Raw genomic sequence first — 56,427 nt, 5'->3', positions numbered from 1 at the left:
TTGTCCGACGCGGCAAATCCCGCAGTGCCGCCTAAGCCGGGCGTCAGCAGCAGGCCGCTTTCGAGCAGGCAAGCACGCTCCAGTTCCGCGCCGACGCTGAAGCGCAGTTGCTCCTGTGCGAACCCTTTGAGATCGACTTGGGTACCGTCGCCGTTCGAGACGCTGTAGTCGTCGACGGTCTCGCTGAGGAGGACGGCACGTAGCACGGGTGTGAGGACGGTTGCGTCACCGAGTTGCCACTGCCCCTGCAGCTTCGAGTCCCACATCACCCGGCGCGTATCGAACGAGTCGCCGAAATGCTCCGTGTCGACGTCGTTCCAGGAACCGCCGTAGAGCAGGCTGGTGTCGTGGAACACGCCGGAGCCAAGCTCGAACGAAGCATAAGGGCCGGCCAGCCAGCCGTTACCGGTCAGTTCGGCGTCGGCGTCGGTAGGATCGGTCATGCGGTCGAAGTGGAACGACGGGCCGATCAGCGCAATATCCTGCATGAACTTATCTGCCGTGTGCCGGCCGGCCTTCAGGAAATTGATCGGCCAGTCTGCCTCGGAGCGCTTCCTGCAAGTGACGTCTCGACCCGACACACCCTATCGCGGAGCCATGTGCAGAGGGTATTTTCCCGGGCAAAATCGGAAGGGCTTCTCGTCTGGAGCCTTCCCGGTAATCGCGGCGACTTATTCGTCTGTCAAACCCTGCTCCGGGACTATATCCTGTGGCAAGCGATCAAGTTCCGCGCCATTTCCGTGGCCTATGGGCGGGCGCATGAGGAGTTGAGTGGCAAAGGATGGGATTGCGGCCATGGCTCGGGTCCCTTCCGCGAGGCAGCAATGCAATCGAGCGCATTCTCACCTTCAGGTGGGAGGCGAGAGAACTGACACTGTCGCCACACGGGGCTCATGTTCAGCCACGAACTTTCATTCTACATCTTGCTCAAAGTAATCGTGCCCGAACAGCCGCTACCTGCCCCGGTCCCCTTGAACCTGCCGGTCCCGGTCGCTCCATTTATCCTTCCCGTCAGGATGTTGCCGCCTTTCCTTCCCTTATGGACAAATGTGTGGGTGATGTTGACGGTTCCGTTGCTGGAGATTTTCCCCGAAAATCCAGATCCAGACGACACCGCGCCGTGACTTACGGAAACGGTTGTCGAGAGTTCGCGCCAGTCGCCGCAGTCCGTCTTTGCGTGCCTTACAATCTTCCATGTGCCGTCGAAGACGCTCAAGCCGGGCGCGACACAGCGGTTGTCCTGTACCTCCATTCCGTTGGCGCAGGCCAGCGGGCAGACACGGTTGCCAATCGCTTTCAGCCCATTCAAAAGCGCCTCGGTCGGTGCGAGTGATGCAAGCCTCAGTCCCTTGCGCGCGGCATATGCCCGAAGGGCCTTCTGACTGCTGTCACCCCATTTTCCGTCGACTTGGCTGAGGCATCCGAGGCGCGCCAGTTCCCTTTGCGTGGCGAACGCGAGGTCGCCGGGAGCCATGTTGTCGGCGGGCGAACCGGAGGATTGTGTCCCTGAGTTGGCCTGGTCAAGCGCAGCGACTTCAGTTTTCCGCGCGTCGTCTGCAGGCTTCGCGGCACGCTCGGAAACTGCCTTTTCCTGCTCCGTCATCTGCCTTTCCTTCTCGCGCCCGATTGCCGCGATCTTCAACTTCGCCAGCGTTGCGAACGCGCCGTTGGGGTATTGCTGGAGGTATGCTTCGAAGAAATTGCTTTCGGTCGCATCCTTGATGGAATTCCAGTAGGCAAGTTCTACGGTTCTGTCGGTATCTGCTGGCGCCGCCGGGCCGGTTGCCGTGTCCGGGACTGCCAAGGGATTTAGAACAACGGAGCCCGTCAGCGATGAGCTGTCCCAGGGGATCTGCTTGCCATCCGTCACCTGCAACACCGCTCGACGCACGGCAATCATGTCATCCGTTATGCTCTGCCCGGGGGTGCCGAGGTGTTTCAGCAAGGCGGTCGTGAACGGGGAGTTCCTTCCAGACCCGTCAAGGGAAACATTTCCCGGCTGAGTTGCGAACGCAATCAACGAGCCGACGCCGGTATCGAGTTTCGCCAACCCTCGCCCCACTGCCACGGATCGAGTTCCCAGGGAGCGAGCCAATGTCATGGCGAGCGGATTGTCGCGGCACGCGTCGAGGAACACCACATTGACCTTGGCGTTGCGCTCCATTGCGGAGAGGACGAGCTCGATCGGCAACGCCTCGAAATCCAAATCGTTGTTTGATTGAAGCTGGGCGTCGACCGGGATCATATAGTTGTCCCCGTTTACCTGCAGGCCGTGTCCGGCATAGAAAAAGAGTGCGACGTCAGCGCCTTCGAGTTTGCGTACAAACTCTCTGATCGACCGCCGCATTCCCGCCAGATCGAGGTCACGCCCCGTCACAACCACGAACCCCAGCCCTGTCAGTTTGGATGCCATGTCACCGGCGTCATTCTGAGGGTTCGCAAGCTGTGGCGCGTGCTGGTAAGCCGAGTTTCCGATGACCAGCGCGATGCGCCTTTCGGCCCAAGCATACGAGCTTAGAAGGAAAAAGGAGAGCGCAATGGCCACACGAAGGTAATACATAGGAGCCAGCCCCACCGACCATGCTCCCGTGTCGAAATCGACGTTTGACAGGCACACCTCCGATGGTCGCTGTCAGCGCATCGGACCAGCCCAAGGGACTGCAGTCAGGTTGAATAAGGATGATCTTCCACGCGGGCCTAGTCAACCAAGGCGGAAAGATCTCGAGGCTAAAGAGTCCCGTCGGATGTTGTCGCATCATCCGACTGTCAGTGAGAGAGTGCAGAGGTGATGTCATGAGGAATTCGGCCATCAGCGGGCCGTGCCCTGCATGTCGGCGCACGGACGATCAGGATCGACGGCTGAGCGTCATCGTCCAGCCGTCGCTATCGACGTCTGATCAGGAAACCCGCTCCAGCTCCGGAAGAGCTTCGAACAGGTCTGCGACGAGGCCGTAGTCGGCGACCTGGAAGATCGGCGCCTCCTCGTCCTTGTTGATGGCGACGATGACCTTACTGTCCTTCATGCCGGCCAGGGGGCGATTTAGCCGTGAAGCAAGCCGTCAATGCGCATGGAAAATCGCGCTTACTTTTGATCTGCATTCTGGAGATCGAGAGTGGCGTATTCCTCATCTTTTGGGGGCCTTCCCGGCGCGCGAGGCCTCGGGCTTGCCGATCGCCCTACAGCGTCTCTGGCTGTCGATCGGGCAACTGCCTTCTGGGCAACCCCGCTGAGTTGCACTAGGGAAGAATTCTCACCGAGCACCCGCCAAAGAATAGCGCTGCTATCCATCCAAAATTCAGGTGCTGGCTGCCCGCTATGCTGCCGACGGTTCTTTCCGTTCGCGAACCTGTTGCTCATGCGTCGCGCAAAATCTATGCGATCCTCAACGTCAGCCCTAACGTCTTCCCAAATTTGCTTGGCTTTGCCCGGATCGAATTCATGCACTTTGTTCTCTCGAACGGAGATGAACTGTGCGATCTCCGCGGGAGAGAAAGAAAAGTCGCGAAACGCCTCGGGACCGAGACTCGTTTTTGCCTTGCCTTCAACCAGATTACAGTCGAGGCATACCGGGGTCCTTCCAAATCGAGCGACCAACTGGAGCATGGAGTCCTTAAACCAGTCGATCTGCATGTTCGTTTGACCATCGTCCGTCCGCGGGTTACGCCCTGTGAACTCTCGCTCCGCCCAATCGCCGAGATGATCGTGATGAATCTCCACTTGGCATAACAGCACACCAGACGAATTCAGACGAACAATCTGAGGTTTGCTCCTTCCGCAACAGGGGCAACTCCAGCCCTGCCAGAGCCCTGCCCAACCGCGGTTGAGATTGAGCTTCGTGCCAAATCGGGCGAGTAGGCTCTTCGTTTGCTGACTCCACTTACCGTCGCGCATTCGAAGAAAATTTTCGACCTCATCATCAGACATGGTGTCGATGTTAGGGACGGTAACAGAGATAGTCTCGGATGCCATGCTCTCTTCCTCGTTCGGACTTTTCGAGCAATCCGGCAAGAAGGCCCGGCCGATAGGTGCCGTATCGATCAAAATTCACAGAAAACCATCGCTAGTTTTCACCCGGCAGCCACATGCAGTCGGCCCATTGGTCTTCGTGCCGAGCGGAAAAATCCCTCATCGCGGGTCGTTTGCGCGGGGCGACTGGCAGGCCCTGGCGCAGGTGGAGACGACGTCGCGATAAAGCGTCGGATCGACACGCCGGATGCCGTCGAAATTTAACAACAGATCGTCCATCCGGTCGGCAATCTGGTCCCCACGCGCGATCATAAGGATGGACGGCGGCCGGCTATGGGGATTGATCAGTACATATCGCCAGCTCGGGTCGGTCTGTCCCTTTGACGGGACGAGTTCGCACGGCCAGGCATCGCCGCCCCCGGTCATGTTTGTATAGATATCCTCAAGGGCGCTGGCCTTGTTGGCCACAAGAACGCAAGGGCCTCTGGCGGCATAACAGCCGAAATACTCATCAAACTCGACGCCAAGCATGTCGAGAAGGCTATAACGCTTTGATCGGTCGAGGCTCGATTTCTCGCCGAGAAACCATTGCAGTGCTTTCAGCGTCGTGCCGATCGACTGGGCGATCTCCTTTGCACGGTTTGGCCAACAGGCGACGAGGTTGCTTACGATTTCCGGCGCATTGTCATAGCTGTTGTCGCTGTCATTCTCTTCTTCGTCGATCTCGGTGCGCGGTTTGTGTTTCGGCGTGGAATATTGACCCCTCTGGCGGGGTGACCGGCGTCCAATTTTGACCCCCCACCTGTTTCGTCTGACCATCCGTCTTTTGCTGGCGGATGGAGGGGGAGTTGAAGCGAGTGGATACGATTGCGCGTGTTCGTCGAGCCTTCCATGTGCAGGGCTGGTCGGTGAAGAGGATCGTCCGGGAGCTACACGTCTCGCGCAACACGGTCCGCAAGATACTGCGGTCTGATGAGACGGACTTTTCCTATGAGCGCGAACGGCAGCCACTGCCGAAGACCGGGGCATGGAAGGCTGAGATCGAGCGCTTCCTGGCCGCGAACGAAGGCAAACCCTCTCGTGAACGGCTGACGCTGATCCGAATTTACGAAGAGCTTCGGGCACTGGGTTACGACGGCAGCTACGATGCGATCCGGCGCTATGCGAAGGGATGGTCGAAGGATCGAGGTGCCGTGACGGCGGAAGCCTACGTGCCGCTCTATTATGCACCTGGTGAAGCCTATCAGTTCGACTGGAGCCATGAGATCGTCCTGATCCAGGGGGTAACGACGACGGTGAAGGTCGCCCATGTCCGGCTCTGCAACAGCCGGATGATGTTCGCGCGGGCCTATATGCGTGAGAGCCAGGAGATGGTCTTCGACGCGCACGACAAGGCCTTCGGCTTCTTCCGTGGCACCTGCACGCGCGGCATGCCCGATTACGTGCCCGGGCACGTAATCGGGATTTTGTGTCCCGAACGGTTATGTGGCTTACCGTCGGTAAGGTACTGACGTTAGAGATTCCTGTGGGCTAAAGACGGCACATCTCTTTGCGGCAGCAACAGAAGCGCATCCTCCGGTTCCCTACTTTGGAATGGAGGTTGCCATGTTGGACCGCTTTTTCGTCAAGCCGCAGACCGTCGACCGGATCATGGGTTGCTGGCTTGGGCCGCAGATTGACCAATATGTGACGGCGCTTTGTGAGCAGGGTTACGCGGTTCGCAGCATCTATCGGCGCGTCCCGATCTTGACTGCGTTCGCGGATTTCACTGCAGCACGCAACGTCGCCCAGACCGACCAGGCGGAAGCACTCGTTGAAGCATTCTCTGTCGACTGGCTATCTGCTCGTCGCGCCGATCGATCCGCTGATGCGTGTCGACGCGAACGCAACTTCGTCGGGGGCATTGTCCGGCATTTCTTCAGCCAGGTCGTCTCAAAGTCGGATACCACCAGCCGTAGAACAGCTTGGCCGATCCCTTTCGCTACCCAGGCGCCAGGATTCTTCGACCATCTTCGTGAAGAACGCGGCCTGCGTCCGAGTTCGATTTCCCACTATAGGCACTATCTGCGCCGGTTCGAACGATATCTCCAGGACGTTGGATGCGAGCTCGCGGCGCTGTCATTGCCCGTGGTCACGGGATACATCACGACGATGGCCCAGGATTTCGGTCCCAGGGCGATGGTGAGCATTGCGAGCACGCTGCGCGTTTTCCTTCGATATGCGAACAGAGAAGGCCTCCTGCAACGCGACATCAGCAAGCAGGTCGAGGTGCCCCAGCATTATCGGCTGGCCGACATACCCCGATCGATCAGTTGGGATTCCGTCCAGAAGATGCTCGATCAGGTCGATCGCCGCACCGTCGTTGGCCGGCGCGATTACGCCATGCTGTTGCTGATGATCACATATGGCCTACGCGCCCGCGAGGTCGCGATGTTGACGCTCGACGACCTCGATTGGAAGCGTGATCGATTACACGTGCGGGAGCGCAAGGCCGATCATAGCACTGCTTATCCGCTGGCCCCCGTCATCGGCGAGGCGATCATCGACTATCTGAAGAATGGGCGGCCTGATGTGCAGGGCCGACAGATCTTCTGGCGATACCTAGCGCCGCGATCGCCACTGACGCAGGCCGCGGTGTCGGCCATGACCAGCAAGTATCTGCATAGGGCGGGCATTCCCGTGGCCCGGCCCGGTTCCCATACGTTGCGACATGCTTGCGTCCAGAGGCTGGTGGACAACGGCTTTCCGCTCAAGACCATCGGCGATTATGTCGGGCATCGCTCGGCCTCTTCCACGATGATCTACGCCAAGGTCCAGGTCGATGGCTTGCGTGAAGTGGCTCTGGGTGATGGGGAGGATCTGCAATGAGCCCCCGTCTTCCCGAGCCTTCGAGCCCGATCGCGCCCCACATCGTCGCTTTCGTTCGTCACAAGCGCGCGCTCAACCGGCGCTACGACGTCGAAGACAAGGTGCTGCGGATGCTCGACGGCTATCTGAGCGCGCAGGAGATCAAGACCCTCGCGGAGATCACCCCGGCGCTCCTCGATGCTTTCTTCCTGAGCCGTCCGCGCTCTCGGCCGCGAAGCTTCAACCATCTTATCGGTGTCGTCGGCCGGCTGTTCGAGTGGATGGTCGAACACGACGTTATCGATCGCTCTCCCGTCACGATGAAGCCGCGCCGCCGAGGTAATCCAAGACCGCCCTGCATCCTGGATCTGCGGACTGCCCAACAACTCATCGATCGCGCCGCCGAACTCGCGGATCGGAACAACGCTCTGCTTCGCGGTCCCGCCTATGCCACCATATTCAGCCTGCTGTTCGGGCTTGGTCTGCGCGTCGGCGAGGTTGCGCGCCTGCGCTGGCGGGATGTCGATCGCAATCGTGATGTCCTCACCATCCGCGGGACGAAGTTTTCCAAGTCGAGGCTCATTCCCATGGGGCCGCAACTGGCACAGCGACTCTATGCGTTCATGGCGTTGCGATCGCAGCACCTGGCTTCGGTTGCGGCCGACACACCGCTGTTTTCTTTCACGAAAGGCCGGCCCGTGAACCCGGGCACAATCAGCATCATTTTTCATTCGCTCGCGGCGGAGCTGAACATCGCGATCCCGCCAGGAGGAACGCCGGCTCACGTGCATGATCTACGGCACAGCTTTGCGGTCGGGCGACTTCTGCGATGGTATCGCGACGGAAGCAATCCCACCGACAAGCTGGTCAAGCTGTCGACCTTCATGGGGCACGTGGATCCCGCTTCCACAGCCGTTTATCTGACGATCACCACCGATCTGATGGAGGCCGCCGGTCAGCGCTTCGAACGCTTCGCCTTGCCAATATCAAGTGGAGGCCGGCCATGACGACCGTCGGCAGTCTCGTCTATCAGTTCTTCGAGCACCATCTCAAAGCCGAGAAGGGTCTGGCCCCGACCTCGATCCGGAGCTACCGTGACGGGATCCGGTTGTTCCTTCTCTTTCTGGCCAGGAAGAACCGGCGCCCTGTCAGCAAGCTCGGGCTGACCGATCTCAGCGCCGACAATGTGCGGGCCTTTCTCGCCCATCTTGAAGCCGAGCGCGGCAACAGCATCCGATCACGGAACCACCGGCTCGCAATGTTGCACGGTTTCTTCGCCTATGCCGGTGGCCAGGAGCCGATGGTACTGCCGGAGGCCGAGCGCGTCGCCGCCATCCCGAGGAAGCGTACGCAGCCGGCGGCCACCTATTATCTCGAACGCGACGAGGTCGAACGGCTCTTCGACGGCCTGCCGCGCGACGGGAGGCTGGCCACCCGCGACAAGGCGCTGCTCATGTTCCTGTACAATACTGGGGCCCGCGCATCGGAAGTCGTCGGACTGACCATCGATCAGCTGGTTTTGATCTCCTCGCCGCGGGTGAACCTGCACGGCAAGGGCGATAAGTGGCGGACCTGCCCACTATGGCCCGAGACCGCCCGCCTACTTGGCGAGATGCTGCGTGACCGACGCCAGCCGGCCGCGCCAGCAACTCCGGTATTCCTCAGCAACGTCGGCAAGCCGCTGACGCGATTCGGCCTGTACAAGCTCGTCCGGCGTCATGGTTTGGACCTTCGCATCGGCAACGGACACAGGCCCATTTCTCCGCATGTTTGGAGACACACGACGGCCGTGCATCTACTCGAATCCGGCGTCGACGTGAACGTCATAAGAGGTTGGCTTGGCCACGTCAGCTTGGATACAACCAACCGATATGCCGAGATCAACATCAGGATGAAGCAGGAGGCGCTTGAGGCCTGCCAGGTGCCTTCGACTTCTTCGGTGGGACCGCCCCGAAGACCAGTCTGGCAGAGCGAACCAAAACTTCTCGAATGGCTCGCTGGCCTCTGATTGTTATGTGCCCGCCGTCAACGACAACGGTTGGATCAACAGGCTGCGGGCCACATAACCGTTCGGGACACAAAACTACGACAACATGAAGACGGCGGTGGAGGCCGTCTTCATCGGCAAGGAACGGGTCTACAATCGCCGCTTCCTGCAGATGTGCAGCCATTATCTTGTTCATCCCGTAGCCTGCACACCAGCATCCGGCTGGGAGAAGGGACAAGTCGAGAACCAGGTCGGCCTTGTGCGCGAGCGGTTCTTCACGCCGCGTCTCAGAGTCAAAACCCTGGAGGAACTGAATGTCTGGCTGCTCGACAAATGCGTTGCCTATGCCAAGGCCCATAGCCATCCCGAACAGACGGCGCAGACGATCTGGCAGATGTTTGAGGCTGAACGTGGGTGCCTTGTGCGTTACGTCGGCCCATTCGATGGGTTCCACAGCGTTCCGGCCTCGGTGTCGAAGACCTGCACTGTCCGCTTCGACAACAACAAATACTCGGTCCTGTCGACTGCCGTCGGCCGCCCTGTAGAGGTTCATGCCTATGCTGACCGGATCATCATCAAGCAGGACGGAGTGACGGTCGCTGAACACCAGCGCAGCTTCAGCCGTGGCGACACGGTCTACGATCCCTGGCACTATGTGCCTGTTCTCGCTCGCAAACCTGGTGCCTTGCGTAACGGCGCTCCCTTCCGGGAATGGGTTTTGCCAGCCGCGATGGAGAAGGTTCGCAAGCGACTGAAGAGCGTCGATGACGGTGATCGACAGATGGTCACCATACTCGGATGCGTTCCCGCCGATGGCCTCGCCGCCGTTGAGGCTGCCTGCCAGGAAGCGCTCGATCACGGCGTATGCTCGGCCTCGGTGATCATCAACATTCTGGCGCGAAGCCGCGATCCGGCTCCTGCTGCAACTCTGCAAATCCCGGATGCGCTTCGGCTTACCCATGAGCCGGTCGCCGACTGCGCCCGTTACGACAGGCTCAGGAGGGCAAGTTGATGGAACGCACACAGGTTCTCGAACTGATGGGCACGCTGAAGCTCTACGGGATGCGTAGCGCTTATGACGAGGTCATGGGAAACGGCATCAAACGGCAGCACGAACCGCCGCGCATCGTCGGTGATCTCTTGCAGTCGGAGATCGCCGAGAAGCAGGCCCGATCCATTCGCTATCAGCTCAGCATCGCCAAGCTGCCGTTGGCAAAGGATATCGACGACTTCGACTTCGCCGACACGCCCGTCAATGAATCCCTGGTGCGGGAACTGGCCACCGGCACCTTCGTCGCCGACCAGCGCAACGTCGTTCTCGTCGGTGGCACGGGAACCGGCAAGAGCCACCTGGCCATCGCGATTGCCCGTGCTCTCATCCGCAACAGCACACGCGGCCGCTTCTTTAACGTCGTCGATCTGGTCAATCGGTTGGAAACGGAAACGCGCAACGGCAAGCAGGGCCGGACGGCGGATTACCTTACACGCCTCGACTTCATCATCCTCGATGAACTCGGCTACCTACCGTTCGCGCAGGCCGGTGGTCAGCTCCTGTTCCACCTGATCAGCAGGCTCTACGAGCGCACTTCGATCATCGTCACCACGAACCTCGCTTTCGGCGAATGGCCGTCGGTGTTCGGCGATGCGAAGATGACAACGGCTCTCCTCGACCGACTGACACACCATTGCGAGATCGTGGAAACAGGCAACGAGTCCTGGCGCTTCAAAAACCGCTCTCAAAGCTAAAGCCGAAGATACCCATCACCCGCACTTGGCCTACCCTCTGCAACCCCGGCCAGCGCCGGGCAGGCCAAGCGCTGATCGTCTACAGGGGGGTGAAGATTGGACGCCGATAAGGGGTCAACATTCCGCGCCGATTGACAGTAACGACGGCGCGACCGGCCTGGCCCGTCCCATTCTAGTCCATTCGGCAACGCTCATAGGGGACTTGACCGAACAGAAGACGGCCGCGTTGCGCGCGCGCTGATGTCTCGCCGCTTCGTTTGAGCACTCATAAATTCGAACTCTTCGCCCAGCTTATGATCTTGCTCTTATTTAGAGTTGTAATATTGTTCGCAGTGTGTTGTGGGAGGGGTTATGAAAAGGCGCAGTTTTATCGGGGGCATAGGTCTTGGAATCGGGGCCGCATTAAGTACTTCTGGCGTCAGTTTCTCGCGGGACGATCCGTACTCGCAATTGACTGAACCAAACTGGCAGCAACGGCCGGTATATTTTCCTCCGGAGGCGAGAATTCCAACTCTTTCCGAGATTAGAGCAGATGCCTTAGCCCACACTGGCCCTGGTGCACCCTTGGCGTTAGAAGTCGACTTGGCGATTGAACTACTATTTGATATTCCGACGGAGGGGCGTCCATTCGATATTGCTTATCGATTCCTTGAATGGCGAAGGGGCGAGGTCGGGACTTCTGAAGTGGAGCGAACTCGTAGGAAATACTATTCGAGGGAATGGCCGCGGCGCGGAAACCCTGTCATCATGCAGTTCTTCGACGCGACAGGTTACCGCCACCCGGCGGGCGACACAACGTTCTGGTGTGCTGCGTTCGTTAGCTGGTGTATTGCGCGGTCTGTCGGTGGCCCTACATCAGTCAATAATCCTTGGCCCTATGAGAAGGGGGCCGCCTCGAGATCCTACCGCGCCTGGGGGCAGGACGTTATCGCTGATCTCAACGATTCACCGCGTCGTGGCGATGTTGCGGTTTTCCAGAACACGGCTAAGCCTGATCAGGGGCACGTGGGATTTGTTGAGAGAGTATCCGCCGATCATATCTGGTTGTTAGGCGGAAACCAGGGAGCACAGAACGAGTATAATGGCGGCGAGGTTAACATCGCGCGCTACAGTCGCTCGGTCGGAGGGTCTCTAAGGTTTCATTCATTCAGACGGCACGAGGTTCTTGGTTGATGCCCAGCTTGCGCCAGATTGGCTTGACTCTTGCTGCCTTCCTCGTGTCAGCGCCCACTAGTCTCGATGCAGCAGAACGTCCTGAAGAAGCCGTTTATCAAATGGTGCGAGCGGGCGATCCCGAGACCATCCACGGTATTGCGGTATTGTTAAACGCCGAGCAAGGAGTGTTTCTCACCGCAGGTCACCTAACAACGGCAAATGACATGAGACTGCGCCGGGGCGATCAGCTCTTTTCCTTTGAACCAGTCATGCAGGGCAACAATATTGGATTTGCTGCTGATGATTGGGCAATTTTGCGTGTTCGAGGCGACGAGTGGGAAGATGCGCAACCACTTCCCGACTTGCCGGTACTGTATGGATTTCCAAATGCGACATCGCTGAGCCAAGCAGTTCTCTTTAAGGGGCCTACGAAGGCAACATTTCCCTCTGCCTCTGTATGGGAAGGCCAAAGTGATAGCGAGGCTTGCAATGAGAGATCGGTAATACTGATCGAGGCGAGCCAGTACGATCACGGCGACAGCGGATCGCCCGTATTTATCACCGGCGACAACTCCGGCGTTGCCGCTCTTACGAGCCGCTTTCAGTCCACAATTGATCAATTGAGCGATAGAGATCGACGCATGGTGGAGCTTTTTTACGAGCTTAACCGTGAGAACGAGGATCCGTCAACGCAACAGCCGCTCGACGCTGAGACGCTGCGGACACTAATCAAAGATCACATTCTAGTAAAAGTGGTTCCAACAAAATGTGTCTTGGACGCGATAGTAGCACAGTATCAGGAGTCACTTTTGCCCGACGGGAAGGCAAAAGATTTCGCTCAGCGCTTTCGTAAGCATCTGAGGAAAATTCGTGACGAACCCGGAATGGATTTGGCAGCTAGGCGGCAAATTGTTCGACGTACGTATGATTTCATTGAAGCATTAAATAGCCGTTCTTTTAATTGGTTAGAACTAATTAGCCTGTACGACGCGTATTTCGATGAATTTAATGGGTTCGATTTTACTGCTTCCGCCGACGCGCTACAGATAACTGCCTCTTTACTTCAAGCATCAATCCAAGCGCGCGTTGAGGGGATCCAAACCGCGTTCGTCTTGAGAAAGAGCGCGTCTTCGGCGGAGGCGACCGAATTGCGGTCGATCTCAAATTGGGTAGCAAGTAGGCCGGCCGAGCAAATTAACGGTGCAGGCGCGTTTCTTCCTAAGTTCCTCGAGCAGAACAAGAACTGGAGTGCAACAGAACAGCGGCCGTTGAATGTCCTTGGACTAGGCCAGGCCCCTGTTTCTAACGAAAATGGTGTCCTTGTTGGAGCTGAATTGGCTGAAATTCTGTCGGACGCTTCACTGACGTCGGAACTGTCGCCTGAAGTACGAGCGTTCACGACCGATTTAGCGACAACGCTTTTGGTTGGGTACAAATCGTCGGATGGACGCCAGGTCACCCCGAAATTTGACAGCTTAGCTAAGATAGTCAGAGCAGCTGAAGCGTTTGACACGACTGGAGCAATATCACCGGCGACTGCGTCCCGACTAAAAGAACAATTCACGAATGCGCATACGTCGATCAATGCACCGGAAATTGAGCTGCAGATTTGGCCCGATGAGCGGCTCGACCTCAAACTCCTAGAGAAGCCAAAACCATATCAATTTCTTGACAGAGATGGAGTTCCCGAACCCAGCGTCGTACTGCCGCCTGGTCTAGATCGCACGCTACAGCTAGACCTGAGAGGGCAGCAATTAGAACGTTACAACATACAACGTTAACGAGGGCGCCCGAGAGTAGTGGTGAGAGTTGGGTGGCCACAGCCAGGTGCGGTGTGTCAGTGCGCCCGTTGAGCGCTTGTTCGATTGTGTGGCCCACGGTTCCAATCCCTTCAAGGTGTAGGATAGAAACATCCGGACCGGGCGGCATGTTGCCGGCTTCCGCTGTAGGAGAGGATACTGGCCAGTATGATCTCCGAGCGTCTCAATTGGGGCCGGTCGCGGATAGTCGGCTTTGGTTGCCTCTTTCTAGGACGCGGCCGTTCAGCGACTGAACCCAACCGGCCGTCGGACGATGCGCAACAAGCATGGTCTCATTCAAGGCCAGCCTCCGCAATGAAGGGGGTCGGAGTGTTCTTCCAGTGAGATTGATCGGACGCCACAACGAGGACGCGCCTGGCGCGGGTTAGGCCGACGTAGAATAGCCGCCGAGACTCGTCATATGCCTCCTGCGTCGATGTCGAGAAATGCGGGATACTGCCATTGTTCATGCAGATCAGGGCGACGCCATCGAATTCGCGGCCCTTGGAATTGTGTAGCGTGATCAGCTTGAGCGCCTGCTCGGGATTGGCGAACAGGCCCATATCCGAGATCAGTAGATTCGCGAGATCGACCTTGCTGGCCTGCATGTCGGACAACATTTCCTCGGCGGAATCGATCAGCGGCTGTCTGGCGCCGCCCGGCAACCATTCCTCGCAATCGAGATAGTCACCAGCTTCGCGGGCGATGGCGCGCAGCCAAGCGACGCCGCCGGGATGCTGGTCGGCAAGTTCGCGAGCGAGATAGATAAGGCCGAGCGCCACGCGACGCCCCTGATAGCTGAACATGTCGTAGCGCGAGTTCCCGGTGAGATCGCCGATGAGCCGAAACAGTGCCCGTTCGACACCCGGGATTCCGAGGTAATTGCCGGCCTCGGCGCAGGCTCCGAGTTGCTCGGCAAGTCCGGCAAGCAGACGCCGACGTCTATACGGGCGGGCACCCGGACCGAAGATTGGCACGTCCAATTCACGAAGGGCGCGGGCAACGGGGATGAGATGCGTCCACCATGGCGCAAGGATTGCGGCCTTGCCGAGCGGGATGCCGGCATCCTGCAGGGCGGGCAGGAAATGGTCGGTGATGGCGTCGATCGGCCGGCCGACATGGACGTAGTTCACTTGCGCCGCGAGCTGGGCTGCATCGCCCGCCGACTGCATCGCCGGCACGGTCGGGATCAGTGTTGATGCAGTGCTAACTATCGCCGGCCCGCATCGGAAGTTGCCAGTCAAGGCCGTGTCGCGGTGCGCGCCGATCTGATTGCCGAACTGCTCGGCGAGTTCGGGGCGAGCGCCGGCGAAGCGCATGATCGACTGATTCTGGTCACCGACGAGAAAGAAGCGGGTGTGGAGGAAATGCTGGAGTGCGCCGAAGATGGCGATCTGGATGTCTGTGGTGTCCTGGAATTCGTCGATCAGCAGCCAGGCAAAGCGGCTTGCGATGCCGCGTCCGACGAACGGGTGCTGTTCGACAATCTTCCATGAATAATAGAGGATCATCGCGAAATCGAGGTATCCGTGGGCGCGGACCCGCTCCCAATAGAGCGCGGCGGATTCATCGGTGACGATGCCGGTCTCGATACCCTGGCCGCAGGGTTCGCCGTTCACGTCGATGCGAAGCGATTCATAGTCCTCGAACACCTGCCCGGCGGGCATGCGACAGAAGGCGTCCTCGACCGCCGTCACGATCTGCTCGAACAGGCTGTTCTCGCGGGAGAGCACCTGAAACGACGCCGGCACCTCGGGAATCAGCCAGCTATAGGGACGCAGAATGAATTGCAGGCAGAAAGCGTGGATCGTTGAGATTTCACAGCGGTCCGCGATCGCATTATTGCCGTAGGTGCGCAATCTGGTCTCGATCTCGTCAACCGCAGCATTGGTGTAGGTAATGCAGCCGATGAACTGCGGCGTGCCGATAACCTGATCGGCCAGCGTCAGCAACTTTGCGAGAATGACCCGCGTCTTGCCGCTTCCTGGGCACGCAGTCAGAAGCAGATTGCCGTCATGTTCAACCGCCTCGCGCTGTTCCGGTGTCAGCCGGATCATTCGGTGAGCCACTCATACGCCTCCTCGATATAGGTCGGCAGATCGGTCGCGAGGTGGGCGTAGCGCGCAGCTATCTGCGCGAAGCGAGCCTTGCCAAAGCGCTTGGCGGTATTGAGCGTGATACGGCCAAGCTCGATGCGTAGTGCTGTCTCGTCGGCGGAGCTCAGTCCCCCGAGCGCAAGCGTCGCAAGCCCATCCTCCATCTGTGCAAGGATCTGCGGCGCGCCGAGGGCTCGGACGGTCTCGATCAGCATCGGCAGGCGCCCGACCGATACCAGCTCGCGTTCGAAAGTGGTGGCCCCCTCAAATGTGGACACAAAGTCGTTTTCCAGTGCCACCAGATCGGGGGTGCCTGTTTCCGGATCGAAGTCCTCGGCGTCGGATGGCGTCATGTCAGCATCGGCCACGATGGCGCATTTTTTCTCGAGCGATCCGGCGCGGAACAGCTTGGCATAAACGTCAAAATGGACGCCATGAATCGCAATAACGGAGATCCCGAGCCGCTCGAGCTTCACGCCGTACACTTGCTCGATCAGTGCCGGGATCAGGAACATCTCGGCTGGACCTTCGACCAGCATGACCTTGCGCGCGTAGAGCAAGGCGCTCTTGGTTGCGTCGAGGTAGCGTTCGAGATCGGCAATTTCTGGCGCGGTCAGCGCGGCATTGAGCGCGAGATTGCCGGCAGCGATAGTCGCGTCCTCGCGCTTGGTGAGAGATACAATGCTGCTCAGTGGAACCTGAGAGGTCACCTGGGTGCTGTGACTGGTCAGGATGGTCTGCACGTTGATCGCCCGCAGTGCCGCGATCAAGGAGAACTGCAATTGAGGATGAAGATGCGCTTCTGGCTCCTCGATCAGTATCAATTGGCCGGCCGAGCGGTTGAGCGCGATCCGCCGCTGCAGGTATTCCATCAGGATCGCGATGTAGAGGATGTTGTTCATCCCAAGACCGTTGCGGCCAGGTTCGAACGAGGTAAGTGAAAGGTCCGACAGAATGATTTTCAGGTTGCGGATGATCGCGCGGAAGGTCGCGGCGGACAGGCCGAGCGCGGCGTCCATCTCAAACGCGGGGCCAGAGACATCCTTGAACCGTGCGTCGATTGCCCCTGCTATCTCGGCGATAGTCGCCGAGTTTGCGATTGCCTGATTGGCCTGGTCGAGGATGGCAATCAGGGCATCCTGCTCGGCCGCATCGATCTCGAACGCCTCGATCAGGCGGATGAGCGGTGACTGGCGGGGATTGCGCAGGTCGTTCTCAACATCGCGGAGCGCGGGCAGATGAACGAGGAGGTAAGACTGCAAATCGGCGAAGCGCACGGACTCGCCGATCCCCTCGTCATTCCAGGCAATGTCCGTGAGGTCGATCGCAGGATCACCGCCGCCGCGGATTTCCCACTGATAGTCCTCAAGGGTCAGCGCCCCGGGTACAATGCCGCCATTTGCAAGCTGCTCTCGGACAATTGGGCGCGGGCGGAAGCGGTAGAAGATACGCGCGCGGTCCGGAGCCGTCTTCCAGGTACTGACCAGCGCCTCTTCGTTCACCCGCCCCTCGAACCCAGTCAGCTCAATTCCGATCAGAACCTGGTTTGGCTCGGCGATATCGATCGCCGAGTGGATGTCCTCGCGCTGTAGCGACCGAAAACTCGATGGCAGCATATTGTCTAGACAAATCTGGATTGCGCGAAGGACCGCGGTCTTGCCAGTATTGTTCTCTCCGATGATGCAGCACAGATCATCCGCGACATTCACGTCGAGTGACGCGAACGTACGAAAATTCTGAATCACAATTCGAGCTACTCGCATCATTTCCACCCGACTGTCGAGCGGCCAATTGCCGCCATCTATAGTTGAATTGAGGGCACGATTAAGACAAGTGTGTTTATAAATTTCGCACAGCCTCAGAACCATCGAGGTTCTAATCACCGTTGGATGAATGGCAGTTCAGACGAACGACAGCTGTTTGACATGGGGGCGCAGTGCTGCCGTCCACAGACCTAAGCGTGGACGTCGCCTTAGGGGCGGGCAAATTCGTGCTCCCACGAGCGTTGCACTGCGTGTTGCTGTGATGTTCACTCTTTGGACCACGAAGATCGCATAATGTATCGACAGGAAGGGTCGCCCGGCATAGCGTGGGGCTTGAAACCCACCATACGCCGAGCGTCGTCAGTTGGTCGTTCGCCGAGAAGGCTGGTCAAAGCGAAACGCGTCGCAGCCCGGCCGATTCTACTTAACCGCCGAAAGCCGTAATGCACCTTTGCAGCTCTGATAGCATTGCCCTTGATCCGGTCAGGCTGAGCATGCCGTCGTGCAGATTTATTTCGGCGCCGGCCTTCAGAGCTTCAATGACCTTCGTCGTTGGTTCGATCTGGTAAGCAATTTCGTCACCAGACTGGGTACGGGTAATAAAGGGCATTTCGCTTTGATCAACGCGGTATGTGAATGGCCGCGCGCTTATTTCCTCGAAGTTCCGTTTCGGGTCCGTAAAGCCAATTGTGAGCAGATCGTAGGGATAGAGACGGAACACACTGCGCCTCCCTCCTTCTTGGATGCGGCTCGCCTCGCAGTTTTCCAGGTTGCGATTGGGACCAACGACTGCCACGACTTGCCAGCCGGCGATTGTTCTTGTTTCGAGAAAGGCGAGGGACGCGGGATGCGCAGAAGCCCCATCAGGGAGGGTGGCCGTGGCTTCGAGAAGTTTACTAACGGTGTTTTGGTACTTCCAGGTCAAGCCGAGCTCCGCTGCACTTACCACCTCGAATGCATAGGTGCGGGTCTCTTCTGCAATGGTGACGCGCGCCTTTGCGAGGGCCTGGAGGCCAAAGCACGTTCCTTCGCAGGAATCGATTGAGATGTACTCCGCCGCCGGCTTTTGTGGCTCAACAAGCTCGAGTAAAATCTCGCCATCCTTGTCCATGTGGCGATAAGCGAATATGAGTTCGTCAAAGCGTTCCATGAAATGGGCGTACGGCGCAGGATCGAAAGGTATGTTTGCAGCGGTTCGGTAGAACTTGCTGTCAAAATAGTCGAAATGGATCCTGTTTTTGCTAAACCCGCCTCCGTCTACATTGACCAACGAATCAAAGAATACCGTGTTCTTGCACGGCGCATCGGGATAGAGAAAGAATAGGTCGAGCAGGATGATCTCTCCATCTGCGATGTCGTCTCCTGTCTTTTGCCCGGCGTTGAAGCTTCCCCTGCCGCAGGGATTGTCCCCTGCGGTTGTGAACGTGAAATGGCGAAATGTCTCGTTCTGGCGACGGAAGCTGAAGTCCTTGTCCATGAAAGTGATCTTCTGCCGCGCGAGGCTGGCGAACATGCCGTCGGGATACCGGGACAGATATTTCTGGTAGGCCTCCTGGCTGTCGGCAAGGGCTGCGAACTCGAAGAAGGCGACTTCGTCGCCGCCGGCCTCAGCTGATTTTCCCTCGACGAACTGGAAGTCGCCATAGACCGCGCTGTTTTCCCAAGGCTCCTGCTTGCCACCGGTGCGCTCCTGCACCGTTGCGCGCACACGCTTGAACACCCCTTCTATCGAAAGGCCCGGGATCCTCACCGATTCGGCGAGCGCCGTCGCATAGGGGCTGGCGCCGGTGTCGCCGTCCGTTGCGACATTGCCCGGCGACGTCGAATAGGCAACGATCCGACCGAGGCGTTCCGGCGCCGTTGCCAGGCCGCGCCGCAGACCTCGTGTCTGCTCAAACGGGTTGTTGCGGCAAGAATCGAGCACGACGATCTGCAGGCTGCTCTTGACCGCATCAAGACGGCGGGTGAGCTCCCCGAGCGAGAGCGCGACGGAGCGCAACTCCTCTTCCGATCCGAGCTTGGCGTCGACGGGAAGCAGGTAGTTCTCACCGGCAAGCTGGACACCGTGGCCGGCGAAATAGACCATGACTACCGGGTTCTCCGCAACTGCAAGCCGCTTAACGAACGCCTCGATTGCAGAGAGCGTATCGGAAGCCCTGGCGTTGGCGACCTTGGTGACGGCAAAACCGCTTTTCTCGAGCGCTGTGCCGACGATCTCGATATCGTTTTCGGGATTGCGTAGCGGCGTGGCTACCTCGTAGCGGCTGTTGCCGATCAAGAGTGCATGACGGACGGATGCTGAAGCTTCCAAGGGCAGCAAAAGAAGTGCAAAGCAAACAATACGGTGCATCCAGTTCACGCTCATGTGTCCCTCCCGGCCCAACGTAGCGTGTTTGCTTTCCATGCGCAGAGCGGGCGCAGGAACGAATATATTAATCATAGCTAATTCTCGGTGGAGCGCCTAGTATCGCGTCGCTACCAACGTATTGGCGATGGTTCATACGGTTCTGCTTCCGTTCGGAGATCGCAATGACATAACTGGACCCCCCGTTGGGGTCACCGCGGATGCTGTGGCAATATTGCGCGCTCGGCGCAGTGGCCGGCAGTGTCAAGCTGGTGGGTGCAATGGAAGGGGAGAGTAGTTGGTGATCGATTGGAGCGAGAGGGGACCTCCGGTCGACCCGCAGCCGCAGTCTCCTCAAGAGTTCTCGGTCCCGGGAAACGGGCTCTGTGGAATTTGACTTCAAGCCTTCCGGTTTAACGGCGCGGATAAGGCTGCAAAAGAGCCAGCTCGGCCGCCTCGATGTCCCGGCGGAGTAGGGTCTGGACTACACTAACGTTGCGGCTCGAAAATACGCACCTCTCGCCCGCGAGGGAATGAGACCGGCTCGTCCCGGCCGTAGATAATCCTGCCTGTGAAGTCGAACGCTCAGAAAAAGGCCCTTGGTCCTTCGCCGTTTCGGACCTGGGATCTTTTCTTTCGGTAGCCCACGAACGCCGGCGAGCGGCTTCTCCGCAGTAGCGCAGCCCCCGACCGGCGATCGCGTGCCTAGAGTGATCGATGGGTTGTTGAACAGTATGGTGGGCCCGGCAGGACTCGAACCTGCGTTGCCCGAAAGCCGCCGTATGTTTACGAACTTAACAAACTTGACGAGCTTCTACATCTTGCCTAAATTGTAGCGCAGGAGACTGAAGACCATGCCCACTACGAAAACTGTTGCTAACCAGCCCCTAAACGCTTCTTCCGAGATTGCGCTCTCGATGAAGCTTCCTCGGAAGGCAGATTTTGAGAAGGCGTTGATCAGGCAATACGCTAAGGCGATTAAGCTGAGCCGAAAGGCCGGCCATCAGGTCAGTTTCCGCGTTGTCGTGGATCCGCTGGCCGGAGCGCAGACGATTTCAGTCGTTGAAGAAGAACCGCAGTCTCATCCGTTTCCGGTTGAAGAGGCGCCAGAACCGGATGCCGAGCTCCAGGCTGCGTTGACTGCAGCAAGGGAGCGCGGCCGGCGTCGGGTGGCGGAGATTCTCGCCGAGGATGTTATGGTGAGCGCGGAAACGTTCGCGGAACTGCTCGGCGTTTCGCGTGTCACGGTCAACACAAAACGGCAGAACGGGCAGGTTCTTGGTCTCGACGGAGCCAAGCGGGGTTTCCGTTTTCCGTCATGGCAGCTCGATCGGGACGGTCGGCCCTATGCCGTCCTTCCGAAACTGCACGAGCTCCTCGGTGGTGCATGGGCGGTTTACCGCTTCCTTGTCACGCCGCATGGTGCTCTGGGCGGCCGGAAGGCCCTGGACGCGCTGAAACGTGGTCAGGACGGTGAAGTGGTTGCGGCGGCCGAGAGTGTCGCCCGCGGTGATTTTCGCTGAATGACCGGAATCAAGCCGCCCGCGGGGTTCGAAAATTCCGTGCTCGACATCGAGACCATTCCTGCCGGTCGTCGATTTGGACGGATCTATGCGAGTGCCTTTCCCGACCCGTTAGGATATGGAAAGACGCCGAGCCGGTTCAGTGATCCCCGCCGGCGTGACGCGGCAAGGCGGTTTGGCGTCATCTATCTGGGCGATACACTCAAGGTCTGCTTCCTGGAAGCGGTCCTGCGTGACAGGCGCGATGGTCTGGTGGGCGATCTCCCGATTGAGGAGAAGGAGATCCACGCGCGGCGCTATGCAGAGATCGAGACAATCGCGGATCTCAGCGTTGTTGATCTCCGCGACGACCACGCGATCAGAATGGGAGTGCCGACGGATGTCGCGAAATCTTCCCGCCAAAGCCTTGCGCGGGCGTGGTCGCTTGCCTTCCATGAGCACCAATCCGTGCCGGACGGCATAATTTATCCTTCCCGCCTGAATGGACATACCAATCTCGCGATCTTTGACCGCGCCATCCCAAAATTGTCCGCGGTACGCGTCGTGCCATTGATTGGAGCGCCAGGCCTTGCCACCGTCATTGACGACCTTCGCGTGAGCCTCGTCGACATTATCTGAGATCGCTATAATGGTCGAAGGTCTTGATCCCATGTAGCTCTCGTGCCAATCGTGTTCCTAGGTTGTTCTCTTTATGGGCCAAAATAGTTGCATAATCGGGGCCATATCAACCAAAGGCAGCGACTGCTGATTTGACGATGATGCCAGCATCCTGACTTCTGCGCAGCTGACGGCCGGTCGCGGCGCGAAAGACTGCAGCAATTGCAGCGCCGGTGGCGCGCGTGACCACATGGTTTTCTTGGGCTCCTTGCCATTTCGGCTTTTTCGCACAGCCTGGCCCGTCACAATGCGCTGCGACCAGCGGAAACCGATCTCGTGGAATACATGCTGCGGGCTGATGTGATGAAAGACGCCGGCAATTGTGCGGCGGACGCGGGCATTGAAACCTTCGACCGAATTGACATGAACGGCGTCGCGAACGTGTTCGCGGCTGGAATGCTTCACGGTGTCATGCCTGGCATAGTTCTCGCCAAGGGCCATGAACGCTGTCGCCTCATCGCTCATCAAATATGCGTCGGGGTCGATCTGCACTTCAGCGGTGCGCGCCGCTGCAGGGAGCGAAAGACCAGTCACCACCGTAGCACGCGCACCGGCCGGATTGCCGGGTGTGATGTATTCTTCCTCCGGAGAAAAAACGAGTGTCTTCCGTCCATGGGCGGCGAAGTAGACGATGGCCAGTGCATACCAGATCGCCACGCCGATGATGCCCTCTTGATAGAGTGGATCGGTGAGCTGAAACGCGATCGTGGCCAGCGCTGCGTATTCCGATGAAGCCGGCCATCGATTCCGATTTGAAGCCGGCCAGTCATTCCGATTTCATTCCGGCCGGCGTTCCGATTTGAAGGCGGCCATTTCTCGGACTGATCCTGGGTCTTTTTGATGTTTGGATCTGGTTTTGTTTGACGTCAAGCTTGCGGTGTTTCAGGCAGCGCCGGGGCGCGCTGTTTTCTCATGCTTTCGCCTGTGAGATCGATGCGATAGGCGCTGTGAACGAGGCGATCCAGTATGGCGTCGGCGAGCGTGGGGTTTGCGATGATCTCCCACCAGCGATCCAGCGGCACCTGACTGGTGACGATCGTCGAGCGACGCTCATAACGGTCTTCGATGATCTCGAGGAGATCGCGCCGCTGATCGTCGTTGAGCTTTTCCGGTCCCCAGTCATCAAGGATAAGCAGGTCGGTCTTGGCTAGCGATTTGAGGATACGGCCATATCTGCCGTCGCCCCTTGCGAGGGCGAGCGTGGCAAACAGCCTGGGAACGCGATGATAGGCGACGGAGAAATCCTCGCGGCACGCCTTGTGGCCCAAGGCGCAGGCAAGCCAACTCTTGCCGACACCGGCCGGCCCGGTGATGAGGAGACTGTGATGCTTGCGGGTCCAGTCGCAGCCGGCAAGCGTCATGAACAGGTTGCGGTCGAGCCCACGTGCGGCACGAAAGTCGGCATTCTCGATCTGCGCATCATGACGCAGCTTGGCAGCTCTGGCGCGGGCTTCGAAGCGCTTCTGTCGGCGCATGGTAGTCTCTTGTTCGAGCAGTATGGCAAGCCATTCTCCATGCTCGAGGCCGCGCGCCTCGGATTGTGCGTCGAGCTCCTGGAAGGCCGTGGCCATGCCGTGAAGGCCGAGTTCGCGCAGCCTGTCGATGGTGGGATTGATCAGCATAGGTTTGTCTCCTCAATGAAAGTAGTCAGGGCCACGCAGATTGGCGTGATCGACAATGGCGGTCGGTTCGGTGGAATGGCGTGCGGCTTTGTGGTTGGCCAGGAGCGAGGCAATGCTCTTGCAGTTCAGCCCTCCGATCTCGACGGCGCGCGCTGATACGGCTTCGGCACGATTGGGTTCGATGTCGCGAAACAGGCGCAGGACACCCAGACATGTTCGAAAGCCCTGTTCGGGATGCGGACGGCTGGAAAGGATTGCGATGACCAACCCTTCGGTCTGCGGCCCAATGGATGCGGCCCAGCGCCGAAAGCGATCCGGTGTCCATTCGGCATATCGCCGATGGGAACTGGGCATGTGATCCGGATCAGTTCCATGGCGAGCACCGCCATAGCGGCGCTGATGTACGGCGACGCGCTTGCCGCGATGAAAGATCTCGATGGTGCGTGCTGTCGCCCTCAGATCGACCTGCTGGCGAATAAGATTATGCGGCACGGAATAGAGGAAGGTTTTGAACTCGACGTGGTAGTCGGTCGACACGCGGACCAAACGCCATTCGGCGAATTCGTAGTCTTCGCCCGGAAGGCTGGCGAGCGCGGCGCGCTCGACACTCTCAAACAATTGGCGGCGGCTGACGCCCAACCGGCGCATGACGTGATCATTGATGCGGTCAAGTGCCTGGCCAATGGCGGCATTGGCTTCAGCAAGCGAGAAGAAAGTGTGATTGCGCAGACGTCCCAAAACGCAGGACTGGGCGAAACGGACACCGTTCTCGACTTCGATTTGTCCTTCGGGCGTCTCGGCCGTGCCGGAAGAACGCCGACGCCATAGTGGGAGGCCATCATGCCGTAACTGCGGTTGATCTCAGGATCGTAGAAGCTGGCGCGACTGACGCCTGACTTCAGATTGTCGGGATTTTGTGTCCCGAACGGTTATGTGGCTTACCGTCGGTAAGGTACTGACGTTAGAGATTCCTGTGGGCTAAAGACGGCACATCTCTTTGCGGCAGCAACAGAAGCGCATCCTCCGGTTCCCTACTTTGGAATGGAGGTTGCCATGTTGGACCGCTTTTTCGTCAAGCCGCAGACCGTCGACCGGATCATGGGTTGCTGGCTTGGGCCGCAGATTGACCAATATGTGACGGCGCTTTGTGAGCAGGGTTACGCGGTTCGCAGCATCTATCGGCGCGTCCCGATCTTGACTGCGTTCGCGGATTTCACTGCAGCACGCAACGTCGCCCAGACCGACCAGGCGGAAGCACTCGTTGAAGCATTCTCTGTCGACTGGCTATCTGCTCGTCGCGCCGATCGATCCGCTGATGCGTGTCGACGCGAACGCAACTTCGTCGGGGGCATTGTCCGGCATTTCTTCAGCCAGGTCGTCTCAAAGTCGGATACCACCAGCCGTAGAACAGCTTGGCCGATCCCTTTCGCTACCCAGGCGCCAGGATTCTTCGACCATCTTCGTGAAGAACGCGGCCTGCGTCCGAGTTCGATTTCCCACTATAGGCACTATCTGCGCCGGTTCGAACGATATCTCCAGGACGTTGGATGCGAGCTCGCGGCGCTGTCATTGCCCGTGGTCACGGGATACATCACGACGATGGCCCAGGATTTCGGTCCCAGGGCGATGGTGAGCATTGCGAGCACGCTGCGCGTTTTCCTTCGATATGCGAACAGAGAAGGCCTCCTGCAACGCGACATCAGCAAGCAGGTCGAGGTGCCCCAGCATTATCGGCTGGCCGACATACCCCGATCGATCAGTTGGGATTCCGTCCAGAAGATGCTCGATCAGGTCGATCGCCGCACCGTCGTTGGCCGGCGCGATTACGCCATGCTGTTGCTGATGATCACATATGGCCTACGCGCCCGCGAGGTCGCGATGTTGACGCTCGACGACCTCGATTGGAAGCGTGATCGATTACACGTGCGGGAGCGCAAGGCCGATCATAGCACTGCTTATCCGCTGGCCCCCGTCATCGGCGAGGCGATCATCGACTATCTGAAGAATGGGCGGCCTGATGTGCAGGGCCGACAGATCTTCTGGCGATACCTAGCGCCGCGATCGCCACTGACGCAGGCCGCGGTGTCGGCCATGACCAGCAAGTATCTGCATAGGGCGGGCATTCCCGTGGCCCGGCCCGGTTCCCATACGTTGCGACATGCTTGCGTCCAGAGGCTGGTGGACAACGGCTTTCCGCTCAAGACCATCGGCGATTATGTCGGGCATCGCTCGGCCTCTTCCACGATGATCTACGCCAAGGTCCAGGTCGATGGCTTGCGTGAAGTGGCTCTGGGTGATGGGGAGGATCTGCAATGAGCCCCCGTCTTCCCGAGCCTTCGAGCCCGATCGCGCCCCACATCGTCGCTTTCGTTCGTCACAAGCGCGCGCTCAACCGGCGCTACGACGTCGAAGACAAGGTGCTGCGGATGCTCGACGGCTATCTGAGCGCGCAGGAGATCAAGACCCTCGCGGAGATCACCCCGGCGCTCCTCGATGCTTTCTTCCTGAGCCGTCCGCGCTCTCGGCCGCGAAGCTTCAACCATCTTATCGGTGTCGTCGGCCGGCTGTTCGAGTGGATGGTCGAACACGACGTTATCGATCGCTCTCCCGTCACGATGAAGCCGCGCCGCCGAGGTAATCCAAGACCGCCCTGCATCCTGGATCTGCGGACTGCCCAACAACTCATCGATCGCGCCGCCGAACTCGCGGATCGGAACAACGCTCTGCTTCGCGGTCCCGCCTATGCCACCATATTCAGCCTGCTGTTCGGGCTTGGTCTGCGCGTCGGCGAGGTTGCGCGCCTGCGCTGGCGGGATGTCGATCGCAATCGTGATGTCCTCACCATCCGCGGGACGAAGTTTTCCAAGTCGAGGCTCATTCCCATGGGGCCGCAACTGGCACAGCGACTCTATGCGTTCATGGCGTTGCGATCGCAGCACCTGGCTTCGGTTGCGGCCGACACACCGCTGTTTTCTTTCACGAAAGGCCGGCCCGTGAACCCGGGCACAATCAGCATCATTTTTCATTCGCTCGCGGCGGAGCTGAACATCGCGATCCCGCCAGGAGGAACGCCGGCTCACGTGCATGATCTACGGCACAGCTTTGCGGTCGGGCGACTTCTGCGATGGTATCGCGACGGAAGCAATCCCACCGACAAGCTGGTCAAGCTGTCGACCTTCATGGGGCACGTGGATCCCGCTTCCACAGCCGTTTATCTGACGATCACCACCGATCTGATGGAGGCCGCCGGTCAGCGCTTCGAACGCTTCGCCTTGCCAATATCAAGTGGAGGCCGGCCATGACGACCGTCGGCAGTCTCGTCTATCAGTTCTTCGAGCACCATCTCAAAGCCGAGAAGGGTCTGGCCCCGACCTCGATCCGGAGCTACCGTGACGGGATCCGGTTGTTCCTTCTCTTTCTGGCCAGGAAGAACCGGCGCCCTGTCAGCAAGCTCGGGCTGACCGATCTCAGCGCCGACAATGTGCGGGCCTTTCTCGCCCATCTTGAAGCCGAGCGCGGCAACAGCATCCGATCACGGAACCACCGGCTCGCAATGTTGCACGGTTTCTTCGCCTATGCCGGTGGCCAGGAGCCGATGGTACTGCCGGAGGCCGAGCGCGTCGCCGCCATCCCGAGGAAGCGTACGCAGCCGGCGGCCACCTATTATCTCGAACGCGACGAGGTCGAACGGCTCTTCGACGGCCTGCCGCGCGACGGGAGGCTGGCCACCCGCGACAAGGCGCTGCTCATGTTCCTGTACAATACTGGGGCCCGCGCATCGGAAGTCGTCGGACTGACCATCGATCAGCTGGTTTTGATCTCCTCGCCGCGGGTGAACCTGCACGGCAAGGGCGATAAGTGGCGGACCTGCCCACTATGGCCCGAGACCGCCCGCCTACTTGGCGAGATGCTGCGTGACCGACGCCAGCCGGCCGCGCCAGCAACTCCGGTATTCCTCAGCAACGTCGGCAAGCCGCTGACGCGATTCGGCCTGTACAAGCTCGTCCGGCGTCATGGTTTGGACCTTCGCATCGGCAACGGACACAGGCCCATTTCTCCGCATGTTTGGAGACACACGACGGCCGTGCATCTACTCGAATCCGGCGTCGACGTGAACGTCATAAGAGGTTGGCTTGGCCACGTCAGCTTGGATACAACCAACCGATATGCCGAGATCAACATCAGGATGAAGCAGGAGGCGCTTGAGGCCTGCCAGGTGCCTTCGACTTCTTCGGTGGGACCGCCCCGAAGACCAGTCTGGCAGAGCGAACCAAAACTTCTCGAATGGCTCGCTGGCCTCTGATTGTTATGTGCCCGCCGTCAACGACAACGGTTGGATCAACAGGCTGCGGGCCACATAACCGTTCGGGACACAAAAGCCCGATTACGTGCCCGGGCACGTAATCGGGAACGATCAGCCGGGGAACGCCGCCGAAGAAACGAAACATCCGCACATGCGAGCCAATCCAGTCGGGGAGTGTTTGCGTCCAGGTCGCTTCAGCATAGGTGAAGCTGGAGGCTCCGAGCACCGCCACGAAGATCTCCGCCTCGCGGATCTCGCCGGTCTTGCGATCAACGATCGGGATCTTCTTGCCGGAATAGTCCACGAAGACCTTGTCGCCGGCCGCATGCTCCTGGCGCATCGTCGGCGAAAGCCGCTGCTCGAAGCCTCTAATGAGCTCACAAAAGCGGGAATAGCCGTAACCTTCGGGATGCGACCCACGATACTCCTCCCACAAGATGAGCAGGGTGACGCCTGGCTTTTTGAGCTCGACGGCAAGATCGGCCCAGTTCGGCTCGATGCGTCTTCTCGTGCCCCGTTTGACGCCGTTGCGACTGAAGAGCTTGTTCGCAAGCGCATCGTCAGTCAGCTCGCCCGGCAACGGCCAGCTCAATCCAACCGCAGCTGCGCGCTGCAGATTATCCTGCACCGTACTGCGCGCTATTCCCAATACGACCGCAATCTCGCGGGAGCTGGTCCCGCTTCCGGCAAGCCGCAGCATCTGTCGTAACTGTCTCATGGTCAGCCTTCTCTTTGCCGGCATCAAAATCTCCACGTTTGTCGTGGTCCATTTGATGCCAAAGTTGCTGACCCAGGGGGTAATGTTCAGTGCCGGAAACTGGCCGGTCTTTGATTGGAACGGTGGCCGGCTTCAAATCGGAATGGTTGCCGGTCCTTGATCGGAATGGCGGCCGGCTTCAGGTCGGAATCCGCACCAGCGCTATGACGACGGTAAGCGCCGCACTGATGTTGAACGCAGAGGGGAGAATTGGCAGTGAACACACGTTCATGAGCAGTTTCCATGGACGCGACTATCATCCTTGATGCCTCGAGCACACGTCCATCGGCGTCCACTGGTTCGGCGTTTCCCACCCATTTTCGATCCCATCGTGGCCACGCTGACTGTTTAAAACGAGCGGTCTTGGTGGTAGTTTTGCCATTCGAGCATCCACAATGGACCGGTGTGGCCGGAAAAAGTTCGATGACCGGTGACAATTCGCGAATAGTCTCCGAAGAAGAGATTGCTCTTTACGATGCCATTGAACGAGCGATCGCGAATGTCGCGCGGCTCTTGCTGAAATCGATCGGGCCTGGGTTCGCATCACTGCGGAACGGACCAATCCGACTGCGGGTGCTTTCGCGGCTCTGGATACAGCAGACGAGATGCTGACCGTCGCCCGCGAAGATCTCGCCCGCGCCCGAGCTTCGCTCATGGCTTATTCACAGACGAGACTCAGGCAGTAATAGTAAGAGATGCGACGGATTTCCTCCGCCGCATCTCACGATTGCGAAGACGATGTCAGGTCGCCTTCACCTCGATCTTCCTCACACGCGACAGCGCTTCCTTCGTTTTTGGAACCGTCACGGTCAGGACGCCGTTCTTGAATTGGGCGTTGGCCTTGTCCGTGTCGACGCCCGACGGAAGCGGGATCGAGCGGTAGAACGACCCGTATGAGCGTTCCGACAAGTGATAGCCCTTCTTGCTCTCTTCCTGCTCACTCTTCTTTTCTCCCTTGATCGTGAGCGCGCTGTCCATTAGGGAGACATCGACGTCCTTCTGATCGATTCCAGGAAGTTCCACCGAAACCTCGAGCGCACTCTCGGTTTCGGCGATATCCGTTGGTGGTCCGTTGGCATCCCAGCGCCCAAAAGCGCCGAACGGTTGATCGAACCGCTTCCAGAAATCATCGAAGATGCGGTTCACATCGCGCTGCAGAGAAAACACGGGATTTTCTTCGTCTCGCTTCGCGATTTCGCTTGCCTTGTTGTTGCCCCAGGGAATCAGGTCTCTGATCTGCATGGTCAACCTCCTTTCTCCGGACGAATTACGCCATCTTCAGCTGGATCTTTCTCGCCTTGGCCGGCGCGGCTTTCGGCAAGACCAGACGCAGGACGCCGTTCTTCTGCGATGCCTCGATACTGTCCCGATCGATATCCTCGGACAAAGTGAAGACGCGCTCATAATTGCCCGCGCCATACTCGGCGTAGATTTGGCGATAGTTCTCATGATGCTGGGCCGTCGCATAGCCGCAAATCGCCAGCGTCCGCTTCTCGAGCGTGATGTCGACACCCTCCGAGGCGACGCCGGGCATATCGACCAGAAGAACGACATTGTCCTCTGTCTCATAGATATCGGTGCGCGGGACTAACACCGGGCGCGACTGGGTCCGTTCGCCACCGTCAAGCTTGCTTGGGGCCCGGCGTTCGGTCGTTTTCAGTTCCTGAGCCATGTTTGCCCTCCTTATCCTTTGATCTGGATCTTCTTCGGCCGATCCGTCTCCGGCCGGTGCAGTTCGACTTCGAGTAGCCCATTGGCGAAACGCGCCTCGACCTGTTCCGGATCGACGCGGAAGGGCAATTGCACCGTTCGAGAGAAGTTTCCGTACACTCGCTCGCGCCGGTGCCAGACGCATTTCTCGCCCTCCGCCGGGGATCCGCGTTCGCCCGTCAATGTCAGCGTGTTCTCGCGAACTGTGAGATCGACATCGTCAGGCGCGATCCCAGGCAACTCAGCAGTCACTGCCACGCTGTCCTCACCCATCCAGAGGTTGATGGGCGGAAACTCCTGGGCGGCTTTGGTTGTCATGCCGGACAAGCGCTGATTCAATTCCTGCTGCATGCGCCGCATTTCCAGAAACGGGTCGAACCCGATGCGGCCAAAATCCGATACCAGCATGTGCATCCTCCTTCGTTTCCTAATCAGCCATGTTGTTTGCGACGTGCCAAGCACGTGCATTCCGGAGACCGAATGGATCGGAGGCGGTCGGGACGAGACGATGAGAAGACCGAGACGGTCGATCGCACAGCGCGCTAACGCAAAAAGGCGGGGGTCGGGCAGACGCCGGACCATATCCTCCTTGCGCGATATGAACCGAACCCGGTCCAACGCATGAGTGGACCATCGTTCCCGTGCCAGGACCCGAGTGGGGCATCCGGCAAAAATGAGGTAGGTGAGCAAAACGCGCGTTTCAAGGGCCGACGTTGCTTGAGAATAGATCATTCTTTGCTCGGGCGGCCTCTGATCTCACCGAAACGAGCGGCCTGGCTTCTGCACTTTGATCGCTTACTGGGCAGTACCTCGATCAGCCTCTCCGTGGCTCGCGGGGACGTGATCGAGCGCTCGGGCGAGGCCGTTCTGGTGGATGCGCCGTTCGGGCTCTTGCCTCTCGGTGAAGGCCGCCGCCCGTCAGGGGAATTTAAGCTCGACCTGGACCAGCGTACGAAGGGTTAAAGAAGGGCGCGTTCAAACAACAGCCGCCTCGGTTACCGACGCGAGCCGAAGTCATGACGGAGCGCCATGCCGGAAAATTCGTGCCGAAATTCACCCCCTCAGCGATGCCCGATTGGCGGGAAACCTCATTGGAAGGTCGGCCTTCGCCGCCAGCCAACAGTTCAACTGGCTAAGGTTCGTCTCCTCGTTTCGAGTCAGAAGCTTCGTCATCGACGCTTCTCGTTTGAAAAGAGGTCGGTCGAGGCCTCGGGGCCCAGAATTCATCGAGCCGGCGAAGCGCATCCATGACGGCATCGAAAGTCACAGGAGCCACGAGGGCTTGGAAAAGCAGACGGTCCACTTGAAGACCGGTTCCCTGTCGTGATGCCAGCCTCCAACAAATATGGCCGTCATGCCGTGTGAAGACGTGTGAGCGAGACGAGTGCCGGGGCCGAGTCCACCCCGGAACGAGATCAATCACGGGGAAAATTCAAGGCCTGCGCGCGTGCCAGCGGATAGGGCTCGTAGCGCACGATGCTTCCAAGATTCGCCGCCATCGCGCGAACGATCTTGCTGGCCAGCCGGTCCCCTTCGCATCTCCTTCGCCATTCCAGCCTATCCCTTCGTCCTCGACGACCAGCACGGCGCTGATCGTCCGTGGTGGTCATGGTGGGCTTCCTTCGTCAGGGTTCCTCCCGACCGGTTCTTCTGTGCGAAGATGTCGACTGTCAAGGCGGTGGAAAGGATACCCCGCGCCTACGCCGTGAACCCAGAGTGTTGAGGCAGGCCTCGATCTGCTTTCGGATGGTCAGTCGACGTCGATCGTGTTTGGAAGTCTTGAAATCCGCTCTGTCCGCGCCGATATTTTCTTCACTTCTTTTTCATCCGGCTTGAATGCGAAAGGAGGACATCATGCTCAACCCGGAATTGGTTTGGATGACTCCCGTTACCGTTCACAGGAAGGACGGGGCGTCCCAGGTCTTCGCTTCTGTCAACGACGTGCTCGACTTCCTCGAAGGGGATTGGGCCATCTATCGCGGCAGAAAATACAATCGGGCGGTTCAAACGTGCCGCCGTGCTCTAAACCGAATGACGCCAGTCGCCATCGCGCGCGAAGCTTTTATGGACGCCTGCCGAGACGCGGGCATGTCGATAGGCGCGGATGGACCGCCCGGAGCGAAGACAGGTACCGGCGGCCAACGCTCGCTTGCCTAGAATGGCTGGGCTGGGGCACTTCTTAGTGCCCCAGCTTTCGAGCATTCGCTGCGGCGCACCGGAACAATTCGCCGTCCGGGCGTTTCGGTTGATCGTGTCAGGCCCGCGTTCGCCTTTACGGCCCCTGGGCCACCGTGCGGACAGAGGGTGCGGGGCGTGGATCTCGTCACTCATGGTCGGCTGGCCTATCACAGAGACAATCGGGCTCTTGAAAATCAGTTTCCGCAAAACCAAGTCGTTTCGACGCCGCCCTCGACGGGCACGTCCTACCTGCCTGCCGTGCGACCACCTGAGTCCGCTCGTGAAGAAAGGACGTTGATCCAGGTGCTAGCGAACTGGTGTCCCTCGTTTCCTGGATATCATCTCTACTGTACGAGCCGCCTTGGCATCGCCTGCCTTCGCGCTGCTGGTTGATGCCCTGCGCTATCGCTGACTTCCATGGAGGAAAGCGGATTCGCGGGCAGGCTCACTGCCTGCCCGCGCCAGCCTACCTTGAAAACCACGCAACAAGCGCTGCCTATCGCGCTAACTAGAGAGGCCGCGAGCGCGGCCCTCACTCCCGAAGGCCGGTTTACGGGTGTACTCGACCGCCGCCCGGTTTGGCCTTGATCATCCAGGGCAAGACCGCAGGAGCTTTCACAAGGATGCCCTTCCTGTGCGCAAATGAGCGGAGCGCATCGCGCGCCACCTGAACTGGCTTGTGGCCGTCATGTGCCAGGTAGCAGGTCTTCAGCGTCGCGTCATGGATGATATCGCGATCTCCCTTGGCCCATTCCTCGAGGAAATCGATCGCGTCGTCCAGGTTTGTGATTTCGAGGACCAGATCCTTCCTTTCACGCAGGTAAACTGGTCGATCAAACATCTTCGTGTGCATTTCTACCTCACTGAATTCGTTGGTTTTCAACAAGGAAAGCGCCTTCTCCCGGCGCCCGTAGAAGATTTATTTTGGGGCTCGGCGAGTTCAAGGGGTGGTGCGTGCATTTTTGCATCTACGCTGCAAACTCGAAGGTCCATGGCGCACCGCGGATTCTGGGATGCACTTCTCGATACCGGCTGATGGAAATTTATCTCAAGCAACTGGGAGCATGGCCGCGCTCTTTCGAACTGACCGGCGAGTTGGAAAAGGGCTGGCTCATCGCCGAAGCAGCCGACGAAATGCTTAGCGAGCGGCTCCGGTCAGGGCGGCACATCCGGTGACCGTCATGAGTGCGAGGAACCATAGGCACCTCACCACGTTTATCCCGGCGGCGGCTGGTTAACCACCTTTTGCCGCGATCCGATAGCACGCCGAAATATTCCCACCCTCGTCGGCGGATTGGCAACCGCATATCCAATTTTCGTCGCGGGCATTCCTCCAAGGGTGTGTTCCGCCACTGTTCGCCTACGCAAAGATCGTCGATCTGCCGAGACAGTCGATCACAATCGCCTGAGTCGTGGTTGCTGCAGCCCACGGAGATAATCGTGGCTCTTGAAGATCGTATTTCGCAAAATTACATCGTTGCGCGCAGCGTGCACAGCACGCGAGAACACCGTCGATCAAGCTTCATTCGTGGAGGTTGTCATGGAAAATGGACTGATGGAAAGCAAGAAAGCACAGGATTGGCTCAATCTGGTTCTCGCAGTCGCCCTGTTCGTTTCACCTTGGGTGCTCGACTTCGCCAGCGAAACCATACCGGCGTGGAACGCATGGATTGTAGGAATCTTGCTCGCCGCTCTGGCGGTTGCCGCGCTGTCGGCGTTTGCTGAGTGGGAAGAGTGGTCGAGCCTGGTGCTCGGGGTCTGGCTGATCGTCTCGCCCTGGCTGCTTCAATTCGCGGCGAACATGAACGCGATGTGGACCCACGTGGTCCTTGGAGTGCTCGTCGCCGCCGTGTCGGCCTGGGCGCTTTGGGACAATCGGCAGAACCCGCATGCTCATGCATGATAGAGAATTGGAGTATGGCCCGCCGCCTCAGCGGCGGGCCCAGACTGCTGGCAAGCCCGTCGATAGTTTCGGCGGGTTTTTTGTTTTGGGGTTTGCGCTGTCGAGTGGATTGCGTCGGCTTGTATGTGTGTCGCGGCGCCGGGCCTTGGGTTTGGGGCCTTGGTCAGGACCATAACGATGATCGTAAAGCTGCTTGGCGTCGGCAAACGAGCGCTCGACCGTCTCCTTGCGGCGTTTGTAGATCGTCTTGCCCCAGGACGTCAGGCGGTTGGCATCGGTGCGCTCGCGTTCATCGGCCCGGACATGACGGGTGACGGTGCGGGTCGCAGCCGCGTTTCGGCAGATCGCCGGGTCGGAGCGATAGTGGCGACAGCCGGTGCGATGGGAATAGGTGGCCGGCTTCGTTTCGGAATCAGCGGCCGACTTAACTGGAATGCGCACTGAGCACCACCGAAGGTTCGACACTTCGACCGCAACACGGCCCTCATGCCGGCGGGCATCGAGCGCGCATAAGGGGGAGGATTCGTCGGAAGTCGATCGGTAAACGTTTGTCGTTGACAGTTCTGGTGTGCGCACCGCCAGCGGCTCACTGAAGCTTAACCGTTGCTGCCTTTCCTTGGAGCAGCCATGCCGATTTCGAGTCCTCCGGCTGCAATCAGGGCAAATGCCGAACCCTGGACCGGCAGCGGAAACAACCCAACTGTCATCAGCAGTGGGCGCGACACCCAGGACTCTTGCCCCTGGGCCGGGCGACCATTTCGTTTTCGTTTGCATCCCCGCCCATAGCGGCATCATGTCTAGCGGTGAGTGAACCACACAAATAGTGCAAAACGACAGGACCTTCGCCATGACACATCATTCGATCACAAACGAGATCGGCAAGCTTTCGAAGCATCGGATGTGGGCCGGAAATCTCAAGACGCTAACACGCGCCACGCAAAGGGGCGCATCGTTTGGCGGCGATCGCCGGTCGTGAAATGCTCCAAAGCCCGAGGCTGTCCGTGCTTACTCGAGAATCTTGGGGACCAGGAAGAAGTTGCGCTCACTGAGAGGAGCGTTTGCCACGATCTCTTCGGCATGATTGCTTTCGGTCACGACGTCCTGGCGCATTTTCATGGTTGTTGGCACAACCGAGGTCATCGGAGCGATGCCTTCGACATCAACCTCCAAAAGCTGCTCGATGAAGGTCAGGATTTCGTTCAGCTCGCCACACATTTTTTCAGCCTCGTCTTCGCTGAGTGCGAGACGAGCAAGGCGGGCAATACGTCTAATGGTCGCGATATCTATCGACATAGGCTGCGTCCGATGTGATGGCTTCCGTCGCTTGCGCAAGATTTTGCCGATCTGAGCCTTCTGCCGCTAACACTGACTGCCAACCAGAAATCTGGCAAGTCAATCTCGACGGCTCGCTGCATTCCGTTCGCTATAGGCCGAACAAATGGCGCCGTATTGGAGGTGAGTTCAAGCTGCACTGAGATTTGCGAAAATTCTCCAAGGCGGCACTTGAAGCCGGATTTCACAAATACCAGATTATTTGCCGCCAGCCGCTGACAACAGGGCTGGCAATGCTGGAAGCGCCGTCTTTCGGCGCTCCATACCATGTTGCTTTCAGGAGGATATGGCTATGGCAACATCTTACGACTACACGCCTCTCTTCCGATCGAGCGTTGGCTTCGACCGGCTCTTCAATCTTCTGGAAAACGCCCAGCGCGACCGTTCGACCAGCGATTGGCCGCCCTATGACATTGTCAAGACGGGTGACGACAGCTACCGCATCTCGATTGCAGTTGCCGGTTTCGCCGAAGACGACCTGGACCTGACGTTCCAGACCAATCTTCTCACCGTTATTGGCAAGAAGCAGGATTCTCCGTCCGAAGCCTATCTGCACCGAGGCATCGCCCACCGCCCGTTCGAACATCGTTTCGAGCTCGCCGACCATGTCACGGTCCGTGGAGCGGGACTGAGCAATGGTCTGCTGACCATCGATCTCGTCCGGGAGGTTCCGGAGGCATTGAAACCGCGCAAGGTCAGCATTCAAAGCGGTTCCGATCTTGGACGGCCGGACGCCGCGCCGCAGATCGAAGCCCAGAGCGCCGCCTAAACGAAAACATCGGATATGGGCGCCGTTTCGATGGCGCCTATGGGCACACCGGGTTGGAAAGGAGAGAGTTATGAAACCCGATATGTTCAAGAAACCTGTGCGTATTCTCGTCGGTCTTGGATTCCCGACGGAAGTGAGAAGCGTGATGGACGCTTACCGCCATCTGGTCGAGTGGCCGATATCGCTCAGGGATGGTCCGCATTCGGTAGCGCTCAAGGCATGCCGCGCTGCCTTGTGCGGCGAGATCGAAGCTGAGACCGCACGCGGCTTGTTTGCCGCCTTCGCGGAAAAGCACGATCTGCTGGCGCCGGAAACTGACCTCGTCATGGCGACTCATGCGAGGTGGAGCAGGAAGCCGCAAGTAAGCTGAGGTGAACCGATGATCGACGATATGTTTAAGCAGATTGCCGCAACTGCCGTAAACATCGGACCGGAAGTTCTAGCATCTCACTGGTCGCCGTTTCGACGTCCAATGGATGTGGTGAAGGCTCCTGCACTTTCTGTCGATGATAAACGGGCCATTCTCGCCGCGTGGGCTTCGGACTTTTGTGCGATAGATTCGAAGCCGGCACTCCGTCGTATGCCAGGAACGCCTGAGCCGGTTTCAATCGATGAGGTTCGGTCTGCCCTGCGAGAGCTCGATTCGCGGTACGATATCTGACGGAGCTATCTGGTGCCTGCTTCAAAGCCTTGCCAGCTTTCCGACGGGCGGTTCTCATATGAGGCGGCCCGTCGAGATATACGGACTGGGAATTCAGTTCACTTCGAAAGAATGCCTTCTTCATACGGCGCGGTGCCAGCTTTCGCTTCATTATTGTTCCGGCGGCCGCTTTTAGGCCTGGAGGAGCGCTAGGCTGTGGTGCGGTTGAGCCGCATCTTCTCCTGGCTGATGAGTCTCGCCCTGGCTGCTTCAATTCGCGTCGAACATGAACGCGATGTGGACCCATGCGATCCTCGGCGTGCTCGTCACCGCCGTGTCACCCTGGGCACTCTGGGAATATCGGCGGAACCCGCATGAACCTGGATGTTCGAGAAAAAGGAGAGCACGGCCCGCCGCTTCAGCGGCGGGCTCTTCCGGATTGGCGATGCCGATCGATACGCCGATGCGCAGCAACGGGGATTGAATGGTAGAGCTTGCCGGCGATATCAACGCAAACTAGGGACGGCGGCTCCTGTCGTCTACGACGGTGCAATTCAGTTTCTTTAGCTTTGCGTAGGCAATGGCGGCATCGCGGGTTGGGAAACGCAGTTCAACCAGAGTCAGCGTGTCACTCCCGCCAGTGTAGCCCATTAGATAGTCGATGACGGGTGGTGCTTGCCGTTCGAATACCAGCAGCCAAGGTCGCCCGGAGACGCGCGCCGAAGTCATCACGAGCGTGACGGGCGAAAAATGCGTGCTACGGGATCAATGTTTGGTCGTGGGCAGGTGATGTCAATCGCCAGGGGCAGGCTGGTGCTGACCTGCTCCACGAACTTCCGGCCAGCGCGGCCGGATTGTCTGTCTCGCGCAAGGGGTTCCGTCAACCACGTCATCGGTTTTTGCCACGCGACAGCTGTTCGGGAGCTGGCTGCTGCCACGGCTCCACGGGATCAGGTCACGTACACTCATGGCTCATCCTTTCGTCGTTTCTTCCTTCCTCCTTGGCGAAGCTGCTTTCCTTCACCTGTTGGCAACGGCGATGATCAAGCAGCATGTTCTCAATCACGCCGCCTTGTCGCCTTGGATCTGCTTCGAAGCTGGCTTCGTCATTTCGCTTTCGATGGCGATCCGACGCGGCTTCATCTCCTCAGGCATTTCCTTCCTGAGATCGATAACGAGTAGCCCGTTTTCGAGCTTTGCGCCCTCGACGATGACATGATCGGCTAGCTCGAATCTGCGCGCAAATGGCCGTAGAGCGAGGCCGTGATGGAGGTACTGTACCTCCTCATCCTCGGATTTCCCGCCGTTGACCACGAGCATGTTCGCTTCATGGGTGATCGTCAGTTCGTCCTCGGCGAAACCCGCCACTGCCATGGCGATGCGGTACGCATCTTCCCCCAGTTTGACGATGTTATAGGGCGGCCCGTTGTCAGCGTTGAGGCTGGCGTGTTTTCGAGCAGGTCGAAGATGCGGTCGAAGCCGATGCTCGACCTGTAGAAGGGGGAAAGTCGAGGTTTGTTCTCATAGCTACATCCTCCGTAGAGCAACATAGGTACGAGGGAGCGCCAAGAAGCTTGGGGCTCCCTGACTGGTGTCGACCCACCAGGGCGTCGACAAGGATGAGGTGGGGATCACGATACCTTCCGTCAAGAGGGAGCAGGAGTTTTCGAGCGGCGGCTCCGCGAAATAGTCTCATGAATTCATGCCGGTAGCACTCGATGGTGTAGAGTGCTAAAAAATTTCTGATCCCCTCTTGAAACTCGAAAAGACAAAAACCAGATCGATTTGCGCGCGATGCCGAAAGGGTCGGCGCGCCCCGCGTCGGTCGCTCCGAATGCGGCGCGGAGGACCCGTTGAAAAATCTGTTTGTCGATGAGGAGAGCGAGATGACGTTCCGTCCATTGCATGACCGTATCCTGGTTCGCCGCATCGAGGCCGAGGAAAAGACGGCCGGCGGCATCATCATCCCAGATACGGCGAAGGAAAAGCCACAGGAAGGTGAGGTCGTTGCCGCCGGACCGGGTGCGCGCGACGACAGCGGGCAGTTGCGACCGCTCGATGTGAAAGTGGGTGATCGCATTCTGTTCGGCAAATGGTCGGGCACCGAGATCAAGCTCAATGGCGAGGATGTCCTGATTATGAAGGAATCGGACGTGATGGGCGTGAAACGCAGCCTAGTGCCGATCCGGACCCATGCCAGACAAGGAATGCTGCCTGAGGAAGGAGTAGAAAAATGGCTGCCAAGGAAGTGAAATTCCATTCCGACGCCCGCGAAAGGATGCTGCGCGGCGTCGACATCCTCGCCAATGCTGTCAAGGTTACGCTCGGTCCGAAGGGCCGTAACGTGGTGATCGACAAGTCATACGGCGCGCCCCGCATCACCAAGGACGGCGTCACCGTCGCCAAGGAGATCGAGCTTGAGGACAAGTTCGAGAATATGGGCGCGCAAATGGTGCGGGAGGTTGCCTCGAAGACCAGCGACATCGCTGGTGACGGCACCACCACCGCGACAGTTCTCGCCCAGGCGATCGTCAAGGAAGGGGCGAAGGCGGTGGCGTCGGGCATGAACCCGATGGATTTGAAACGCGGCATCGACAAAGCAGTCGACGCCGTGGTCGAGGAACTGCGGCGGAACGCCCGCAAAGTCACCAGGAACGACGAGATCGCCCAGGTTGGCACCATCTCGGCCAATGGCGACATCGAGATTGGCCGCTTCCTCGCAGAAGCGATGGAAAAGGTCGGTAACGAGGGGGTGATCACCGTCGAGGAAGCCAAGACCGCGGTGACGGAGCTGGAAGTCGTCGAAGGCATGCAATTCGACCGCGGTTATCTCTCGCCGTATTTCGTCACCAACCCCGAGAAGATGCGGGTTGAGTTCGAGGAACCCTACATCCTGATCCACGAAAAGAAGCTCTCGAACCTGCAGACATTGCTGCCGGTTCTCGAAGCGGTCGTTCAATCTGGAAAGCCGCTGCTGATTATCGCCGAGGATGTCGAAGGCGAGGCGCTGGCGACGCTTGTTGTCAACAAGCTGCGCGGCGGCCTGAAGGTGGCTGCCGTCAAAGCGCCGGGCTTCGGCGACCGCCGCAAAGCGATGCTGGAGGACATCGCGATCCTCACTGGCGGCACGGCAATCTCTGAAGATCTCGGTATCAAGCTCGAGAACGTGACCCTCAATATGCTTGGCCGCGCCAAGAAGGTCGTCGTCGAAAAAGACAACACCACGATCGTCGATGGCGCTGGCTCGAAGACGGAGATTGAGGGCCGCGTCGCCCAGATCAAGGCACAGATCGAGGAAACCACGTCGGACTACGATCGCGAGAAGTTGCAGGAGCGGCTGGCCAAGCTTGCTGGCGGCGTTGCCATCATCCGCGTCGGCGGCTCGACCGAGGTTGAGGTGAAGGAACGCAAGGACCGCGTCGACGACGCCATGCACGCCACGCGGGCGGCCGTCGAGGAGGGCGTGTTGCCCGGCGGAGGCGTCGCTTTGCTGAGGGCTGTCAAAGCACTGGACAACACTCAGACCGAGAATGCCGACCAGAGGCACGGCATCGACCTGGTTCGCCGCGCGATCGAGGCGCCGGTGCGCCAGATCGCCGAGAACGCGGGTGCCGAAGGCTCGATCATTGTCGGCAAGCTGCGCGAGAAGACCGATTTTGGTTATGGCTGGAACGCGCAAACGAACGAGTTCGGTGATCTTTACGATCAGGGCGTGATCGACCCGGTCAAGGTCGTTCGCACCGCGCTGCAGGACGCCGCCTCGGTCGCCGGCCTGCTGATCACCACCGAGGCCATGGTCGCCGAGAAGCCGAAGACGGATGTACCGCTCCCGCCGATGCCGGCAGCCGGCATGGACTTCTGACTGCAATGATAGGTCCGCGCCCCCACGGGGCGTGGGCTTTGGATAGACTTGTGAAGTAAGGGATGCATTTCGCTTGAATCGGCGCGGCGTTTGTCGAACTGGTGCTGGTTTGGCAGGAGCCAAAATCGTGACTCCGGGGGGCTTTACCCAAGCCTCGCCCGTGCACCGAAGGAGGAATTTAAGAGTTCGGGCCCAAAAATGACCACGCGTTCGTCGAAATATGTCGGCGTATTCGCCGCACTCGTCCTCATCCTGGTTCCTGCGCCGTTCCCGGCGGCGCAGCCGCAGTCGGCGATGTCGGCAAGCACCCAACCATCGCTCGCCGATGTCTTGGAGGACGTCACGCCGGCGGTCGTCAACATTGCAGTAAGGTCTCGCGCTTCCGCCGAAACCAATCCTCTTTACAACGATCCCTTCTTCCGCCGCTATTTCAATCCGCCTGAGCAGCAGCAACGGCTGAGTGCGGGCTCCGGCGTCATCGTTGATGCCAACAAAGGTTATATCCTCACCAATCACCACGTCGTCGCGGACGCCGGCGAGATTGCGGTAACCCTGAAGGACCGCCGCCGCTTCACGGCCGAACTGGTCGGCAGCGACGAGGCAACCGATATCGCGTTGCTGAAGATCGACGCGGACAAGCTGACGGCGCTCTCGTTCGGCGATTCCGGCGCCCTGCGGGTCGGCGACCCCGTTGTTGCGATCGGCAATCCGTTTGGCCTTGGCCAGACCGTCACCTCCGGTATCGTCAGCGCCCTTGGCCGCGGCGGCATCAATGTCGAGGGCTATGAGGATTTCATCCAGACGGATGCTTCGATTAATCCCGGCAACTCGGGAGGCGCACTGGTGACCGCGGACGGCCTGCTGGTCGGCGTCAACACCTCAATCATCGCGCCCACCGGCGGCAATGTCGGCATCGGCTTTGCGGTTCCGATCGCAATGGCGTCGGCGGTGATGGAGCAACTGATCGAGCATGGCGAAGTGCGGCGCGGCCGGATCGGCATCTCCGTCCAGGACCTGACGCCCGACCTCGCCGAAGCGCTCAGCATCGAGGAAAGCTACGGCGCCGTCGTCGGCAACGTTGAGAAAGATTCCCCCGCGGAACAGGCGGGCCTTCGAGCTGGCGATGTCATCATCGCCGTCAACAATCGGAAAATCACGGGCTCGGCAGATCTCCGCAATCGTGTCGGCCTGGCTCAGGTCGGATCGGAGGTCGAAATCGAACTTCTGCGCGATCGGGTTCGCAATACGGTGTCAATGCGCATCGAGCCGGACAAGGCAATTGCCAAGCCTGGAGCCATGCCCGCTCGCCTTGAGGGCGCTGAGTTCCAGGATGCGGCCGGCAACGTGGTTGTTTCCAGCGTTGAAGATGGAAGTGCTGCGGCCCGAGCCGGTCTGCGCATGGGCGATGTGATCGTTGCTGCCAATCGCCGGCCTATCGCGACCGTGGCGGAACTCGAGACAGCGTTAAAGAACGCCAGTGGCACGATAGCGCTCGATCTGTTTCGCGCCGGGTCGAAACACTTGCTGGTGATCCGGTAGGTGGTTGCCCGACACATGACGTTAACATCGATGGGAGAGGGAGATGAGGAAATCTGCTCGATGGATTACAGCCCTGGCTGGAGACCGGTAACTTCTCAGGGGTTGAGCACGGATTGTTAATCCCGAGTGGTTCATGACCATCGCTTTGCTCAAGGAGGAGGCGACGGTGGCGGTGGAATGGACGATCACGATCCAGGGGAAGAACGAGTTCGGCGACGTCTCTCGTCGTGAGGTCCGAATTGATAAGAGTTGGGAGCGCCTGTTCGACGGCGAGGTCGGTTTGTCGATCGAAGAGGGCAAGAAGATCATGGCGGCGCTGCAGAGCGTGGTCGTAAGCCACGAAGCGGAGACCTATTCCCTTTTTCGTCGGGTCTGCCCGGATTGCCACACGTTCCGCCCGGTCAAGGATTACACGACGCGCCAGATCCGAACCGTCTTCGGCACGGTCGAGGTCCGCAATCCCCGCTGGATGCTGTGCCGGGATTGTCACCCCGGCATTGCCGGCGCCTTCGCACCGCTGAAAGAAATCTGCCCCGATCGAGCGACGCCCGAATTGATGGAACTGCGGCTGGGAAGCATGATGCCGTACCGGCAGGCAGTGAAGGTGCTGGCCGAGTTCTTACCCGTCGAACCAACGGAGACGCATCCCACCGTGCGCAAGCGCACCATCAAGATCGGCGAGCGACTAGACGATCAGATTGCACAGGAGGAGCGGCGCGCAAGGCCTCATGAAACTGATGAACGGCGCCAGCTGGAAATGCATCTTCCCGGCGACCGACGCAAAGAGTTCGTCATCCGCATCGACACGGCTCATGTCCGCAGTGCCGATCCCAATTCGGCGCGAAGCTTCGAACTCGTTGTGGCCCGATGCGGCCGCGGCGGTCGGGGAGAACCAGGTGGCCGCTATTTTGTCACCAGCACCGACCGAACCGCAATCCGGGATTGCGCCCTTCATGCTCTTCGGAGCGAAGGGTATCGCGGTTTCGGTGACGTCACCGTGATCTCGGACGGCGCCGAAATCCTCAAGCGGCTGCCCCGAGCGATGCCGAAGCCGACAGCCCACATCATCGACTGGTTCCACATCGCCATGAAGATCCAGCCCATGCAGCAGATCGCCGATCACCTGATCCGCTCCAACTCTAACCGCGCCGAGCTACCCGTTACCAATGGCAGGGACATCAAGGCCGTGAAGTGGCGTTTGTGGCACGGCCGCATCGATCGGGCGATCCGCGACCTGGAGCGGCTCCTGGTCTGTCTCAAGCAATCGCAGCGAGAAGGTGAATTCTCGATTTCACGGCTTCACAGCCTGGGCTCGCAGCTGCTCACCTATATCCGTTCCAACCGCGGTGCGATCATCAACTATGGAAAGCGCTACAGAGCCGGATTTCGCGTCGCTACGACCCTCGCCGAGTCGGCGGTAAATTCGCTTGTTGGCAAGTGGATGGTCAAGAAACAGCAGATGCGATGGTCGCACCACGGCGCTCACATGCTCATGCAGGTCCGGACGGCCGCGCTGAACGGCGAACTTCGCGATCGTTTGAGAACATCGTTCCGACAGCCAGAACCGAACATGCCTTCGATATTCAAACCCAAGCCACCACTCCTGCGTGCCGCCTGACCCCAGAGAAGTTACCGGTCTCATCTTATTGAAGTTATTGCCGTCGGAGTCTGGCAGTTAAATGCAAAACAACACATGGGCAGATCAAACGCTCTCAGCGGTGTCAAGATATGTCGCTGGCGACGATAGGTCGTATACAACGCGAGCGGTAGCGGTGAAAAGGTGGGTAATTGCTGACCAGTGCGACTTGTGGCTAGTGAGTTTGGATAACATGAGTGCATGCTACAACATCTCGGCTGCCGGCCGGTGAGCGGCAGTCGTGCAGGCATTTGTCCTTTGATCCTCCTACCGTGTGTCTGTTCGGTCCTGGAGCAATGATCCGCTACAGAATGACCCTCGGCACGCCAAGGCGATGCCAAGCGTTGCGTGCTTCTTTCATCTCCGACTCGCTGCCGGGGGTGTAATATTTGCGATGAAGCCAGAATATTCTTTCCTGTTCTGGCTTTCTTGACCGAGTGCCCGGATCACGTCCCATTCGGTCGTGTATTTCGCCAAGCGTCAATACATAGCAGGTTATCTCAGGTGTTCGAGTATAGACAACGAATACCCACCACGGGGTTACGATTGTCTCAGGATGTAATCCAAGCGAGGTGTCCTGCGGTTTGCCACTATGTGCTTTAACTTGAATAGGGTGCATGGTGCGCTCATCCTCCGAAGCAGCATATAGATCAGCGCCCCGAGCATTTCGGACAGTCGGCATCACGTTCCACCCTGACAGAGATAGTTCGCGGGCAACGTGATAAAGGCCAATATTTCCGGTAATCTGCGCAATATTGCTCATTAGTTGACCTCTACAAACCATTTTACAAAGCGGACCGTTGGACTAATCACGGTCCAGCAGCCTTGTTCTGCTCCATACCTCTTTCCGTTCAATGAAACAGCCGGCGATGGCGGTGCCATCCCTGAGCGAAGACGCGTCCAGCGAAATCACATTGGGTCGCAAACAGTCGGCGTGTGATCGTGGGCCGCGATGTCGAGGGTTGAAGCTCCAGCCCAAGTTTCAATACCTCATCAGCAATCACAAAACCCCACCTTGCAGGGGAGGGCGCCCGGCGTATCGTGAAGCTTGCGAACCCCAGATACGCCGCGTCTTTTGCGTCCGTTGGTCCTTTGTCGAAAGCTCCCTCAGCCGCCCAATCCCGCCTAAGCCATGTTACATTGCGGCCCGCTGCTGGATCTGCTGTCTTCACTCCAAGGAGATTTTGTACGCGCGCGCTCAGCCTCGCTGTTCCACCTGAACTCAGAGTCTTTCGAAGATTTCGTCCTTACAGATCAGGCCTCCCATGACGCAGCCGCTCACCTTGATGTCGCTGCCGGCGATCTCGGCCTTGCCGGTATATTCCTTGCCGCCATTGGTTAAGTCGATCAGCTTTCCGGAGTACTGTCCATTGCCCGTGGGCGTGAAAGTCGCGAACTGCTTGCCTTTGAATGCGCCGCTCGTGTAGGTCATGCACAACCTTGCTCCGCAAGCCGCAACCTTTGCCGTTGCGCCGGTCTTTGGGGTTCTAAAATCGCCTTCGATCGGGTCGGCATGGGCTGCACCGGACGTCAGCACCATCATGGCTGACGCCATCGCCATCTTGCGAATAGTAATTCTCATGACACGTCTCCTTGTCTTCGGCCATCAGGGGCCGCTGGTTCATTCATGAAGGACCGCATCCCGTCCGTGAGAAGCTTGACTGGGGGTATCCGGCTTAAAGCGGTCCGGTGGGAGCAGATGGGATCCTCGGCACGTCATGCGAGCCTCGAGTTAGTAGTCCGCAGTGCCTGCGCTTCTTTGGTGAGAGCGCAGGCCGATTGCGCGCACGCGTGGTCTGCCGGCGGGAGGCATTGTTACGGCGTCGTGAAGACACCCAAATTGACAAGCTGGACGCGTCTGTTGCTCGCTGAATCGCCCTTTGAGCCATCGATCGGGAAGTACTCGCCGACACCGACGGCGTAGAGCCGTTCAGGATCGACTGCGAATGTCGTCGAGAGAATCTCCCCGATGGCCGCAGCGCGTTTCTCGCTGAGTTCCAGATTATGCTTGTCACTGCCTGTTGAACTGGAGTGGCCGACAATCAGGAACTTGTAGGCCCAGAGATTCGGGTGATGAAGCGCATCGGCAATCAGGCCGAGCGACCTATAGGACTCCGGCTTGATCATGACCGAGTCGTTCTCGAAGTCGATCTCGACAACCATTTGCGGGAGCTTGGCGATCTTGCCCCAGTTCGGAAGCGACGCCATCGCCACTCCGCCACCGTCCATGGCTTCCTGGCGGAGAATAGCGATGTCGATCAACGGAGCCGCGCCGACGAGCTTGCCAAGCCCTAAGACGATCCGTTGTTCGGAGACCTCCTGAGCGGCCGCGAAATCCGGTGCCATCGATGCAGCGACTAAAAGTGTGAGGAGCAGGGAAGAAATCTTGGTCATTTGGTTATCTCCAGCCGGCATCGGTGATCGCCTGATTGCACGCTTTACCCACGCGCTTTTCGGCCTTGATGAGGCATGCCAGGCGGTAGCCGTCGCCCTTCACGCTCGAGCAGAGTTGGGCGATATCGTGTTTGCAGACACCGGCGTACGCGGCCTGGGCCTGCTCCCGCTGGCTGATCGAGGTGAGCACAGTCGTGATCGTTCCGACGCAGACTGGTGAGATTTTGGCTGCGTTTTTCTGGAGGCAATCGGCAATCCGTCCGTTGCCGAGATTGAGGCCATGACAGAACTTTTTGATGTCTGCACCGCAGTCCTGCGCCAATTTCGTGACGGCGTCGGCGTAGCTCAGGGTTTCTGCGCGCGTCGCGCCCGTTAACGCAAGCCCGATTAACAATGTGGTTGCTATGGTACGTCTCGTCTTCAACGCTCGTCTCCCTTTAGATCTGAGGTGGCTTGGCTTGTTTGGACAGGTGTCTGCTGAATTCTAATCAGGCGCTCTTGAAACCAGTCGAGTCGGCAGGGCGATTCGCTAGAATCGCACCACGAGGCCCATTATCGGCCCTTGCTGAACTGCGTCGAACACGAACCCGTTGTCGCTATAGTCCACGCCCAGCGCGCGGTAGCCGGCAACCATCGAAATCGAATCCATGAACCGGTAACCCACCGCCGCGGCGACGTCCCAGTCGAGATCGGCGCCACCAGCACCGACAAGGCCCCAACCGGTCAGATAGAGCTCGGGTGTCAGCGAATAGGTGCCACGAACGCCGGCCAGACCGTCCACCCAGGTTGCCTCATCGCTTCTGGATCTCCCATCGAGAAGGCCGCCGTGAAAGGAAAGCTCGCTTTCGACGGACCATATCCGCAGGCCGCCGACCACATCCAATTGCACTGTATCGCTCTCGAAGATGGAGTATCCCGCGCCGAGCAGTCCGGCGAACGTTTCGGACGTGAGTTCCACGTCAGTCGCGAGGACGCCTCTTGGCGTGCCCGCCTGCCCCGAAATCTTCGTATACATGACGTCAGCGAAGATGCTGTAGGGACCGTTGCGGGCTTCACCAATCGCCATCGCACCGAACTCGAGGTTATCGAAGATGTCACCGAAGCTGGAATCGACATCCACCGCCGGCAGCCCGAATTGCGCTACCTCCCCCGACAATCCCGCCGCCCAGAAATAGGGGGCAAAGGAAAAGGTCCATCCGCTTTCGGTGGTCGTCTGTTGAAGCTCCGGCGTCATCGGGGAATAGCTGTCCGCAGCCTTGACCGTCCCAGCGACGAGGCAAGTTCCGATTACCGCCAGGGTACGAATAATGCAAATCTTCATGATATCTCCCGTGACGGTCGCCGTTGCGGACAACCCCTGTTTTGGTCTTTGTTCAAACCGGGCTGAGGACCGCGGTTTGATCAAGCGGATTTCGGATGCTGTTGACTGTCGAACTATCGGTCGCAGTCGCGTGAACTCGTTCCGCTCGCTCGTTTGCACTCGCGATCGGTTGTGGTTGATTTTGCTCCGCCGGACGGTCCGACCAGTGTCTCGACGTGATGCGCATAGTTCTGCCGGGTATTTTGATCGATGATGGCTGCCGGGGCAGAAACGACCAGGCCCGCGGCGGTTCCGACGGTGTGCGCGGCCCCGGCGGTTGCCGCGACGATATGGTCGCCAAGCCCCACTCTGCTGTCAGTCAAGGTCTGCCTGTCCGAAAGGCGTCTGCCAATCAGTTGCACGATTTCTGGCGATTCCGCGAACTTCGTGTGGTGCAGATCGTCACCTGCCTTGATCTTGGTGAGATCAACGACGGTGATCCCGTTCGCTGCCAGCTCCTCCTTGTAGGGGGATTGCTCCGGATCGATCGCTCCCAACCGAGAGACATTGCCCCAGACGCGTCGAGAAACAGCGAGTGCGCGGTCGTCGCGCGAGACGAAAAGGGTGAAGCGCGGCCGCCGCTTACCCATGTCGCTGATCTGCGAACCGAACACGTCGACATCGACGTCTGGCGCGGCCAGCATGACATTCTTGAACTTTGCCGGCAGTCCGTCGTTGCGGATCGCCATCTGTCGCAGGGATTCCAGTGCCAGCCAGTTGCCCATCGAATGTGCCAGGATCGACACTTCCTTGACCTCGGGATCACGCGCCAGGTACTGGAACAAACTTTCTACTGCGTTTCGCGTGTAGTTGGTGCTTTCGCGATCATATCCGTACGCGAGCAGACTCCCGCGCGATGGCCACGTTGCGAGTACCGGCACACTGCGCGCGCCGGAGTCGTGGACGATCTGGGCGAAACGGAAGACTGCATCCTCGAAATGGTTGTTGAACCCGTGGATAAAGACAAGGACGCTGCCGTCCGAGCTCTTGCGCACATGGCTGTTCAACCATTTCTCGGCGGCCAGCCGGTCGATCTCGTCAGCCTTCACTGCCGCAAAATCCGTCGCCGAGTTCGGCGGAAGCTTTCGCGGCCAAGCGACGTCACCTGCCTTGCGAGCGGTCTCAGGTGGGATTGACACGGTAATGTCCGCGAACGTTGGGCTTTGCGCGCGCTCGCCACTGAACATCTCACCTGGCTTGCTCGCCCGGCCCCTGGTTGTCGCGACCAGCATTTCAACCTGAGTGGCCGACGGGTTGGCCGCGACCGGTTCAAGCACCCCTGTCGGGCGACTCGCGCAGGCCGAGAGCAGCAGCAAACACGCGACGATGGATGACGAAAACGACCAGGAGCATGCGCCGAATATGGCGTTGCGGAATGGATGTGGCGTCAATTTATCAACTCCGCTTGCGATGACACGGAGTCCGCTATTTCGCGGACGAGATCCCGGCAATTTAACGTGAGCGGATCGAGAATGCACCGGCGAGCCCCCTCATCGTCCGAAGCAAGCAGTCCACCGGCGGACCGCTGCTCCTCTTCATCCGATCCTAACTACAAGGGAAGCAAACGACGGACTTATCATTTGACGCCATATTGCAGTTCGGACAGCGGGTTGTTTACTGGATCGGTTCGAATTCGCCTGGCCGCCAGCTCTTGTCGAACCAAGGCCCGAGAGGCCCATACAGTCGAAGAAGGGTGTACCAGCCTTTACCTGCGACGGTTTGGATCCAGTTAGCCTCTTTGCCTTCGGGGGCCTTCGGACCGAAATAGAGCTCGACCGAACCGTCGGGATTCTCGATGAGCTTGTCCCGCTTGTTGTTCTTGCTTGGGAAGGTCTGGCCGGTCTGGAGTTGCGAGCGCGTCTGCGGATCGTAGACCACCACCGACCAGAAATCCTTGGCCGGCGGATTGGCGGGAATACGAAGCTTGTATGTTTTCGCACCATCCAGATAGTCGCCGTTCTGGTCGGTCGCAGCATATGCATACTGGGAGCCGGCGCCGATCATCTGCTCCACCATGGCAGGCGTGTTGACCGTCGCCTGGTAGAAGAACAGAGTCCTGGCGTCCAGATAACGGCCACCCTTGCCGCCATCCCGAAGCCATTGATAGCTGCCGCCGACAAAGGCCGCCCCCCATGCGCTGTTCGGATAGAGACGGAAGCCGTCGAGGCGCGGTCGGAAAATCAGCGCGCGGGCGGTTGCGTTGCCGACAGCGACTGCCTCGGTCAGCAGTTTCTTCATCCGCGCATCCGGGGCGAAGGGCTTGCCCTTTTCAATGCCGATGGAGGCAAACAGGCCCAGCAGTTCCGGATCGAGCATCGAAGTCGGCTCACGATCGATGACTGTATGAAGTTCTTTGTAGAACTCATAATTGTTGGCGTGAATAGTATTCCAGGACTTGCGCGATCCGCTGATGAACTCCATCTTCGGCGGGTTATCACGCTTGCTGAGCGGATAGACCTTCAGTCCGCTTTTGAAGGAAGCCACCGCCGCGTCGGGCTTTCCATCGACCAGAAAACCACGCAGGATCAGCCAATTCACATAGCTGGTCGACTTTGCGACGAAGTACTTTTCACCGTCGACCTCTGCCTCCATGCCACCGACCGGCGGAACGAGATCTCCCTTATAGTCGGGCGGCAGGATCAGATACTTGCCACCCTTGCCGCGATCCGGGCCCGGCCCGCCCATGTCGGTCACGAAGCGGAAATAGGCATCGTTAACCGTGCCGGGACCAGACCCGGCAGGAATCTCCACAACCGTCGGCCCGTCTTTCCCCACGTCGAGAACGACGCTGCCATAGACAGTATCGGTGTTGCCGGTGAGGAACAGCGGCGCCGAATCCATTAGCTGATCAAGAAGGATTGCCTTGTTGGACGTGTCCGCGCCCATTTCCAGATGTCCGAGCCGAATGCCTTCGACGGATGTGGCGGGGATCCCGTTGAGGAATGTCTCGACGCCGCGCATGAGGTCGAGATTGTCATAGAGCCTATCGACCGTTGCTTCATCCGGCATCCCGTCAAAGAACTTCAGCGTCCCGAACCGGGTTTCCACCGTGTCCGGGGTCACGATCTTTTCGGGGATTTTATGATTGTAACCCGGGGTTTTTACCTCGCCGGCCGCAGTCAGCGTCGTTGCAAGCAAACCGGCCGCGGCCAACACCGCAGGACGAAGCATTTCAGATAACATGTTTGCCCTCTCCTGGACTTTCTAGCTGATACGACCACCTGCGTTGCAGGAAAGCCTCCCGACGATCCGACAACCGAACCGAAGCGTTCGTTGTTGGAGACTAGCTGTGCCTCCCCTCGCCAATCTTACCATTTCCCGCCAAATCGCAGACAGCCCCCGGAAACGCACAGTTGCAGCAACCTACCACTTATGATTGCTTTGCAAAGCACGAATTATTGACCATCCGCTCCGGGGCCGATGAGACTTGGCGTGAAAGGATAAGACCCGGTTTCGTTTCCGTAGCATCTTCAGGACGGGGTCTCTCAGGATGAATGACGTCAGATGCGCTTTGCGTTTTTTGACCGACCAACAGGCGCTATCGGTTCCCCAAAATGGGCAATGCTGTGGCTTGGCGGGCCGCCCGGTAAGTTGGATGCCGCTGTCGGCATATTGAAGGATAGCTGATTAATGCAGGCGTATGTCTCGTCTACATCGAATTGCAGATATTGCTTGCCAATTCTACCGGCGGTCGAATATGTGAAAACTATCCATTTCACGCCAAACCCGAATTCAGGAAACATCTCAGATAGCAGCGATCCCCGTGATCTCGAGCCACGTCTTGCAAGGCTTGCCCGCGTTTATTCGAAGCGAACTGGGGGAGCGAGCGTTGCTGCGCGCCAATCGCGCCGCGGGCTTCGACGTGGAATTGATCGAGGACCGCAATGTCTACATTCCCCAGCAATCTGTGGTCGGGTTCGTCGAAGCCGTGGCGAGGGCAGCGGGCGACACAAACCTCGGTCTCTTGCTCGTGCCGAATATGGACGTTTCCGCGTATGGCAGCTTCGGCCGGTTTATCACTGAAGCAGGCACGCTCGGCGAAGCGGTCAAGCGAAGCGTTGTGGCGCTGCAATATCACAGCAGTTTTGACAATTTGACCGTTACAACCACGAAGGAGGAACTACGCTTTGGCTATAAATTCGCTTTGGCAGGGACTCGGGGGTATGAGTCGGTCGCATGTGCCGCCGCTGGCGAACTGCTGAGCCTCTTCAAGGCATATCTGCCTGACCATTGGCAGCCACTTCGCGTCGAACTTGACATCCCCATTCCAAGCCATACCTCACTCTTTGAGGACGTGTTTCAATGCCCGGTGATATTCAATGCGCCAGCAGTGACGGTCGTCGTTGAGCGGCATCGGCTGATGGCTGCGTCGCGACGAACATCTCGGTCGATTGTGACTCTCGAGGATGTCGCTCGCGATCGTCCAGGGGGTGCACCTCGGAGCTTGTTGGAAATTGCCACTGCACAGATTCGCGCCCAACTCCTGGCAGGGGAAGTGTCGATTGAGGAGGCTGCACGAACAATGGACACAAGCGTTCGGACGTTGCAGCGCGAGCTTCGACTGGCAGGCGCCGACTTCCGAGGCCTGACGAGCGCGGTGAGGATGCAGCGTGCGACGGAAATGTTGCGCGATGGAACCGTGTCGATCACCAATATATCGGAAGATCTCGGCTATTCCTCTCCGGCGGGTTTTTCGCGAGCGTTTCGTAAGGCGACCGGATTTGGGCCTCGCGAGTTTCGCGTCAAAGAAAACCTATCTGCTGGCGATCCCGACAGCGAAGCGTCAGAACGAACCAGCGAGCTGTAGTAAGGACCTCGCAAAGCAATTGCCTCATTGGCTTCACATGCTTCTACAATGAAGCTGGCAAGGCGGTGCCTGGCGCGGCCGTCTTATCCGGAGACTGCCGCGCCGCGAGCGTGGCTGCGGCTGTCTCCTTGTCGTCACCGCTGACCTGAACCACGGGCTGAGCAAAGTCGATCCCATTGTCATGGAAGGCCCGCATGACCATCGCGTAAGCCTTGCGACGGATCATTGTCTGTTCCCCGGGCTTGCAGGTGAAGGCGATGCCAAGCTCAATGCCGTACTCACCGATCTGCTCGACGCCCTTCAGCTTGAGCGGCTCAATGAAGAGCGAGCCGAGTTCCGGATCGGCCTGCAATTGTGCGCCGATCTCCTTGACGAGTTTGCGGACTTTATCAACGTCGGTTTTGAAAGGGACACGGATGCGGAACTTGTCGACAGTCCAATCGCGGCTGGCATTCTTGATCGCGCCAAGCGAACCAAAAGGTACGGTAAAGATTGGCCCGCGGTGGTGCCGCAGCCTCACCGAACGCAGGCTGAAGGATTCAACGACGCCCGTATAGCTTCCGGCTTCGATGTATTCCCCGACCCGAAAGGCGTCGTCCAGTAGATAGAAAATGCCGCTGACGACGTCCTTGACCAAGGTCTGCGAGCCGAATCCAATTGCAACCCCGACGACGCCCGCGCCGGCGACCAGCGGGCCGATTTTGACGCCCATCTCCGAAAGGACCGTGAGCGCCGCGACACAGAGAAGTGCCGCTGCCAAAGCGTTGCGGAAGACGGGCAGCAAAGTGCGAAGCCGGCTTTCTCGAGCGAGTGCGTTTGATCGAGAGGTTCCCTCATCATCGACATCGCTCAGCTTGCGGGTGATGTAGGCTTTTGCCAATTGCCAGACGAGGTCAATCATAAGCAGGATCACGACGCTGTTGAATGCCCCGGCGATGAGCGTCCGGATCAATGTCACTTCTCCGGACACAAAAGGGAAATTGTTTCGCCAAACGAAGGCAACCCAATCGACCGCTGCAATCAGAATTATGGCGCGCGTTCCGCGGACGAGCAGGACCGCCTTCGGGTCCGATGGGTCTCGCTCATTTGAGCGAGAGGGCGAGAATGAAAGCATCAGGCTGTCGGCAATCGACAAAGCGCGCGGCACAAGGACAATCATGATACCGAGCCAGAATAGAGCCATGAAGTCGCCGCACCAGAGCAGCCAGAGCACGACCGCGCCGGAGATGCCCATAGCGCGAGAGAGGCGGTCTCGCCACGATCTGACATCGCTGGAGCGCTCGCGCCAGATCATCGCCATTGCCAGAACAACAATTGGGATGGACAGTCCGATAGTGAGGGCTGACCGGACGTCGGCTGCAACACCAAGGCGTTCGGTTAAAGCCGAGAATGCCATCGTCGCTGCCAGCAATGCGGTGAATATCCGGGCCCGCAAATAGGAGCGGGCCGACATTATCGACGCGGCCAGCGCGATGCGCCAGAGCGCTGTTGCGAGCTTGTAGGCGACCAAAGCGAGAAGCGAGTAGAGTGCGACCACACGAACGAGTGGCGGCCAGGCGAACAGTAGAAAGAGGATCGCGACGGTCGCCGTGAACATTGAGAGCGTCAGAAACTCCGTGTAGGTCTGCCTCAAGTGCGGGTTGGGGAAGGGCACGGCGGGCACTGAATGGCGAAAAATCCATTCGATAGCAAAAGCTATGCCGGCGATGATTGCCAACACGAGCGCCGTGGGCATTGCGCCGCTGTTCCGCGCGTCTTGGGAAATCGCAGACACGGCGCGCGAAAGTTCATCGCTGACGCGCGGCACTGCGGTGAAAAACGCGTTGAGGCGGGCGCGCAAGAGCGCCTCGCGTTCCTCCATGAACCACACTGCCTCATTATCGCGGGACTGGGAAGCGGCGGCTTGCTTCTGCTCCAGCCAGACCCTCACGTCCTCATCGTCAAGCAGACGCAGCAGTTCGGCCACTTTGGACGCCTGAGAAATGGGGGGCACAGGCGTTTGCGCCTGCAGGTGCGTAAGCCCACAAAGGCAGAGGAACAGACTGCATAGCAAAGTCCGAAGGATGTACATAAAAGCCCGGTCCACTGGATCAAATCCCCTTTGTCAAATTATTGGTCTCCAAAAAACCAATGACAGGGGCGAAGCTGATGTAATTTGTTCATCTTCACTGAGGACCGGTCGCACCGTGCTCAACAAGAGACGTGGACGCCGAGACTTCATGTTTGCAGCCGCCAGGAACCGGATCCGCGGCGGCTGCATGCAGGCTGGTGGAATTAGCTCACCTTCTTCACCGGCGGTATCGTCCAAGAACCGTCAATGATGGAGGGATTGCTCTCGTTGGGCCAGTAGAGGCGCATCATGAGAATGAACTTGCCCTTGGGTGCTGGAAGCCAGTTCGACTCCTTATCTGCCCCGGGCGATTCATTCTGAATGAACAAATCGATCGAGCCGTCCGGATTTGCCTTCAGGTCCTGCCGTGCACTGATCGAATAGCGATTGAGCGGATTGTCGACGAAGAAGTACCCCGCATCGTACATCGTCAAGGACCAGAAACCGGACACGGGCGGCGTCTGGCCTTTCTTGAAGGTCATGACGTACTTTTCTGAACCGTTATAGGCCCGCTTGATCAGACCGCCGCCGGACTTCATCGACGTTGGGTAGACCGCATCCTGTGGCCGGTTTGCCCCAAGGCCGATCGCAGTGACCAAGGCACGCTGGATGTAGTTGGTGCCATAGATGCCAGTCTTGGTCGTGAAACCCCAGCCATCGATATCCTGCACGTCGCCATCGCTGAGCTTGAAGTGCATCATGATGCGCGCGAATGCGACCTGGGGCACGCGCTTGGCAAACGCCGGGTCGAACTTGCTTTTATCGAAATCCTGACCCGGGACAATGCCAAGCTCGGCGAGCTTGGCAATCATCGGTGCATCCGCCTCACTCGGCGGGTTTCGTTTCAGGAGCTCGGCAAAGAGGGTGAAGTATTCAATGGCATCCATGCCATTGACCTGCTCGCGGACGGCAGTCTCCATATCGATGGCCGGATCGACTTTACCCTTGGGCGCTGTCCAGTCCTTGCCCCAGGCGCTTAAAGGGTAGAGCTTCACTTCGTCCTGGAGCTTATGAACTTCGGCGTAGTCCTCCTGGGTGCCCGTGCAATAGATGCGTCCAAGCAGCCAAACGATGCTCGTCGGAGATTTGTATTGGGTCACGCCTTCGGGAAGCGTGCCTTCCCAGCCGGGTCCCGTCACCACGAATGTCTGGGCCTCGGTGCCCGTCGTGCGCTTTCCAGGAACGTCGAAAACGGTCGTCCAGCCATCCAGCATCGGGAACAGGGCGTAACGATCCTTCAGGTCGGGCAGGGTGATGACCCAGGGCTCATCGCCCACGTCGAAGAACGCGGTCGTATAAAGGGTATCGGCGTTCGGTGCGGTCACGTCCCGAAACTTGGCGTCCGGATACTGGCGCAGCTTGATCAGATGCCCCATGGGGCCACGGGTTCCTTCAGGTTCCGCGACGTTGGTAATCACGCGTCGGGTCAGTTCCATCGTCACTAGAGGATAGGCATAAGTGTACGCCTCGACGGCGAGCGCGAATTCGTCGAGCCCTTCCGGCAAATCTGCCACGAACCCGTCGGCGGCAGCACCAGGTCTTGCGAGGGAACCTGCCGCCAACACTCCAAGACCGGCGGCCGTCAAGTCACGACGCGTAATATCCATTCTATACCTCCATC

At 58.8% G+C, this 56,427-nt stretch carries 48 protein-coding genes, 1 tRNA gene and 10 pseudogenes (1 of these 59 cut by a window edge); 27 read left to right on the top strand and 32 right to left on the bottom strand.

The window, feature by feature from the left end:
* The 5 genes and pseudogenes from LPJGGPFB_RS26305 to LPJGGPFB_RS26285 form a co-directional block, all read right to left on the bottom strand.
* On the bottom strand, positions 1-488 hold the 5' portion of the coding sequence (locus LPJGGPFB_RS26305; RefSeq protein ID WP_173422832.1) for an autotransporter outer membrane beta-barrel domain-containing protein. It extends 145 nt beyond the left edge of the window; the window shows 488 of its 633 coding nt (coding positions 1-488); its start codon is at positions 486-488; its stop codon lies off the left edge, out of view.
* 428 nt (positions 489-916) lie between these two features.
* On the bottom strand, positions 917-2,560 hold the full coding sequence (locus tag LPJGGPFB_RS26300; RefSeq protein ID WP_173422831.1) for a caspase family protein: 1,644 nt from the start codon (positions 2,558-2,560) through the stop codon (positions 917-919).
* A gap of 337 nt (positions 2,561-2,897) precedes the next feature.
* Positions 2,898-3,032 (bottom strand): annotated as a pseudogene (locus LPJGGPFB_RS26295) (electron transfer flavoprotein subunit alpha/FixB family protein); the annotation flags it as partial.
* A gap of 50 nt (positions 3,033-3,082) precedes the next feature.
* A complete protein-coding gene (locus LPJGGPFB_RS26290) occupies positions 3,083-3,970 on the bottom strand; it encodes a hypothetical protein (RefSeq protein ID WP_173422830.1) in 888 nt (295 codons plus the stop codon).
* Positions 3,971-4,126: 156 nt separating this feature from the next.
* Positions 4,127-4,786, bottom strand: coding sequence for a hypothetical protein (locus LPJGGPFB_RS26285; RefSeq protein ID WP_173422829.1), 660 nt, complete (start codon positions 4,784-4,786; stop codon positions 4,127-4,129).
* Between the two features lie 29 nt (positions 4,787-4,815).
* Between LPJGGPFB_RS26285 and istA the strand changes: the two are divergent.
* The 8 genes and pseudogenes from istA to LPJGGPFB_RS26245 all read left to right on the top strand — a co-directional run.
* Positions 4,816-5,406: pseudogene (gene istA, locus LPJGGPFB_RS26280) on the top strand (IS21 family transposase); the annotation flags it as partial.
* Between the two features lie 166 nt (positions 5,407-5,572).
* Positions 5,573-6,835 (top strand): tyrosine-type recombinase/integrase, encoded by a 1,263-nt coding sequence (locus LPJGGPFB_RS26275; protein ID WP_173422821.1) that lies wholly within the window; start codon positions 5,573-5,575, stop codon positions 6,833-6,835.
* 110 nt (positions 6,836-6,945) lie between these two features.
* Positions 6,946-7,821 (top strand): tyrosine-type recombinase/integrase, encoded by an 876-nt coding sequence (locus tag LPJGGPFB_RS26270; protein WP_234903057.1) that lies wholly within the window; start codon positions 6,946-6,948, stop codon positions 7,819-7,821.
* Positions 7,818-8,822, top strand: a complete 1,005-nt coding sequence (locus LPJGGPFB_RS26265) for a tyrosine-type recombinase/integrase (protein WP_234903056.1) — start codon at positions 7,818-7,820, stop codon at positions 8,820-8,822. Before LPJGGPFB_RS26270 ends, LPJGGPFB_RS26265 begins: the two co-directional genes overlap by 4 nt.
* A 76-nt stretch (positions 8,823-8,898) precedes the next feature.
* Positions 8,899-9,871, top strand: a pseudogene (locus LPJGGPFB_RS26260) (Mu transposase domain-containing protein); the annotation flags it as partial.
* Positions 9,813-10,547, top strand: coding sequence for an IS21-like element helper ATPase IstB (gene istB, locus LPJGGPFB_RS26255; RefSeq protein WP_173422828.1), 735 nt, complete (start codon positions 9,813-9,815; stop codon positions 10,545-10,547). The pseudogene LPJGGPFB_RS26260 and the gene istB (LPJGGPFB_RS26255), both read left to right, overlap by 59 nt.
* Positions 10,548-10,898: 351 nt before the next feature.
* Positions 10,899-11,720, top strand: a complete 822-nt coding sequence (locus LPJGGPFB_RS33805; protein WP_427858462.1) for a CHAP domain-containing protein — start codon at positions 10,899-10,901, stop codon at positions 11,718-11,720.
* Positions 11,720-13,483, top strand: a complete 1,764-nt coding sequence (locus LPJGGPFB_RS26245) for a hypothetical protein (RefSeq protein ID WP_173422826.1) — start codon at positions 11,720-11,722, stop codon at positions 13,481-13,483. Before LPJGGPFB_RS33805 ends, LPJGGPFB_RS26245 begins: the two co-directional genes overlap by 1 nt.
* A gap of 311 nt (positions 13,484-13,794) precedes the next feature.
* Here LPJGGPFB_RS26245 and LPJGGPFB_RS26240 read toward each other — a convergent pair whose 3' ends face one another.
* The 4 genes from LPJGGPFB_RS26240 to LPJGGPFB_RS26225 form a co-directional block, all read right to left on the bottom strand.
* Positions 13,795-15,570, bottom strand: coding sequence for a UvrD-helicase domain-containing protein (locus LPJGGPFB_RS26240; protein ID WP_345791079.1), 1,776 nt, complete (start codon positions 15,568-15,570; stop codon positions 13,795-13,797).
* Complete coding sequence (locus LPJGGPFB_RS26235) at positions 15,555-17,363, bottom strand: ATP-dependent nuclease (RefSeq protein ID WP_234903094.1); 1,809 nt, start codon at positions 17,361-17,363, stop codon at positions 15,555-15,557. Before LPJGGPFB_RS26235 ends, LPJGGPFB_RS26240 begins: the two co-directional genes overlap by 16 nt.
* A 421-nt stretch (positions 17,364-17,784) precedes the next feature.
* Complete coding sequence (locus LPJGGPFB_RS26230) at positions 17,785-19,725, bottom strand: caspase family protein (protein ID WP_173422825.1); 1,941 nt, start codon at positions 19,723-19,725, stop codon at positions 17,785-17,787.
* Between the two features lie 714 nt (positions 19,726-20,439).
* A tRNA-OTHER gene (locus LPJGGPFB_RS26225) sits at positions 20,440-20,564 on the bottom strand.
* On the opposite strand from LPJGGPFB_RS26225, the gene LPJGGPFB_RS26220 reads away from it, so the two are divergent.
* Positions 20,559-21,227: an XRE family transcriptional regulator gene (locus tag LPJGGPFB_RS26220; protein ID WP_173422824.1), complete on the top strand. Its 669-nt coding sequence runs from the start codon at positions 20,559-20,561 to the stop codon at positions 21,225-21,227. The two genes, LPJGGPFB_RS26225 and LPJGGPFB_RS26220, sit on opposite strands and share 6 nt — an antisense overlap.
* On the top strand, positions 21,228-21,845 hold the full coding sequence (locus tag LPJGGPFB_RS26215; protein ID WP_173422823.1) for an RES family NAD+ phosphorylase: 618 nt from the start codon (positions 21,228-21,230) through the stop codon (positions 21,843-21,845).
* 106 nt (positions 21,846-21,951) lie between these two features.
* On the opposite strand, the pseudogene LPJGGPFB_RS26210 reads toward LPJGGPFB_RS26215, so the two are convergent.
* The 4 genes and pseudogenes from LPJGGPFB_RS26210 to LPJGGPFB_RS33800 form a co-directional block, all read right to left on the bottom strand.
* Positions 21,952-22,457 (bottom strand): annotated as a pseudogene (locus LPJGGPFB_RS26210) (transposase); the annotation flags it as partial.
* A gap of 293 nt (positions 22,458-22,750) precedes the next feature.
* On the bottom strand, positions 22,751-23,506 hold the full coding sequence (istB, locus tag LPJGGPFB_RS26205; RefSeq protein ID WP_173422822.1) for an IS21-like element helper ATPase IstB: 756 nt from the start codon (positions 23,504-23,506) through the stop codon (positions 22,751-22,753).
* 12 nt (positions 23,507-23,518) lie between these two features.
* Positions 23,519-23,860 (bottom strand): hypothetical protein, encoded by a 342-nt coding sequence (locus tag LPJGGPFB_RS33360; RefSeq protein ID WP_234903059.1) that lies wholly within the window; start codon positions 23,858-23,860, stop codon positions 23,519-23,521.
* An 81-nt stretch (positions 23,861-23,941) separates the two neighbouring features.
* Positions 23,942-24,154 (bottom strand): annotated as a pseudogene (locus tag LPJGGPFB_RS33800) (Mu transposase domain-containing protein); the annotation flags it as partial.
* A gap of 3 nt (positions 24,155-24,157) precedes the next feature.
* On the opposite strand from LPJGGPFB_RS33800, the gene LPJGGPFB_RS33795 reads away from it, so the two are divergent.
* The 4 genes from LPJGGPFB_RS33795 to LPJGGPFB_RS26185 all read left to right on the top strand — a co-directional run bounded on the left by LPJGGPFB_RS33795 (position 24,158) and on the right by LPJGGPFB_RS26185 (position 27,809).
* Positions 24,158-24,334, top strand: coding sequence for a hypothetical protein (locus LPJGGPFB_RS33795; RefSeq protein WP_427858458.1), 177 nt, complete (start codon positions 24,158-24,160; stop codon positions 24,332-24,334).
* Between the two features lie 225 nt (positions 24,335-24,559).
* Complete coding sequence (locus tag LPJGGPFB_RS26195; RefSeq protein ID WP_173422821.1) at positions 24,560-25,822, top strand: tyrosine-type recombinase/integrase; 1,263 nt, start codon at positions 24,560-24,562, stop codon at positions 25,820-25,822.
* A gap of 110 nt (positions 25,823-25,932) precedes the next feature.
* Positions 25,933-26,808, top strand: a complete 876-nt coding sequence (locus LPJGGPFB_RS26190) for a tyrosine-type recombinase/integrase (protein WP_234903057.1) — start codon at positions 25,933-25,935, stop codon at positions 26,806-26,808.
* Positions 26,805-27,809 (top strand): tyrosine-type recombinase/integrase, encoded by a 1,005-nt coding sequence (locus LPJGGPFB_RS26185; protein ID WP_234903056.1) that lies wholly within the window; start codon positions 26,805-26,807, stop codon positions 27,807-27,809. The genes LPJGGPFB_RS26190 and LPJGGPFB_RS26185 overlap by 4 nt, the downstream gene beginning before the upstream one ends.
* Before the next feature lie 1,498 nt (positions 27,810-29,307).
* Here the strand turns inward: LPJGGPFB_RS26185 and LPJGGPFB_RS26175 are convergent.
* From LPJGGPFB_RS26175 to LPJGGPFB_RS26160, 4 genes are all read right to left on the bottom strand, one after another.
* Positions 29,308-29,808: an Hsp20/alpha crystallin family protein gene (locus LPJGGPFB_RS26175; RefSeq protein WP_173422819.1), complete on the bottom strand. Its 501-nt coding sequence runs from the start codon at positions 29,806-29,808 to the stop codon at positions 29,308-29,310.
* 25 nt (positions 29,809-29,833) lie between these two features.
* Positions 29,834-30,238 carry an Hsp20/alpha crystallin family protein gene (locus LPJGGPFB_RS26170; protein ID WP_173422818.1) on the bottom strand — a complete coding sequence of 135 codons (405 nt, stop codon included), beginning with the start codon at positions 30,236-30,238 and terminating at the stop codon, positions 29,834-29,836.
* Between the two features lie 11 nt (positions 30,239-30,249).
* Complete coding sequence (locus LPJGGPFB_RS26165; protein ID WP_173422817.1) at positions 30,250-30,684, bottom strand: Hsp20/alpha crystallin family protein; 435 nt, start codon at positions 30,682-30,684, stop codon at positions 30,250-30,252.
* Positions 30,685-31,691: 1,007 nt separating this feature from the next.
* Positions 31,692-31,886, bottom strand: a complete 195-nt coding sequence (locus LPJGGPFB_RS26160; protein WP_173422816.1) for a hypothetical protein — start codon at positions 31,884-31,886, stop codon at positions 31,692-31,694.
* 244 nt (positions 31,887-32,130) lie between these two features.
* Here LPJGGPFB_RS26160 and LPJGGPFB_RS26155 point away from each other — a divergent pair, with 244 nt between their 5' ends.
* Complete coding sequence (locus LPJGGPFB_RS26155; RefSeq protein ID WP_234903055.1) at positions 32,131-32,433, top strand: DUF982 domain-containing protein; 303 nt, start codon at positions 32,131-32,133, stop codon at positions 32,431-32,433.
* Between the two features lie 571 nt (positions 32,434-33,004).
* On the opposite strand, the gene LPJGGPFB_RS26150 is transcribed toward LPJGGPFB_RS26155, so the two are convergent.
* The gene (locus LPJGGPFB_RS26150) at positions 33,005-33,307 is read right to left on the bottom strand and encodes a DUF982 domain-containing protein (protein ID WP_173422942.1); all 303 of its coding nucleotides are present in this window, start codon (positions 33,305-33,307) and stop codon (positions 33,005-33,007) included.
* A gap of 71 nt (positions 33,308-33,378) precedes the next feature.
* On the opposite strand from LPJGGPFB_RS26150, the gene LPJGGPFB_RS26145 reads away from it, so the two are divergent.
* Both LPJGGPFB_RS26145 and LPJGGPFB_RS26140 read left to right on the top strand, forming a co-directional pair.
* Positions 33,379-33,630: a hypothetical protein gene (locus LPJGGPFB_RS26145; RefSeq protein ID WP_173422814.1), complete on the top strand. Its 252-nt coding sequence runs from the start codon at positions 33,379-33,381 to the stop codon at positions 33,628-33,630.
* A 364-nt stretch (positions 33,631-33,994) separates the two neighbouring features.
* Positions 33,995-34,357: an SPW repeat protein gene (locus LPJGGPFB_RS26140; protein WP_173422813.1), complete on the top strand. Its 363-nt coding sequence runs from the start codon at positions 33,995-33,997 to the stop codon at positions 34,355-34,357.
* A gap of 171 nt (positions 34,358-34,528) precedes the next feature.
* Here LPJGGPFB_RS26140 and LPJGGPFB_RS26135 read toward each other — a convergent pair.
* The 3 genes and pseudogenes from LPJGGPFB_RS26135 to gatC all read right to left on the bottom strand — a co-directional run.
* A pseudogene (locus LPJGGPFB_RS26135) lies at positions 34,529-34,738 on the bottom strand (transposase); the annotation flags it as partial.
* Positions 34,739-34,860: 122 nt separating this feature from the next.
* Positions 34,861-35,131, bottom strand: a pseudogene (locus tag LPJGGPFB_RS26130) (ISL3 family transposase); the annotation flags it as partial.
* A gap of 231 nt (positions 35,132-35,362) precedes the next feature.
* Positions 35,363-35,650, bottom strand: coding sequence for an Asp-tRNA(Asn)/Glu-tRNA(Gln) amidotransferase subunit GatC (gene gatC, locus LPJGGPFB_RS26125; RefSeq protein WP_173422812.1), 288 nt, complete (start codon positions 35,648-35,650; stop codon positions 35,363-35,365).
* An 86-nt stretch (positions 35,651-35,736) separates the two neighbouring features.
* Here gatC and LPJGGPFB_RS33345 point away from each other — a divergent pair.
* The 5 genes and pseudogenes from LPJGGPFB_RS33345 to LPJGGPFB_RS33340 all read left to right on the top strand — a co-directional run.
* Positions 35,737-35,832, top strand: a pseudogene (locus LPJGGPFB_RS33345) (protein usg); the annotation flags it as partial.
* Between the two features lie 149 nt (positions 35,833-35,981).
* The gene (locus LPJGGPFB_RS26120) at positions 35,982-36,458 is read left to right on the top strand and encodes an Hsp20 family protein (protein WP_173422811.1); all 477 of its coding nucleotides are present in this window, start codon (positions 35,982-35,984) and stop codon (positions 36,456-36,458) included.
* Between the two features lie 70 nt (positions 36,459-36,528).
* Entirely contained in the window at positions 36,529-36,828 is a 300-nt protein-coding gene (locus tag LPJGGPFB_RS26115) for a DUF982 domain-containing protein (RefSeq protein WP_173422810.1), read from the top strand.
* 9 nt (positions 36,829-36,837) lie between these two features.
* A complete protein-coding gene (locus LPJGGPFB_RS26110; protein WP_173422809.1) occupies positions 36,838-37,119 on the top strand; it encodes a hypothetical protein in 282 nt (93 codons plus the stop codon).
* A 232-nt stretch (positions 37,120-37,351) separates the two neighbouring features.
* A pseudogene (locus LPJGGPFB_RS33340) lies at positions 37,352-37,474 on the top strand (SPW repeat protein); the annotation flags it as partial.
* A gap of 140 nt (positions 37,475-37,614) precedes the next feature.
* Here the strand turns inward: LPJGGPFB_RS33340 and LPJGGPFB_RS33335 are convergent.
* On the bottom strand, positions 37,615-37,827 hold the full coding sequence (locus LPJGGPFB_RS33335; RefSeq protein ID WP_234903053.1) for an NADH dehydrogenase ubiquinone Fe-S protein 4: 213 nt from the start codon (positions 37,825-37,827) through the stop codon (positions 37,615-37,617).
* 333 nt (positions 37,828-38,160) lie between these two features.
* Positions 38,161-38,623: pseudogene (locus tag LPJGGPFB_RS26095) on the bottom strand (Hsp20 family protein).
* Between the two features lie 361 nt (positions 38,624-38,984).
* Here LPJGGPFB_RS26095 and LPJGGPFB_RS26090 point away from each other — a divergent pair.
* The 4 genes from LPJGGPFB_RS26090 to LPJGGPFB_RS26075 all read left to right on the top strand — a co-directional run bounded on the left by LPJGGPFB_RS26090 (position 38,985) and on the right by LPJGGPFB_RS26075 (position 44,117).
* A complete protein-coding gene (locus LPJGGPFB_RS26090) occupies positions 38,985-39,350 on the top strand; it encodes a co-chaperone GroES (RefSeq protein WP_234903093.1) in 366 nt (121 codons plus the stop codon).
* Positions 39,332-40,960, top strand: a complete 1,629-nt coding sequence (gene groL, locus LPJGGPFB_RS26085) for a chaperonin GroEL (RefSeq protein WP_173422808.1) — start codon at positions 39,332-39,334, stop codon at positions 40,958-40,960. The genes LPJGGPFB_RS26090 and groL overlap by 19 nt, the downstream gene beginning before the upstream one ends.
* A gap of 198 nt (positions 40,961-41,158) precedes the next feature.
* A complete protein-coding gene (locus LPJGGPFB_RS26080) occupies positions 41,159-42,499 on the top strand; it encodes a Do family serine endopeptidase (RefSeq protein WP_173422807.1) in 1,341 nt (446 codons plus the stop codon).
* Between the two features lie 133 nt (positions 42,500-42,632).
* On the top strand, positions 42,633-44,117 hold the full coding sequence (locus tag LPJGGPFB_RS26075; RefSeq protein WP_234903052.1) for an ISKra4 family transposase: 1,485 nt from the start codon (positions 42,633-42,635) through the stop codon (positions 44,115-44,117).
* Between the two features lie 322 nt (positions 44,118-44,439).
* Here the strand turns inward: LPJGGPFB_RS26075 and LPJGGPFB_RS26070 are convergent, their stop codons facing one another.
* The 7 genes from LPJGGPFB_RS26070 to LPJGGPFB_RS26040 form a co-directional block, all read right to left on the bottom strand.
* The gene (locus LPJGGPFB_RS26070) at positions 44,440-44,898 is read right to left on the bottom strand and encodes a hypothetical protein (RefSeq protein ID WP_173422806.1); all 459 of its coding nucleotides are present in this window, start codon (positions 44,896-44,898) and stop codon (positions 44,440-44,442) included.
* 459 nt (positions 44,899-45,357) lie between these two features.
* Positions 45,358-45,717 (bottom strand): DUF2147 domain-containing protein, encoded by a 360-nt coding sequence (locus tag LPJGGPFB_RS26065; protein WP_173422805.1) that lies wholly within the window; start codon positions 45,715-45,717, stop codon positions 45,358-45,360.
* Positions 45,718-45,950: 233 nt separating this feature from the next.
* Positions 45,951-46,529 (bottom strand): OmpA family protein, encoded by a 579-nt coding sequence (locus tag LPJGGPFB_RS26060; RefSeq protein ID WP_173422804.1) that lies wholly within the window; start codon positions 46,527-46,529, stop codon positions 45,951-45,953.
* A gap of 4 nt (positions 46,530-46,533) precedes the next feature.
* Positions 46,534-46,935, bottom strand: coding sequence for a cysteine rich repeat-containing protein (locus LPJGGPFB_RS26055; protein WP_060584733.1), 402 nt, complete (start codon positions 46,933-46,935; stop codon positions 46,534-46,536).
* A gap of 123 nt (positions 46,936-47,058) precedes the next feature.
* A complete protein-coding gene (locus LPJGGPFB_RS26050) occupies positions 47,059-47,850 on the bottom strand; it encodes a hypothetical protein (RefSeq protein WP_173422802.1) in 792 nt (263 codons plus the stop codon).
* A 113-nt stretch (positions 47,851-47,963) separates the two neighbouring features.
* Positions 47,964-49,121 (bottom strand): alpha/beta hydrolase, encoded by a 1,158-nt coding sequence (locus LPJGGPFB_RS26045; protein WP_412728429.1) that lies wholly within the window; start codon positions 49,119-49,121, stop codon positions 47,964-47,966.
* Between the two features lie 382 nt (positions 49,122-49,503).
* Entirely contained in the window at positions 49,504-51,072 is a 1,569-nt protein-coding gene (locus LPJGGPFB_RS26040; protein ID WP_173422801.1) for a DUF1254 domain-containing protein, read from the bottom strand.
* 646 nt (positions 51,073-51,718) lie between these two features.
* Here LPJGGPFB_RS26040 and LPJGGPFB_RS26035 point away from each other — a divergent pair.
* Positions 51,719-52,696 carry an AraC family transcriptional regulator gene (locus LPJGGPFB_RS26035; protein ID WP_234903051.1) on the top strand — a complete coding sequence of 326 codons (978 nt, stop codon included), beginning with the start codon at positions 51,719-51,721 and terminating at the stop codon, positions 52,694-52,696.
* A gap of 43 nt (positions 52,697-52,739) precedes the next feature.
* On the opposite strand, the gene LPJGGPFB_RS26030 is transcribed toward LPJGGPFB_RS26035, so the two are convergent.
* Both LPJGGPFB_RS26030 and LPJGGPFB_RS26025 read right to left on the bottom strand, forming a co-directional pair.
* The gene (locus tag LPJGGPFB_RS26030; RefSeq protein WP_173422800.1) at positions 52,740-54,662 is read right to left on the bottom strand and encodes a mechanosensitive ion channel family protein; all 1,923 of its coding nucleotides are present in this window, start codon (positions 54,660-54,662) and stop codon (positions 52,740-52,742) included.
* A 308-nt stretch (positions 54,663-54,970) separates the two neighbouring features.
* Entirely contained in the window at positions 54,971-56,413 is a 1,443-nt protein-coding gene (locus LPJGGPFB_RS26025) for a DUF1254 domain-containing protein (RefSeq protein ID WP_173422799.1), read from the bottom strand.
* Positions 56,414-56,427 lie beyond the last annotated feature (14 nt).

It is taken from the genome of Ensifer adhaerens, assembly GCF_013283195.1.
GTDB lineage: Bacteria > Pseudomonadota > Alphaproteobacteria > Rhizobiales > Rhizobiaceae > Ensifer > Ensifer adhaerens_G.
The sequence above is the reverse complement of the archived record's forward strand: the minus strand, read 5'-3'. Positions and strand labels throughout refer to the sequence as shown.

Bases quoted from the DNA above. Each gene is read 5' to 3' on its own strand.
- LPJGGPFB_RS26215 (WP_173422823.1), top strand. From the start codon at position 21,228: ATGACCGGAATCAAGCCGCCCGCGGGGTTCGAAAATTCCGTGCTCGAC.
- LPJGGPFB_RS26140 (WP_173422813.1), top strand. From the start codon at position 33,995: ATGGAAAATGGACTGATGGAAAGCAAGAAAGCACAGGATTGGCTCAAT.
- LPJGGPFB_RS26175 (WP_173422819.1), bottom strand. From the start codon at position 29,808: ATGCAGATCAGAGACCTGATTCCCTGGGGCAACAACAAGGCAAGCGAA.
- LPJGGPFB_RS26155 (WP_234903055.1), top strand. From the start codon at position 32,131: ATGCTCAACCCGGAATTGGTTTGGATGACTCCCGTTACCGTTCACAGG.
- LPJGGPFB_RS26045 (WP_412728429.1), bottom strand. From the start codon at position 49,121: ATGCTGGTCGCGACAACCAGGGGCCGGGCGAGCAAGCCAGGTGAGATG.
- LPJGGPFB_RS26230 (WP_173422825.1), bottom strand. From the start codon at position 19,725: ATGAGCGTGAACTGGATGCACCGTATTGTTTGCTTTGCACTTCTTTTG.
- LPJGGPFB_RS26275 (WP_173422821.1), top strand. From the start codon at position 5,573: ATGTTGGACCGCTTTTTCGTCAAGCCGCAGACCGTCGACCGGATCATG.
- LPJGGPFB_RS26270 (WP_234903057.1), top strand. From the start codon at position 6,946: ATGCTCGACGGCTATCTGAGCGCGCAGGAGATCAAGACCCTCGCGGAG.
- LPJGGPFB_RS26290 (WP_173422830.1), bottom strand. From the start codon at position 3,970: ATGGCATCCGAGACTATCTCTGTTACCGTCCCTAACATCGACACCATG.
- istB (WP_173422822.1), bottom strand. From the start codon at position 23,506: ATGCTGATCAATCCCACCATCGACAGGCTGCGCGAACTCGGCCTTCAC.
- LPJGGPFB_RS26165 (WP_173422817.1), bottom strand. From the start codon at position 30,684: ATGCTGGTATCGGATTTTGGCCGCATCGGGTTCGACCCGTTTCTGGAA.
- LPJGGPFB_RS26060 (WP_173422804.1), bottom strand. From the start codon at position 46,529: ATGACCAAGATTTCTTCCCTGCTCCTCACACTTTTAGTCGCTGCATCG.
- LPJGGPFB_RS26160 (WP_173422816.1), bottom strand. From the start codon at position 31,886: ATGACCACCACGGACGATCAGCGCCGTGCTGGTCGTCGAGGACGAAGG.
- LPJGGPFB_RS26195 (WP_173422821.1), top strand. From the start codon at position 24,560: ATGTTGGACCGCTTTTTCGTCAAGCCGCAGACCGTCGACCGGATCATG.
- LPJGGPFB_RS26110 (WP_173422809.1), top strand. From the start codon at position 36,838: ATGATCGACGATATGTTTAAGCAGATTGCCGCAACTGCCGTAAACATC.
- LPJGGPFB_RS26115 (WP_173422810.1), top strand. From the start codon at position 36,529: ATGAAACCCGATATGTTCAAGAAACCTGTGCGTATTCTCGTCGGTCTT.
- LPJGGPFB_RS33335 (WP_234903053.1), bottom strand. From the start codon at position 37,827: ATGACTTCGGCGCGCGTCTCCGGGCGACCTTGGCTGCTGGTATTCGAA.
- LPJGGPFB_RS26220 (WP_173422824.1), top strand. From the start codon at position 20,559: ATGCCCACTACGAAAACTGTTGCTAACCAGCCCCTAAACGCTTCTTCC.
- LPJGGPFB_RS26025 (WP_173422799.1), bottom strand. From the start codon at position 56,413: ATGGATATTACGCGTCGTGACTTGACGGCCGCCGGTCTTGGAGTGTTG.
- LPJGGPFB_RS26040 (WP_173422801.1), bottom strand. From the start codon at position 51,072: ATGTTATCTGAAATGCTTCGTCCTGCGGTGTTGGCCGCGGCCGGTTTG.
- LPJGGPFB_RS26245 (WP_173422826.1), top strand. From the start codon at position 11,720: ATGCCCAGCTTGCGCCAGATTGGCTTGACTCTTGCTGCCTTCCTCGTG.
- LPJGGPFB_RS26070 (WP_173422806.1), bottom strand. From the start codon at position 44,898: ATGAGCAATATTGCGCAGATTACCGGAAATATTGGCCTTTATCACGTT.
- LPJGGPFB_RS26075 (WP_234903052.1), top strand. From the start codon at position 42,633: ATGACCATCGCTTTGCTCAAGGAGGAGGCGACGGTGGCGGTGGAATGG.
- LPJGGPFB_RS26090 (WP_234903093.1), top strand. From the start codon at position 38,985: ATGACGTTCCGTCCATTGCATGACCGTATCCTGGTTCGCCGCATCGAG.
- LPJGGPFB_RS26170 (WP_173422818.1), bottom strand. From the start codon at position 30,238: ATGGCTCAGGAACTGAAAACGACCGAACGCCGGGCCCCAAGCAAGCTT.
- LPJGGPFB_RS26285 (WP_173422829.1), bottom strand. From the start codon at position 4,786: ATGGTCAGACGAAACAGGTGGGGGGTCAAAATTGGACGCCGGTCACCC.
- gatC (WP_173422812.1), bottom strand. From the start codon at position 35,650: ATGTCGATAGATATCGCGACCATTAGACGTATTGCCCGCCTTGCTCGT.
- LPJGGPFB_RS26265 (WP_234903056.1), top strand. From the start codon at position 7,818: ATGACGACCGTCGGCAGTCTCGTCTATCAGTTCTTCGAGCACCATCTC.
- istB (WP_173422828.1), top strand. From the start codon at position 9,813: ATGGAACGCACACAGGTTCTCGAACTGATGGGCACGCTGAAGCTCTAC.
- LPJGGPFB_RS26050 (WP_173422802.1), bottom strand. From the start codon at position 47,850: ATGAAGATTTGCATTATTCGTACCCTGGCGGTAATCGGAACTTGCCTC.
- LPJGGPFB_RS26120 (WP_173422811.1), top strand. From the start codon at position 35,982: ATGGCAACATCTTACGACTACACGCCTCTCTTCCGATCGAGCGTTGGC.
- LPJGGPFB_RS33360 (WP_234903059.1), bottom strand. From the start codon at position 23,860: ATGCCCAGTTCCCATCGGCGATATGCCGAATGGACACCGGATCGCTTT.
- LPJGGPFB_RS26300 (WP_173422831.1), bottom strand. From the start codon at position 2,560: ATGTATTACCTTCGTGTGGCCATTGCGCTCTCCTTTTTCCTTCTAAGC.
- LPJGGPFB_RS26080 (WP_173422807.1), top strand. From the start codon at position 41,159: ATGACCACGCGTTCGTCGAAATATGTCGGCGTATTCGCCGCACTCGTC.
- LPJGGPFB_RS26190 (WP_234903057.1), top strand. From the start codon at position 25,933: ATGCTCGACGGCTATCTGAGCGCGCAGGAGATCAAGACCCTCGCGGAG.
- LPJGGPFB_RS26065 (WP_173422805.1), bottom strand. From the start codon at position 45,717: ATGAGAATTACTATTCGCAAGATGGCGATGGCGTCAGCCATGATGGTG.
- groL (WP_173422808.1), top strand. From the start codon at position 39,332: ATGGCTGCCAAGGAAGTGAAATTCCATTCCGACGCCCGCGAAAGGATG.
- LPJGGPFB_RS26150 (WP_173422942.1), bottom strand. From the start codon at position 33,307: ATGCACACGAAGATGTTTGATCGACCAGTTTACCTGCGTGAAAGGAAG.
- LPJGGPFB_RS26185 (WP_234903056.1), top strand. From the start codon at position 26,805: ATGACGACCGTCGGCAGTCTCGTCTATCAGTTCTTCGAGCACCATCTC.
- LPJGGPFB_RS33805 (WP_427858462.1), top strand. From the start codon at position 10,899: ATGAAAAGGCGCAGTTTTATCGGGGGCATAGGTCTTGGAATCGGGGCC.
- LPJGGPFB_RS26235 (WP_234903094.1), bottom strand. From the start codon at position 17,363: ATGATGCGAGTAGCTCGAATTGTGATTCAGAATTTTCGTACGTTCGCG.